We start from the raw sequence: 57,671 nt of genomic DNA, 5'->3' as shown, positions 1-57,671 counted from the left end.
AAAGGTTCTGCTGAAATATAAGCTTTATCAATATTAATCTTAAATAAAAAAGCCAGTTAGAATAATTTCAACTGGCTTTTTTACTTAAACTACTTAAGGTTTATTCTTCGATTGTTGGCTTATCAACAAAAGGTTTCTCTTTTCTGTTAACCAACTCCCACGCTGTATAAAAGACTAATTTAGTTCTTTTTTCTAAAATATCATATTCTATTTTATCAACAGTGTCAGTAGGCATATGGTAGTCAGCGTGCACACCATTAAAATAAAATATGACTGGGATATCAAATTTTGCAAAATTGTAATGATCACTTCTGTAATAAAAACGATTAGGGTCATCTTCTGCATTATACTTATAATCTAAATCTAAATTTGTATAAGTTGTATTAGCATCTTCTGAAATTTGGTGTAATTCAGAACTTAAACGATCACTACCTATTAAATAAACGTAATCAGGATTATTTTTATGGGCATCATCACGTCTGCCGATCATATCAATATTGAGGTTTGCGATTGTTTTGTCAAGCGCGTAAATTGGGTTTTCTGTATAGTATTTAGAGCCTAATAAACCTTTTTCTTCACCTGTAAAGTGTAAAAATATAATTGATCTTTTTGGTCTGTGTCCTTTTAAAGCAGCTTTTTTAAAAGCTTCTGCAATTTCCATAACAGCAACTGTTCCCGAGCCATCATCATCAGCTCCGTTATAAATTTTACCATTTCTTACACCTAAGTGATCATAATGAGCAGAAATAACAATGTATTCATCAGGGATTTCCTCACCTTCAATAATGGCAATGACGTTTTCAGAATCTCCAAATCTGTCATTATAAAACGAAGAAGGAATACTCTGGAAGTATGGCGAATTGTCTCTGATGTCTCCCCCTTTAATATTTAGGCTTGAGTAGAAATTCTTTAAAAATTCTGCAGCTTTCTTTTGTCCGGGTGTCCCGGTTTCACGACCTTCAAACTCATCAGAAGCTAATACATTAAGATAATCGCTTAGGTCTGCAGCCGTGATAGATTCAGCATATACAACAGGATCTTTATCATCTGCAGGGTTTTGAGTGCTTTTGCATGAATAGCTTACGAGAGCTAACATACTTAATAGTAAAATTTTCTTCATAAGGTTTTAATGTTTTTTGCTAATATAAGTAATTTTGTTTGCGCTATTGTCTTTCATTTTTAAAAAATATATGTAATGCTAAGCTTTTGATTTCAAGCTGTTTGAGAAGATGCTGTTTTGAATGCTGTAAAAAAAATAGAAAAAACATTTTGAGAATTGAAATAACTGACTATCTTTGCAATCGCAAAACGATGCACGGAGAAATGGCAGAGTGGTCGAATGCGGCGGTCTTGAAAACCGTTGAGGGTCAAACCTCCGGGGGTTCGAATCCCTCTTTCTCCGCAAAAGAAAACCCACGATTTTATAATCGTGGGTTTTTTGTTTTCTACAAATAATTAAAATGAATTATTTATAGAAATTGAATCTTATTTAGTTTTTCTGATGTAATTCTTTTAAAAGCAGTTCAGCTACTTTTTTTGACGATGCCGGGTTTTGACCTGTAATAAGTAAACCATCTTGTATAGCATAGGCTTCAAAATCATCGACTTTGCTGTAAATAGCTCCTTTTTCTTTAAGCATGTTTTCTACTAAGAAAGGAACAACAGATGTAAGTCCTGCAGCTTCTTCTTCTGAATTGGTGAAGCCTGTCACTTTTTTTCCTTTTACCAATGCTTCGCCTGATTGATTCTTTACTTTTTTTAATGCAGCAGGGGCATGACAGACAAACGAAATTGGCTTATCTGCTTTATAGAAGTCTTCAATTAATTTTGCTGATTCTTCACTTTCGGCCAAATCCCATAAGGGGCCATGACCTCCAGGGTAAAATACAGCATCATAATCTTTAACAGATACTTCAGAAAGTTTAAGTGTAGATTTTAATTGCTTTTTTAAAGCTTCATCATTCTCATAACGCTTTGTCGATTCTGTTTGATTCTCGTCTTGTGCACTTGTTGGATCAACTGGCGGCTGACCGCCTTTTGGAGAAGCAAGAGTCGCTTTTGCACCATTGTCAATTAAATAATAATAGGGCGTTGTAAACTCTTCAATCCAGAATCCGGTTTTACGTCCGGTGTTTCCTAATTCTTCGTGTGAGGTTAAGACGATTAATATGTTTTGTTGTTTGCTATTTTTCATAAATTATTTGATTTAAAAATTATACTTTAACGATCATTTTTCCTTTGTTTTTGCCTTCAAAAAGATCTAAAAAGGCGTTTGGAATATTGTCAAAACCTTCAACAATTGTTTCTGAAAAATCGAGTTTTCCAGCTTTCAGCCATTGAGATAATTGATCCATACCTTCTGGGAATTTGTCAGAAAAATTATTGACAATAAAGCCTTGCATCAACACACTTTTTTTAATTAAAATTGGCTCAATACGAGGTCCAGTTGGTAATGAAGTACTGTTGTAAAGTGAAATTGCACCACAAACGACAATGCGTCCAAAGCGATTGATATTTGCATGAACAGCATCAGAAATTGTCCCACCGACATTATCGTAATAAACATCAACACCCTTTGGTGTTGCATCAGCAATGGCTTTGGTCATGTCTTCAGTTGTTTTGTAGTTAATCGCAGCATCAAACCCATATTTAGACTTAAGCATATCAACTTTTTCATCACTTCCAGCGATACCAATGACGCGGCAACCTAATATTTTACCAATTTGGCCGACGGTGCTTCCTACAGCACCTGCAGCACCTGATACAACAATTGTTTCACCTTCTTTTGGTTTTCCAATTTCAGTTAAGCCATGATAGGCAGTTAAACCTGTCATCCCGAGGATGCCTAAATAGGCAGACAATGGTGCTTTATCAGCATCAACTTTGAGCAAGTCTTTCCCATTATGTGTTTGCTGTTCTTTCCAATCTAACATACCAGAAACAAAATCACCTTTGGTAAAAGAATCGTTTTTTGATTCTATAACTTCAGCGATAATACCAGAATTAATAGGTTTGTTTAATTGAAAAGGTTCAATATAAGATTCCGCATCGCTCATTCTACCTCTCATGTAAGGGTCAACTGAAACATATTTAGTTTTAAGTAGAACTTCTCCATTATTCACCACAGGAATATCAGAATCCGTAAATTTAAAATCGGACTCTTGTGGTTTTCCGTTTGGTCGATTATTTAAAAGAATGGTCTTGTTCATAGAATTATATTTTTTTTGGTTTTATTTTATTCTAAATTATTAATGAATATTCATTCATTAAAGAGGTTGGTTTTTTATATTTTAATAGCATCCCATGCGCTCTGAAAAGCTTTCTGACGCATTTCATCACTGATTTTGTAATAATTTTTTTGCTGTATTGCGAGTAAAAATGACAAAGGGTAAATTGTATATGCGTAAAGAATATAGTTTGAAAGCGGCTTGACGATACCTTCATCTTTCGCTTTTTTCCATAAATCGAGTAAGGGTTGTAAATGCTTTAAACCTTCTTCTGCAATAGCATCATCAATAATTGGGGAATTGTCGCATTGAGATAAAAAAGTGGCTTCATCGATTTTATTCAATTTATAATCGGCGATATTATTCCAGATAATTTCAAAGCCTTTTTTGACGGGTAGGTCGTCTCGATAATCTTTAAAAGCATAGTCGCTGAAAGATGATTTGACTGATAAATACAGTGAGTTGATCAAATCTTGCTTATTTTCAAAGTACAAATAAATTGTTGCTGGTGCTACTTTTGCAAGTTTCGCAATCTTTGACATGGATGCCTTGTGAAACCCGTCGTTATTGACAAGATTTAAAGTGGCATCTAAAAGCGCTTTCTTTTTATCAGTGACTTTTTCCTTTTGGCTCATTTTACATTTTCTTGGGTTAATTAGATAATGCAAACATAAATAAATGAACGTTCATTCTTTTTTTAAAAGCTTACTTTTAACATCACTTTAAATAGTCATCTTTGAGAATCGGAAATGAAATATCAGTTTGTGTAATGATTTACAGAAAAGATAATTTACTAATTTATGAAGAGATTTAGAAATGACTCAGACCTGGAATTGGCTTGACTTTAAAAAATGATTAGATTTTAGAAATGACTTTTCTGAATGAATTTATCAATTAACTCCAGAATAAACTGTTTGATAATTGAAGGATAAGTTCGAAATTTTGCAAAGTCATTATTAAAAGCTTTTAAAGATTAAATGATGAATTTATTCAAATTAACGAATTTTTATAAACGGAATAGTTAAACAAAATACTTTAAAAACTATCTTTGAGAGGATTCTTAAAAACTCTCATATGGCAATTGTTGGTTCAATTATTAAAAATATTATTAATGTAACTGATACGATTACAGGTGAAAATAATCCTGCTGAAGATCAACAAAAGGTGTTAATAAAATTACTCGAAAAAGCTAAAGAGACTGCTTTTGGGAAATATTATGGATTTGAAAAAATTCTTGAAAGTGATGATGTTGAAAAAGCTTTTAGTGAAAAAGTTCCTTATTTTGATTATCATCAGATGAACGAAAAATGGTGGCACAGACTTCATGAAGGTGAAGAAGATATTAGTTGGCCTGGTGCGCCATCTTATTACGCTATAAGCTCAGGAACCACAGGTAAAACAAGCAAGAAAATTCCTGTCTCTGAAGATATGCTCGACGCTATTAAGAAATCTGGAATTAAGCAAGTGACGGCCTTAGCAAACTTCGATTTGCCATCTGATTTTTTTGAAAAAGAAATTATGATGCTTGGTAGTTCAACGAATTTAGCTCAAAAAGGTGATCATTATGAGGGTGAAATAAGTGGTATTAGCGCAAGTAATATTCCTTTTTGGTTTAGAGGATACTATAAACCTGGTGAAGAAATTGCCAAAATTGATGATTGGGATGAACGTGTGAAGCACATAGCTGAAAACGCAAAAAACTGGGATATCGGCGCTTTAAGCGGAATTCCTTCTTGGATGGAACTTATGCTGAAAGAAGTGATTGATTATCACAAAGTGGAAACGATACATGATATTTGGCCTAACCTTCAAGTTTATACATCTGGTGGTGTTGCTTTTAAGCCTTACGAAAAAAGTTTCAACGCTTTACTAAAACATCCGATCATAGTTATTGATACTTATTTAGCTTCTGAAGGATTCATAGCCTGCCAAATACGGCCAGAAACATCGGCGATGCAGTTGATTACAGATAACGGAATTTATTTTGAATTTGTTCCTTTTGAGCCAAGTTATATTCAGCAAGATGGCTCTATTTCTGAAGATGCACCAGTGGTCAGTTTTGCAGATGTTGAAGAGGGGAAAGACTATGTTTTATTGATGAGTACTGTCTCTGGTGCATGGCGATACTTAATTGGTGATACCATTGCTTTTACAGATAAAAAACGTGCTGAAATTAAAATTACTGGTCGTACAAAGTTTTTTTTAAATGTTGTTGGTTCCCAGCTTTCTGTCAATAAAATGAATGATGCCATTCAAGAATTGGAAAATAAATTCGACATTAAATTACCAGAATTTACTGTTTCTGCTGTCAAAATTGATGGTGAGTTTCATCACGTTTGGCATTTAGGAACTGATGATAAACTTGATATTAGTGAAGAAGGTTTGGCTAAAGCACTTGACGATATTTTAAAAAATGCAAATAAAAATTATAAAGTTGCACGCTCAAAAGCACTCAAAGGTGTCAAAGTAAAAGTCTTGCCAATGGAAGTTTTTTATGAGTGGAGTGGTGCCAACAAGAAAAAAGGTGGACAAGTGAAAATGGAAAAAGTGATGGGTGAAGAAAAATTTAAAGATTTTGAGGCTTTTGTCAAGAAGCAATTATCTTAAGCCTTCTTTTCTTTGATTTCCTCTTTAACCTTTTCCTCAACTTCATCAGGCTCTAAATTGTTAACAAGCTCCATGATTTCTTCAGGTGACATGTAAAGTTTTTTAATTCTGGCTTTATATTCAGAGCTAATACTCGTGTTGTTTAAAATGAAATTTTTTGTAGCTAAAATGTATTCATACATTCCATGTTCAACAGCAAAAGTATCTGCAGCTCTTTCAACTTCCTTAATATGCGCACTTGAAAACAAATATTTCAAGCCGAAAATAATCATATCAAATTTCCCTCTATCTCTGTAATCCATTACGTGACCGAGTTCATGGCCTATCCAGCCAATCATAATATCATCATCAACATCAATAACTTTAAACTCTTCACCTTCAATGTGAAATTTTTCACTGATGAGAATAACATAACTTCTACTTCCTCTGGGCTTTAAAAGGCTAGCAAATTTTGGCTGAGCCTGCATCGTTGACTTGTTAATATTTTTTTTAAACTTAAAAGTAATGGGTGTGTCTTTCAGTTCAGGGTAATATGAAAGTGCTTCTTCAACTTGAGGTTTTATAATGTTAGGAATTGTTTTATTTGTAAATTTCATGAAATGAATCTATGTTTACTTTCAATTTAAATCAAGCTAAGCAAAAAACTTATTAAAAGACTCATAAAACTTGAATTACTTCTTTAAAGTAACTTTTGGTTTGGCGACTTTTTTTATCCAGTAAAAAATAATAAATCCGCCAATGATTCCAGGTATAAACCACGCTGAGATGCCAGAAATAAAATTATTGACAACGACAAAAGCTGTTGTCGCAGATATGAAGCCACCAATCATTTTGCCAAGATGTAATTTTAACCAAGCTTTCCTTAATCTATCTGGCTTGCGATAGAGGAGAAGATCTTTTACTGAAAAAAATATGCCGACAATAGCAAAAACAACAAGAATCAAATTAATTGTTCTTGAATAAATATAAGGTAAGAAAATCATTAAAGTTCCAGTAAAAACCATCAGTACTGAAATCAGTTTATCAGCCATCAAAACAGGATTTTTCTTTTTAAAATTTAGGGCTCTTTTTCCTGTAATCACAAAGTATAAACTGAAAATACCGATAGCAAACAAAAATGGATTTTCATGATTTGGTAAAACTGAAATGATAAGCGCGCTGATTCCTGAAAGTATCATTCCATAGAAAAAAACAAGTCCTGATTTACGGTGAACATTTTTTCCTTTTTTAACGATGAGTGCTATAAAACCTGCAATCAGGGCAAAACCACCAAAGCTTGCGTGGATAATGATGAGTAAGTAAATATATTTCTCCATTCAAAATTTTCATAAAATAATCATTGATTCAATTCATCACATCTTCAGTGATCATCTCATCAATCTTGATATCATCTGAGTTATGCAAAACAGAAATATCTCCTGTGCTTTCAAAAACAACAGCTTTTACATCAGACAGTCGGTGAACATTTGCTTCTCTTAACTTTGCCATCAAGTCACTTTGGTCAACATTACATTGTTTGAGTTTGTCGTGAAAAATTTCACCATCTTTCATTAAAAACTGAGGTTTATTAGTAAAGAGTTTCTTGAAAACGTCACTCTTTCTAATCAAATATGAGAAAAGAGCTTGAAAAGCAATAATGGAAATTAATGCGAGCGCTCCTTTTAAAATGCCTTGATCTTTATTGAGAATGATACTGGCCAATATTGACCCAATGGCAATAGTTGAGGCAAAATCAAAACTTGACATTTTAGCAAATGTTCTTAAACCAAAAACTCTTGTGATTAAGATAGTAATAGCAAAAATAGCGACAACAGAGGCAATGATTAATACTGCATTTTCTAGATTCATAATATAAGATTTAAAAAAAGATGATTAAATGTACTTTTAAAATTTCAGTTGAAGATTGTTTGTACAATTATATGTTGTAAAAACTTTAATTTGAGGTTGATTTACTTCAAATATATTACCTTTTGCGCCGTTAATTTTATCATCTAATTTTGTTTTATAATCTATGTTAGAACTGAATAAATATCATTTTGTATTTACTTTTTTATGCTTATTCATAGTTCAGTCTGTTTTCTCTCAAGTCAAAGAAAAAAAGAAAGATTCAACAGACATAGTTTACGATAAAATTGAAGATTTTTCTGAAGAATCAAAAACTTCAAAATTTTTGCATCGACTTATTTTTAAATCAAACAAAAAATCTAAGAATAAAACAAAGGTGAGAGAGCGACAGGATCTTGAGCCTTATCAAGGCAAAATTATCAGAAAGATTGAAGTCGATAGCCACGATCCGTTTGGTTTTTCCTTTACAGATTCTACAAAAACAACGAGAAATTGGTTGGAACGGACAGGGAATTTACTTCACATAAAGTCTAAAGATTTTGCGATAAAGAATTACGTGATTATCAAGAAAAATCAAGCACTTGATGTTTCAAAAATTAAGGAATCTGAGCGTCTAATAAGATCTCAGAAATTTGTGAGAGATGTTGAAATCACCGTTCAACCCGTTGAGAAAAGTCAAGATTCAGTTGATGTGATTATCACTTCTTTAGACTCGTGGAGCTGGATACCCAAAGCTTCATTTTCTGGGTCAAAAATGAAAATAAAACTTACAGATTATAATTATTTAGGCTTTGGACATCAGTTTGACATCGGTATGCAAAATCGCTTCAGCTCAGGAAAAATTGCACCGCAATTCTTTTATAAACTACCAAACTTTAAGAATACTTACATCAGTTCGTATGTTGCTTATGAAGAAGACTTGATTGGGAACTACAATAAACGCTTTAATGTTGATCGAAATTTTTTCTCGCCATTTACAAAATGGGCAGCAGGTATTTATGTAGATGAACAATATAAATTAAAATTTTTGCCAGGCATGGATGTCGCTGTTGATGATCCGCAGGCTTTTAAATACAGGTCTCAGGATATTTGGGGAGGTTATTCTTTTCATTTATTTAAAGGGCAATCTGATAGAGAGCGAAAAGCAAATATTATTGCGACTTCAAGGCTTCTTCATGTTGATTACAGTGAAAAACCAAGTGCGGAATATGATAAAATCAACTTCTTTACAAGTGAAACTTTTTACTTGGGTAGCATTGGTATTTCTTCAAGACAATTTTTAGAAGATAGGTTTATTTTTAGAGATGGAATTATTGAAAACGTACCTGTTGGAGATATTTATTCGATCACACTTGGAAATCAGTATAAAAACCAAAGTAACCGATTTTACTTCGGAGCAAAAGTTGCTCATGGAAATTATTACGATTGGGGTTATTTAAATGGAAGTCTTGAATATGGAACTTTCATGAAAGGTTCAGTTCCTGAGCAATCGGCTTATGCGTTGCGTATTAATTATTTTACAAATTTGATAGAGTTGGGGCCAAAATGGCGAATGCGTCAATTTATTAAACCTCAATTTATTATTGGTAAAAACCGTTTAGATTCTTTTGGTGATCGATTAACAATTGATGAAGTGAATGATTTTGGTAATTTTTACGGCAATCAAGAAGGCTTAAAAAACAGTATTGGTATCCCTGGTTTTGATAGTGATTTGTTAGGAACTTCAAAATATGCTTTGTCTTTACAAACGCAGTTTTACTCCTCACGTGAACTTTTGGGATTTAGACTTAACCCTTATTTTAATATGAATGCAGCTATTTTGGCAGGGAATGAATCTTACAGCAGCAATAAACTTTTTTCATCTTTCAGTATCGGACTTATTTTAAGGAATGATTATTTGGTCTTTAATTCTGTTCGATTCTCCTTGTCATATTATCCTGAAATTCCAGCTGAAGGCAAAAATATTTTTAATACTGATAGTAATTATTTCGATGAAGGAGGTTTGCAAGGTTTTGAAATAGGTAAACCTTCCCCAGTTTGGTATAATTAAGTCGTCTTTAAATTATTTTAGAATTTAATTTTTGAAAATATTTTCATTATAATGTTTATCAAATTAGGAATCTTACTTATTGGTTTTACGCAAGCCAGCTTATTGCCTCACTTTATCAAAAAGGCTTTGAAGTTTGTTGATTTAGATCTGAACAAATTTACTTTGAGTTTTTTAAGCAACAAAGATCTATATGGTGATAGCTTTGTTAAAGGTTATAAGTGGCTTCTATTTGTAACGGCTTTTTTAACTTATTTTTTCTTTCTTTTACTCACTAGCTTTTATGATTTAAGAGGTTACAATCAATTAATGCAATACATTGATTTTGGATGCCTTTCCTTAGCTTCGCTAGCTTTTGTACCTCACAATATTAGGCCTTTTAGTAAAGAAGCTGTTAAAACAAATATGCAAAGGATTTTGCATAATCTTTTAGCTGTGATTGTTTTTTTATCACTACCAGGACTTATTCTGACATTTCAGTTGATTGTTTTGGCAGATTTTAAAGTTTTGGGAGTTGTAGGAACTATCATTATCGGATTAATGATGATCTTTGTCGCCCTTTCAATTATTAAAAATGGCATCAATGGGATTACAGAATTAATCTTTATTAATGGCATTAGCTTATGGACTATTTTTGTAACTATAATGACAGTTTTGGGATAGTCTTTTTATAAAACTTTTGTCATTTCAATGACAGTTCTTTCAACAGTCAAATCAGTAGTTTTTGTTTTAGATGCTTCAAATACCTTTACATTTTTGATAATCAGTTTTCTTGTGCTATTTATTCTGTAAATCCATTTTTGTGTTGAATCAGTCTGCGTATAATATAAAAGTCTAAGCTTGTCACTTTTATCTAAAGAATGCTTAGAGGAGAGAATTTCGGAAGCTTCATCATGAGAAAGAAAGCCTTTATTGATAGAAGATTTAAAATTATTAAGAGAAAGACTTTTTTCATCTGGTTCGGTATGTAACAAATCACTGAAATTATCAGGATTGATGTTCGTATTTTCGATCAGATTGGTTTCTTCGTTCTTATTATTATTTTCATGACAAGAGAATAATAGTAATATCAGACTAAAAAGTAAGGTTGTTTTCATTTTAAGATTTACTTTAATAGATCAAAGACTAACACTCACACCGCCAATAGGGCGCAAGCCGTTTGAGAATATACTCTCGTTATCTTTGTAAAGCACATTATACATTAAACCAAAGTAAACCTTAACGCGTCCGCCGCTTTGATAACCAGCGCCTAGCCACAAAGCGTTTTCATCAAAACTTGTTGAGTTTGATGTGAGTTTATTTTTTTGAGTTCCATTATAATATTCATAATGCGCTCTCAAAAATAAATTTTGAATCGCATAATAATTCAAATATGGTCCAGTGTTAAGCATGTGTTGTTTTGAGTATTTCCAGTCAGAATAACGATAACCAACCGTGATTCCACCTTCCAAACCTTCAGTGATTTTATAACCTATACTCGGTGCGATACCAAAGCCAAAATAATCGTTACTCCCAAAACTTAAACCAATATTTCCGCCAACTCGCCATCTGTTTTCCGTTTGTGATTTCGAAACATTGATTTGGCTAAAAGCTATTGTTGATGAGAATATAAGTGCAATCAATAATGAGTTTTTCATGGTGATAGGTTTGTGTTAGTTTTCTAAAGATAGAAATTATTCATAAAAAAAGGAATGCACTTAAGATACATTCCTTTAAAAGTTAATATAAATGAAATAACTTACATACGTTGTGGACTCTCAATTCCTAATAAATTCAAGTTTAAAGCAATTGTTTTTGCAACTTGATCAGCGATTGAAATTCTAAATTGTGTGACATTTTTATCCTCAATAATAATCGGTGAATTTTGATAAAATGAATTGAATAGCTTCACCAAATCATAAGTATAATTACAAATCAAGGCAGGGTTGAGTTCATCTCCAGCTTGCGCTATTGTCGATGGCAGTTTTAGCAAATGCTTGATAATATCTTTTTCTTTAAGGTCTAAAGCATTTTTGTAATCAATAACTGAAAAATCAGCGATATTTGCTTTACGTTTAAGCGACTGAATTCTCGCATGTGTGTATTGAATAAAAGGACCTGTGTTCCCTTGGAAATCTATAGATTCTTTAGGGTCAAAAAGCATATTTTTTCGAGGATCTACTTTTAAAATAAAATATTTCAATGCGCCTTTACCTATTGCTTGATAAAGCTTTTGTTTTTCTTCTTTTTCTAAATCGTCAATTTTTCCTAATTCTTCAGCAATTTCTTGAGCTGATGTTACCATTTCTTCAATAAGTTGATCAGCATCAACAACAGTTCCTTCACGGCTTTTCATTTTTCCGTCAGGAAGTTCAACCATGCCATAACTCAAATGATATAAATGTTCCGCCCAAGCAAAGCCTAATTTTTTTAGAATTAAAAACAAAACTTTAAAGTGATAATCTTGTTCATTTCCTACGGTATAAACCAAACCGTTAATCTGGAAATCTTTAACTCTTTGTATGGCTGTCCCAATGTCTTGCGTTATGTAAACCGAAGTGCCATCTGCTCTGAGCAATAGTTTCTCGTCGAGTCCGTCTTCAGAGAGATCAACCCAAATGCTACCATCTTCTTTCTTGTAGAAAATGCCATCTTTTAGACCTTTTAAAACAAACTCTTTTCCGAGGATATATGTTTCACTTTCGTAGTAGTTTTTATCAAAATCAACACCTAAATCACTGTAGGTTTTCTCAAAACCTTCATAAACCCAGTTGTTCATTTTTTGCCAAAGGGCAACTGTTTCAGTATCATTTTCTTCCCACTTTTTAAGAAGTTTTTGCGCTTCTAAAAGCAGTGGCGCTTGTTTTTTTGCTTCTTCTTCAGTGTGACCTTTCTCAATTAGTTCTTTGATTTCTACTTTGTATTTCTGATCAAAAATCACATAGTATTTTCCCACAAAGTGGTCACCTTTCATTTCTGTTGATTCAGGTGTTTCACCTTGACCAAATTTTTGCCAAGCCAACATTGATTTACAAATGTGAATTCCTCTGTCATTAATGATTTGAGTTTTGAAAACTTCTTTACCATTTGCCTTTAAGATTTCAGAAACTGAGTGACCTAAAAGATTGTTTCTAACGTGTCCTAAATGCAGAGGCTTATTAGTGTTTGGCGAGGAAAACTCAACCATCATTTTGTCAGATTTTTCATCTTTCTGCTGTGTTCCAAAATCTTGTGTTGTGATGATTTCTTCAAGCTGATTAACAAAAAATGAATTTGTAAAGCTGAGGTTTAAAAAACCTTTGATGACGTTAAATGCACAAATTTGCTCAACATCCTTAACTAAATGTTCGCCCAACTCTTCTCCAAGCTTAACGGGATTTGTTTTAACATATCTCAATAATGGAAAAACCACAAGCGTTATATCACCTTCAAATTCTTTCCGAGTTTGCTGAAATTCAAAACTTTCAACGGTAACTTCATATTTTTTTTGAAGATAATCTTTTACTGAATTTTCAATGCTATGTGTCATGTCCATAATCTTATCATTTGGCTGGCAAAGATAATCTAATTATCTACGCCATTAAAGCCATTGTTTGTTTTCTAAAATGTTTTCGGATTGCTTTTTTCGAAATTTTCAAAAGCAAAAGTTAGAGTTGTTGGTTGATTTTTAAAAGCTCCTCAACGTAGTCGCGTTTATTAGAGAGACGCGGAATTTTATGTTGTCCGCCGAGTTTATCATTTTGTCTTAACCATTCATGAAAGAGTTGTGGTTTTGCAACATTCAGTTGGAGTTTATTAAGCGTCATATTATTATAGCGTTTAGCCTCGTAATCACTATTGACTTTTTGAAGATTTAAATCTAACCGATCTCTAAATTCGTCTGGATTTTTCGGTGCTTTCCTAAATTCTATAATCCATTCATGCGCGCCTTTTGTTTTACCATCCATGAAAATTGGCGCAGCTGTAAATTCAACAATTTCAGATTGCGTTTCTTGTATAGTTTGACGGATAGCTTCTTCAGCATTTTCAATAATTAACTCCTCACCAAAAGCGTTAATATGATGCTTTGTTCTGCCAGTGACTCTTATTTTATAAGGGTTAATAGACGTAAACTTGATGGTATCTCCAATTTTATAACGCCATAAGCCTGCATTTGTCGTGATAACGATTGCGTAATTTTGGCCAACTTCAACTTCACTTAATGGAATGATTTTTTCGTCTGGCGTGCCATAAGTTTTCATCGGAATAAACTCATAAAAAATTCCGTAGTTTAACATCAGGAGTAAATCTTTTGAGTTGTTTAAATCTTGAGCAGCAAAGAAGCCTTCAGAAGCATTATAGATTTCGTAATATCTGAAATTATCTTGTTTAATAATGGAGTCATATTGCGTTTTATAAGGTTCAAAACTAACACCCCCATGAAAGTAAACTTCAAGTTCTGGCCAAACTTCACTAATTTTTGTTTTTCCTGTTTTCTCTAAAATATTATTGAGTAAAACCAACATCCAAGACGGAACTCCAGCTAAACTTGTCACGTTTTCTTTCATTGTTTCATTTACAATGGCTTCCATTTTTGTGTCCCAATCATTCATCAACGAAATTTCGTTGCTGGGCGTACTTTTGTAGTTTGCCCAAAATGGCATATTATCAATGAGTAATGCTGATAAATCGCCGTAAGACGTGCCTTTATCTTTATAAATTTCTTTACTACCACCAAGTCGTAAACTTTTACCAGTAAATAGTTTTGCATTCTCATTATTATTTAAATACATGCACAAAATATCTTTCCCGGCGGCATAGTGACACTCTTCTAAAGATTCTTGACTGACAGGAATAAATTTACTTTTAGAACTCGTTGTTCCACTTGATTTTGCAAACATCTTGATAGGCGTCGGCCAAATGATATTATTTTCGCCATTTCTGCTGCGTTCAATCGTATCTTCCAAATCTTCATAATAGGTGAGAGGCACGCGATCTGCAAAATCTTGATAACTATTGATCGATTTAAAGTCGTATTTTCTTCCGATTTCAGTATTTTTTGCAAACTGAATAAGATCAGTCAATAACTCTGTTTGAACTTCGTTTGGATATTTTACAAAAAGTTCCATTTGGTGGATTCTCTTTTTTAAAATCCAAGATGCAATTGAGTTAAAAATGGGAATTGGCATGAATTATTTTATCTTTATAACTTCGATTCTAAAGTAAGAAATCATTCGGAATTACACATTAATTAAATACAAAAAATATGATATATCGCTCTGTTCTCAGAAAAATGAGAACTTCATTAGCAGAGGAAGTCAATTACTTTCTCGATATGGATACAGACATCATTCACATGAATCAGCTTCTCAATCGTGAAATTGCTATTTACTTCGTTAAGTATGAGTGTTTAAACTGTCATAAGGCCAAAAAGATATTTCGCCAAGGCTTTTGTTACGATTGTTTTCAGGCTTCGGCTAAGGTTGGTGACTGGATCATGAAACCTGAGTTGAGTACTGCGCATCTGGATCAAGAAGATCGTGATCTTGACTACGAGAAAAAAGTGCAATTGCAACCACATATTGTTTATTTAGCAAACTCGAGTGACGTTAAAGTTGGTGTCACTAGGAAAACGCAAGTGCCAACACGTTGGATAGATCAAGGTGCGCACGAAGCTATTGAAGTTGTTGAAGTGCCAAACCGATATTTGGCTGGTCTTACCGAAGTTGCTTTAAAAGAGCATGTGGCTGATAAAACGAATTGGCGAACAATGTTGAAAAATGAAATAGAGGATAAAAACTTGGTAGATATTAAGAATCAGTTGAGAGAGTTTATTCCTGATGAAGCTCAAGAATATTTTATAGAAAATAATCAAGAAGTTGAGATTCATTTTCCAGTTTTAAATTATCCTAAAAAGTTGAAAAGTTTAAACTTGAGTAAGAAGGATAATTATAGAGGTAAACTTGTAGGAATAAAAGGTCAGTATTTAATTTTTCAAGATGATACCGTTTTTAATGTCAGAAATAACGAAGGTTTCGTTGTTGATTTAGAGTTACATTAAATCGTAAAATAATAAGAAACAGAAAAAGGCTTCAAGTTAATGAAGCCTTTTTTGTATGTTTAAAAAGCGAACTTTATAAGTTCTCTTTCTCTCTTAAAGACTGAATATATTCCGCTTTCTTCATTTGCTGTCTCTTAGCAACTGAAGGTTTTGTAAATTCTTTTTTGCTACGTAAAGTTTGTAAAACTTTAGTATCACGGAATTTTCTTTTTAATCTTTTTAAAGCGCGTTCTATTTTTTCACCGTCCTTTACTTTAACTACTAGCATATGAAAATATATTAAATCGTTTTTATCATTTTAATGGTTTGCAAATTTAGAAATAATTATCTTACAATAAAGTATTTGCGTGTTTAATTTTCATCTTTTTCTTTATTTTCCTTTTCGTCCTTTTCTTTCTTGCCAAATAAACCTTCTAAGGCTCCTTTTATCTTGTCTTTTGTTTCTTCTTTCTGTTTAGTTTTTACAGAATCTTGTTCGGTTTGCGTACTATCTTTTTTGTTGTTGAGTTTGTCATTCAAGAAATCTTTGATTTTGTCTTCAGCTTTATCTTTCAATTTACCTTTTTGTTCTTCAACGATTTTATTTTTTAAATCATTGATGGCTGTTTTCATGTTGAGGTTAATTTTAGGACTATTGTATTGTCCGCTTAAACTAATTGGTAAATCAATTTTGAAGTCTTTCAGCTCTTGACCGCTTAAATTTGCTAACTGTCCGCCAAGTTTGTCTCCCAAATATTTAGCAGGGATATCCAAGTCTAAATTATAGTTAATACTTTTATCAAAGCCTTGTTCACCCTGAACATTAACCTGAATGTCTTCAATGTTAAAATCAAATGGTTTTGTTTTGATTTTACCATCATTGAATTCCAACATTGCGCTGAGATCTTTCAATTTTTTGTTTCCTAGATTGACATTTTCTAATCGATTAGAAATTCCACTGATTAATTTAGATTGTTCGGTGTGTACCTCAGCATTGAGAACGTCAGCAGCAACTTGACCGGCTAAACTACTGAAGTCTAAGCTTAAATCTTTATTGATTAAACCGCTGAAATCAATTTTTAAATTCATTTGACCCGTTAAAGCTTCAGCAATAGGCGCGACATTTTGAAGTAGATGTAGATCTTTAAAAGTATTTTGGATATCAATTAAATCTAAATCTAATTTGACATCAAACTGAGGTTTGTTTGATTTTGTTGAAACTAATCCATCAAGCATGATATTTCCTCCAAAAATTCGAGCATTTATTTTTTCTAAATTAACTGCTTCATTTCTGATGCTTAAAGCGCCTTTAACATTATCTAAATTAAGATTATCATACTGAACTTTTTTTGCATCAAAGTTTAAAACAATGTCTAAAAAGTCAGGTACTTTAAATGCAGTTTGTCCTTGATTTGTTGTTTTTGGTTGATCAGTTTCTTCTTCTTTTGAAGTCTCATTTTGTTCTTCTTCAGTTTCTTCAACTAAGAAATCACTTACAACAAAATTGTTTGACTGCGCATTGAAGTTTCCTTTTAAAACGCCATCTGAAAATACAAATGCCATTAAATTCTTCAGTTCTCCTTTTGCATTAAGATCACTTTGTCCTGTCTTGATATCTAAGTTTTCGAGCTGTATTTGATTTTTATTAAACCTAATAGCTATTTGACTAAGCTTTAATTCGTGCGGAAAAGCTTCATCAACATAGTTGAAGTTGTCTAGGCTTAAATGCCCGTTGATGTTTAAGTTATTGTAATTTTCTTGACTAACTTGCTCTACATTGGCGCGTCCTGCAAGTTCTGCTTTTAGATGTCCGTTAAGGTCTTGCTCAATATCAACTGGGTAAGCTTGCTTAATATTTGCAAGATTAATATTTCCGTCAACATCAAAATCAACAATCATGTCATTCATCAAGTCTGTGACTTTTAATTGTCCTTTAAAGTAGTCTTGCGCAATATTAAATGCAAATTGTTTGACGTCTATATAAGTGTCTTCAACTTTACCAGAGTCATTAATAATTTCAACATTTACATGAATATTATCAATAGATTTAGGTAAATCAGCGTATTTTACTTTTGCGTTTTCGCTATAACCTTTAATGTTGATTTTCGGAATATTTTCATCATCTACACGACCTTTAATAGAACCGTTTAATTCAAAATCTCCAGAGGTGTCAACACCTTCAAGGTTGCCAGCATAAGCCTTTGGTACCAGACCTAAAAAGTTTTTAAAACTTGAAGTTGGCATACTAAAGCTAACATCAATATCTTGGTAGTCATCAAAAATCTGAACATAGCCTTCAAAATTTAAAGGCAACTGATTAATCATCGCTTTATTTTCGAGGAAACTAAACTTCATTTGATCGAAATCTATTTCTAAATCTGCGGCTAAATCAATCGAGTTGTCACTCAAATATTCAACTTCATCAAAAACAAAGGTCACAAGGGAGTTTGTTTGAGTTTCTAAAGTTGTTTTATTGGCTTCAAGGTCACCGCTACCATGGTGATTGAAGTCATTTAATTTCAGGTAAGTTTTAGCAGATTTATCATCGTAAATAATTGTTGAATTATTTATTTTATAAGATTGCAAAGCCAATTGCATTCCACCTGATTCCTCATTGACCTCCTCTTTAGGCTGCTCAGTTGTTTCCTTAGCAATATCGTAATTTGCAGCGCCATCTTCATTCACTTTAATGTTGATTAAAGCGCCATCAAGTGAGAAGTTGTCAATCTTGATTGGATCAGATTTGAAGAGTTGAAGTATACCTAAATTTAAATTAATCTGCTCACTGTTTACCAAAGTGTCACCATCAAAAGGAGCTTTGTTAATAACTTTTAAATCAGTTAATTGAACACTCGCATCAGGGAAGCTTCTGAAAAGACTCAAGTCGAGTTCATTCCAATCAACTGTTGCATTTACATTTTTATTAATGACTTTTTTGATTTCAGATTCAATCTGGTCTTCAAAAATAATCGGCGTTAAAACTAAGGCAGCAACCAAAACGAGAATGATTATACCAAAAATTTTGAGGAATTTTTTCATGATAAATTTACTTTTTTAATATTTCATAATTAAGCTCTTCATGAGCCTTGAGGTTAAATTTTTTTCTAAACAAATAAACACTTAAATATAAGAAAGGCGTGTCAATTGCGGCAATGATTACTTTGAATAAAAATCCGCTAAGCAACAGTCCGCCAAACAAAGACCAATCTATTTTACCAAACAAAGAAAGCAAAAATAAAACAGTTGCTGTATCAACAAATTGCGAAGTGAAAGTTGAAAAGTTATTACGTAACCACAAATGCTTTCCTTTTGTCAATTTTTTCCAGAAATGATATAAATAAATATCAATATACTGAGCTAATAGGTAAGATGCCATGGAGGCGAAAATTGCGATTCCAGTTGCACCAAATACTTTATGAAAAGTCTCGTCGCCAACTGGACTCCATGCTGTTGCTGTTGCTGCATCTGAAACTAAAATAATAAGTAAAGAGAATAATGAAGCAAAAATACCAGCAGTCACAACTTGGTTGGCCTTGCGTTTGCCATAAATCTCACTTATCGTATCTGTGACTAAAAATGTGATTGGATAAGGCAAAATACCCACAGAGATTTCAAATGTGTACAATCCAAAAAAATCATATTGAAAGAATTTTTGAAAAATTAAATTTGAAGCAACTAATGAAGAGATAAATAGGGCAGCTAAAATTAAGTAGGTGCGTTCGGCAGAAAGTTTTTGTTTTAGGGTCAAAAGTTTTGATGTTGATGTTTATCTTTGTTCGAAAAATTGATAATAATTACAGCTTGTGCAAATTATGAATTTGTTCAGCTTTTTGTACTAAACTTTTCTTAACTTTTGGATAAAAATCGACTGGCTTATATTGCTATTGGTAGTAATCAAGGGAACAAACTTGGCTATTTACAAAAGGCAATCTCGGAAATATATACACATATTGGTGATGTTCTTCGCGTTTCAAAAGTTTATGATACACCAGCTTGGGGATTTGAGGGAGAAAATTTTTACAATGCTTGCCTTGAAATTAGAACACGATTTTCAGCTGAAGATTTACTTGAAAAACTTCTTTCAATCGAGCTTTCAATGGGTCGTAAGCGCATCAGCAATTCTTACGCAAGCAGACCTATAGACTTAGATATTGTTTTTTATGAAAACGAAAAGATAGAAACTTCAAGCTTGCAAGTACCACATCCGCGCTTAGCTGAACGTAAATTTGTGCTTTATCCATTAGCTGATTTGATTCCTGATTTTGAGCACCCAATATTGAAATTAACTATTGAAAGCTTAAAGAATTCAACACTTGATGATTCAGAAATCACAATAAGTTCAGATGAATTAAAACCTGAATATAACCAGCTGAAACATTTGAATTTTTTAGCGATAGAAGGAAACATTGGTTCAGGAAAAACAAGTTTGTCAACAATGATTTCTGAGGATTTTAATGCCAAATTGATTCTTGAACGATTTAAGGACAATGCGTTTTTACCAAAATTTTATGAAGATCAAAAACGCTATGCTTTTTCTTTAGAAATGTCTTTTTTGGCAGATCGACATCAACAAATTTTAGATGATATTTCACAATTTGATTTGTTTAGTGATTTTGTTGTCGCTGATTATGATGTCCATAAATCTTTAATTTTCGCAAAAGTGACTTTAGAAGATGACGAGTTTAATTTATATAGAAAAATCTTTAAAGTGATGTATAGCGAAGTTCCAAAACCAGACCTGTATGTTTATTTGTATCGCAGCACTTCTCAACTTTTAAAAAATATTAAAAAAAGGGGTCGTGAATATGAACAAAATATAGCGCCAGATTATTTAGAAAAAATTAACCATGGCTATTTAGAATTTATAAAAAATCAAAGAGATTTAAAAGTGAAGTTAATAGACATGGCAGAAGTTGATTTCGTCAATAATCGACAAGATTATAATGAAATGATCAAAATAATTAATAACTCAATTGCATAAATTAATAAAAATGAAAGAAGGACTATACGCAAATTTTAAAACTAATAAAGGTGATATTCTTGTTGAACTTACATTTAAAAAAACACCAGGAACTGTTGCTAACTTTGTAGGATTGGCAGAAGGTAAAATCGAAAATGATGCTAAAGCTTTAGGAGAACCTTATTATGATGGGCTTAAGTTTCATCGTGTGATTCAAGATTTCATGATACAAGGTGGTGATCCTGCAGGTAACGGAACGGGTGGACCTGGATACAATTTTGAAGATGAATTTCATGAAGATTTAAAACACAATAGAGGTGGTGTTTTATCAATGGCAAATGCTGGGCCAGGTACAAATGGGAGTCAGTTTTTTATCACGCATAACGAAACACCTTGGTTAGATGGAAAACATGCTGTTTTTGGCTATGTAGAAGAAGGTCAAGATGTTGTTGATAAAATTCAGCAAGGAGATAAAATTGAAACACTTGAAATTATCAGAAAAGGTGACGCTGCTGAATCTTTTGATGCAGTAGAGGTGTTTAAAAAATTTAATTCTGCCAAAGCAGAAAGAGAAGCAAAAGCTAAGGCAGCACTTGAAGATAAAGTAAAAGCCTTGGTTGATGAGAGCTATAAAAAAACAGATTCAGGACTTTACTATAAAGTTTTAAATGAAGGAAAAGGCGATCAATTGAAAGCTGGAGAGTCTGTTAATATTCATTACACAGGAAAATTGAGTACAGGTCAGGTTTTTGATTCTTCAATTGAAAGAAAGCAACCTATCAATTTCGTTTTAGGTCAAGGACAAGTGATCTCAGGTTGGGATGAAGGTCTGCAGTTACTATCAAAAGGCGCAAAAGCTCAGTTTGTCATTCCGCCACATTTGGCATACGGTGAACGTGATATTCCTGGCGTTATTCCTGCCAATTCAATTTTGATTTTTGATGTTGAAGTGGTGTAGTTCTAGTTAGCTTTAAAGCATAAAAAAACCGTCTTCATTAGAGTTAAAGACGGTTTTTTGATTTACTTCTTATCCTCTTCTTGAGGAGGGTATTGAGCGATGATTTCATGAACAATTTCACTAATTCGCTCAGTTTTCTTATTTGAATCGGTTTCTAAATAACCTTTTCCCATTCCTTGCCAAATCAATTGATTGGTTTCTCGATCAATCACATCAATATAAAGTGTTCCTTCTGTGCTACTCGTAATTGTGTTTTGATGCCCGTAATAGTATGGACTCCAACCCCACGTATAACCATAATTATTTTGATAAACATTAATTTCTTCACGTGATTCAGTGAAAAAACTGATTAAAAAATCTGGGTTCTCTGATTTAGTAAAACCTTTGGCTCTAAGTTCTAAATCAATGGCACGTAAAACTCTTTTTTTATCAAGATCTGAAATTTTAGCCTCATCAATGCCTGGTTTGTAAAATGCAAAAGTATTGTATTTGTCAAAGTCAGCTTCTTTATCGTAATCTGTTGCAACCTTCACACTGCTACATGAAGATAATATTGCAATAAAAGTAAATAAGCTGAGTAATTTTAAAGCTTTCATAATAATAGATTTTAAGTGTTAATAATGTCGTCATCAACAAAATTAGGAAGGGTCACTTTGAGTAAAGGTTCTGTTTCCATAGCGCGTTTAATAGTATCAACAGCGCCTTGGTTTCTTGCCCAACTACGTCTTGAAATGCCATTATTAACATCCCAATGTAACATAGATTTTAACTTTGTTTCCGATGCTTTAGTACCATCAAGTATCATACCAAAACCACCGTTAATTACTTCGCCCCAGCCGACACCTCCGCCGTTGTGAATGCTCACCCAAGTCGCTCCTCTAAAGCTATCGCCAATTACATTTTGTATGGCCATATCAGCCGTAAATTGACTGCCATCATATATGTTAGAAGTTTCGCGATATGGTGAATCTGTTCCTGAGACGTCATGATGGTCACGACCAAGAATAACATGACCAATTTCTCCTTTCTCGATGGCTTTATTAAAAGCTTCGGCAATTTTCATTCGACCTTCAGCATCAGCATATAAAATTCTGGCTTGTGAACCGACAACCAAATTATTATTCATCGCACCTTTTATCCAAGTGATGTTGTCTTGCATTTGTTGCTTAATGTCATCAGTTGCTTTATTTTTTAGCTCTTCTAAAACTTGTGTTGCGATATCATCTGTTTTTTGTAAGTCTTCAGTTTTTCCAGAAGCACAAACCCAACGGAAAGGACCAAAACCATAATCGAAACACATTGGACCCATAATGTCTTGTACATAGCTTGGGTAAGCAAATGCTGCTTCATCATTGTTCAACTGTTTTTTGCTGACCATCTTGCCTTGATCATCTTTATAGATTTTAGCGCCAGCGCGTGAAGCCTCTAATAAAAATGCGTTTCCGTAATCAAAAAAATAAGTTCCTTTTGCAGTATGTTTATTGATGGCATCTGTCTGTCTTCTTAAGCTTTCTTGTACCTTTTCTTTAAATTGATCAGGATCTTTAGCCATCAATTCATTGGCTTCTTCATAACTCAAACCTGCAGGATAATAGCCGCCAGCCCAAGGGTTGTGTAATGAAGTTTGGTCACTTCCTAAATCGATGGTGACATTCGCTTCATCAAAAGCTTCCCATACATCAACAATATTACCTTGATAAGCAATAGAAACAACTTCACCGTTTTCCTTAGCTTTTTTAACGCGTTTGACAAGCTTATCGGTCTCTTCTATCACTTCATCAACCCAATTTTGATCGTGACGAACTTTTGTTGCTTTCGGATTGACTTCAGCACAAACAGTCACACAACCAGCAATATTTCCAGCTTTTGGTTGTGCACCACTCATACCACCAAGTCCAGCAGTGACAAATAATCCGCCTTTTGGAGATTTATTTATTTTTCTAAACCCGTTTAAAACTGTAATTGTTGTTCCGTGAACAATACCTTGTGGTCCAATGTACATATAGCTTCCAGCTGTCATTTGCCCATATTGAGAAACACCAAGCGCATTAAACTTTTCCCAATGATCAGGTTTTGAATAATTAGGAATGACCATTCCGTTGGTGACAACAACACGAGGCGCCAATTCACTTGATGGGAATAATCCCATTGGATGACCAGAATACATGGCTAAAGTTTGCTCGTTAGTCATTTCAGCCAAATATTTCATGGTTAAACGATATTGAGCCCAGTTTTGAAAAACAGCTCCATTTCCACCATAAGTGATAAGTTCGTCCGGATGTTGAGCAACTGCATGATCCAAGTTGTTCTGTATCATCAGCATAATTGCTTTTGCTTGTATACTTTTGCCGGGATATTCATCAATTGGTCGAGCGTAGATTTTATGTTGAGGTTTAAATCTATACATATAAATACGTCCGTATTCTTGTAATTCTTCTTTAAATTCTTCTGCTAAAACTTTGTGGTGTTGAGGTTCAAAATAACGCAAAGCATTTTTAAGAGCAAGTTTTTCATCGTTTGCAGAAAGTGTTTTTTTACGTTTAGGTGCGTGATTGATTTTGTTATTTAAAGCTTGTTTTTCAGGAAGCAGATGTGGGATTCCTTCTAAAATTTCTTCAGAAAATGTCATAGTGTTCAGTTGTTATTGTGTGTTTTTATCAAATCCATAAGGGCAATGTCTGCAACCGCTTTTACAACAATAGCCACGTTTAAGATGATATTGTTCAGTAAAACAGCGATAGCCTTCAGGCGTTAAATAATAATCGCCTTCTTCAGGTGGAATTCTTTTTTTAAAAAAGCTCATAGACAAATTTACAAAATCAAATGTTTATTTGGATTTTGCATGTAATTTTGTGGTGAAATTATAAATTATTGAAACTAAAAAAATAACCCTATCACAAATTTCTTTAAAAATACACCAATTTCTGACAACCTTTTCATAGAGAAGTATAAAGGTGTTGAAATTTACTTAAAACGCGAAGATCAAATTCATCCAGAAGTCTCTGGAAATAAGTTTCGAAAACTGAAATATAATTTAATTGATGTTCGTAAAAATCAGACTGTGTTGACTTTTGGTGGTGCTTTTTCAAATCATATTCTGGCGACGGCAAAAGCCTGTGAAATGTTAAACTTAAATTGTATAGGTGTGATTCGTGGTGATGAATTGGGAGTCGATTTAGAAAAAACTTTGTGTCAAAATGAAACTTTAAGAACTGCAAATGAGGCTGGCATGAAGCTTTATTTTGTATCACGACAGGATTATCGGTTGAAAGATGAAATGCCTTTGTTGCAAAAGCTTTTAGAAGATTTTGATTTACTTGTGATTCCTGAAGGTGGTACAAATGAAAAAGCAATTTTGGGTTGTCAGGAAATTCTTACAGAAGAAGATAAACAATTTGATTACATCGCCTGTGCTTTAGGAACTTCAGGGACATTTGTTGGTTTATTAAAATCATCAGAACCTCATCAACATTTGTTAGGCTTTCCTGCTTTAAAAGGTGATTTTTTTAAAAATGAAATTCAAAAATATACGCAACGTCAAAATTACACGTTAGAAGCACAATATCATTTTGGAGGTTATGCAAAGTATAATAAAGATTTAATAGATTTTATAAATTGTTTTAAGCAAAAATACCAAGTGCAACTTGACCCAATTTATACAGGGAAAATGATATACGGTTTATACGAAATGATAGAGAAAAATCAATTTCAAAAAAATACTCGTATTTTAGCGATTCATACTGGCGGTTTACAAGGAATCGATGGGTTTAATGCTAAATTGCGTTCAAAAAATAACTATGAAATAATATGATGAAAAGAACTCTATTACTCAGTTTATTGGTCATTGCATTTGCGCTTCACTCTTGTGGAGCCAAAAAAAATGCTTCTAAAAAATCAGGAGAAAGACCACAGCCTAAAGAAACTGTTCAAAAACAAGTACCACATCCCGTCTCTGAGAAGGATTATGATGATCCAAAACTCAAGGAAGAAACCAAAGTTGTAGAAGTGCCTGCTCTGTCTGCTGTTGAGCAATATATTTATAATTTTGCAGGAATTGCACAAGAAGAGATGAGACTTTACGGTATTCCGGCGAGTATCACCTTAGCACAAGGTATTTTGGAGTCAGGCAGTGGAAAAGGTGATTTAACACGAAGAAGTAATAATCATTTTGGGATCAAATGTAATGGATGGCAAGGAGAAAAGGTTTACCATGATGATGATACAGCACAAGAGTGTTTCAGAAAATACATCGATCCTAAATATTCATTTAGAGATCATTCATTGTTTTTATATGAGCGTTCACGCTATGCTTTTTTATTTGATTATAAAAGAGATGATTATAAATCTTGGGCGAGAGGTTTAAAGCGAGCAGGTTATGCGACTGATCCTCGTTATCCTCAGAAGTTAATCAGTTTAATTGAACGTTATGATTTGCATAATTATGACCTTCAAGTTATTGGTAAATCCGAAGGGAAAGATTTACCTAGACCAAGAAAAATTACACATGATAAAAATGTACATCATGTTAGAAGTGGTGATACATTATATGGTATTGCAGAAAAATACCATTTATCAGTTGAAAGAATAAAAAAATTAAATAATTTGAAATCAAACCATCTTTCAATTGGTCAAATTTTAAAATTAAAATAAAGTAGATATGATTTACAAAAGAAGTAGTGCTTTGTTTGATGAAGCAAAAAAATACATTCCAGGTGGAGTCAACTCTCCAGTGCGTGCATTTAATGCTGTCGGTGGCGACCCGATTTATATCAAAAAAGCTGAAGGTGCTTATTTGTATGATGAAGACGGGAACAAACTTATTGATTACATCGCCTCTTGGGGGCCGATGATTTTAGGTCATGCTTTTCAACCTGTTGTTGATGCGGTTATTGACAAAACTAAAAAAGGAACCTCTTTTGGAACACCAACTGAAATTGAAACCGAAATAGCTAAATTAGCTGTTGAAATGGTGCCAAATATTGATAAGATTCGTTTTGTTAATTCAGGAACTGAGGCTTGTATGAGCGCTGTAAGATTGGCAAGAGGTTATACAAATCGTGAGAAAATTATCAAATTTGCAGGTTGTTACCACGGACATAGTGATTCGTTTTTAATTCAGGCTGGAAGTGGAGCTGTCACTTTTGGATCGCCAAATTCCCCAGGCGTGACAAAAGGAACTGCTCAAGATACACTTTTGGCAAACTATAACGACCTTGAGAGTGTAGAGAAATTGATTGATGGAAATCCGAAACAAATAGCTTGTATTATTCTTGAGCCAATCGCTGGAAATATGGGATGCATCTCGCCAACAAAAGAGTTTATTGAAGGCTTGAGAGAACTCTGTGATGACAATGATATTCTGTTGATTTTTGACGAGGTGATGACAGGATTTAGACTTGGAAAAGGTGGTGCGCAAGAGTATTTAGGGATTAAAGCTGATATTGTCACTTTTGGTAAAGTGATTGGAGGAGGTTTACCCGTTGGCGCTTTTGCAGCATCGTCTCAAATTATGAATTATTTGGCGCCAGAAGGACCAGTTTACCAGGCAGGAACATTAAGTGGAAATCCATTAGCAATGTCTGCTGGTCTTGCGATGCTAAAAGAATTAAATGCAAATCCAGAGATTTATAAAGAATTAGCTGAGAAAACAGAATATTTACACAAAGGTTTTCAGAAAGTCATTGATGATAGCGGTTTAACAGCTCAAGTTAACCGTGAAGGATCTATGATTTCAGTTCATTTCTGTGAAAACAAAGTCAATGATTTTGAATCTGCTGCAGAAGGAAACAACGAAACTTTTAAGAAATATTTCCATGGCATGTTGAATAGAGGTGTTTATTTACCACCAAGTGCTTTTGAAAGTTACTTCTTAAACAACAAACTATCTTATGAAGATTTAGATGTAACAATTCAAGCTTTTGCTGATTTAGCACCTGAATTAAAATAATAAACAGACAATAATTATTAGAAAAAGCTCCAATTTATTTAAACTGGAGCTTTTTCTGTTTTTATTAACGCTTCTACTATTTATTTAAAATAAATTTAATTGCTATTTTACATGATTAAAAAATATAAATACATCGATATAAAAGCGAAACATGGATGAAGAAAAAGAGAATATTAATAAAAGAGAAGGCCGAAAAGTTACTGGAAGCAAGCAAAATGAAGAAGATGAAAAGGAGAGAATAAGAGAGATTGAAAAAGAAGAGAATCAGGAAGAACATCAAAAAGACTTAGAAGAAAAATCTAAAAGAGTATCTGATGGTAAAGGCTATTCTGATATTTTAAGTCGTGTTATTAATGAAGGCGAGAAAATATTTAATTTAAATAAAGTTTCGGTATTACTAAGCTCAACGATTGCAGGATTAGAAATTGGCTTTAGTTACTTACTCATTTGCGCTTTGTTTTATTTATTGAATGGTAGTGTAGACGAACAGATTATCTATAAGCTTTTTGGTCTTGCTTATCCATTAGGCTTTATTTTAGTGATTTTAGGTAAATCAGCATTATTTACCGAGCAAACTTCAGTTTTGGCATTACCAGTTCTTAATGGTCAGCGAAGCATTTGGGAAATGCTTAAAGTTTGGGGAATCGTAATTTCTGGAAATCTAATCGGCGGTATTTTATTTGTATTGTTTATTGGTGCCACAGCAGATGAATTAAATTTATTTGACCAAAATACCATGTTAAAAATTGGGACTCATGTGATAGATCAAAAGTTTTGGGTTGTTTTCTTAAGTGCTATCTCTGCGGGCTGGTTAATGGGTTTACTCACTTGGCTTTTAAATACAACTGAAGAAATTTTAACAAGAATTGTATTGATATTTCTTATTACAGGTACAATTGGTTTTGTTGGGCTTCATCATAGTATTGTTGGTAACTTAGAGGCTTTTGGTGCTTTGCTTTATTCAGATTCAGTTCATTTCTCAGATTATTTATTATTTCTTCTTTTAGTATTAATTGGAAATGGTATAGGAGGCGCAATTGTTGTTGGATTGTTTAAATATCGAATTTTTGAAATTAATGAGAAATAAAACATGATAACTATTCAAATAGAAATGCTCCAACTTATCATAAATTGGAGCATTTTTTTATTATTAAAAAAGAAAAATTACTTTTTTGGTATATTCTTTAATACTTCAAGTGTTAAGTCCCAAAACTTCTGTGTGCTTGAAATGCTAGCGCGTTCGTCAGGTGAGTGAGCGCCGCGAATTGTAGGTCCAAAAGAAATCATATCCATCTCAGGGTAATGACTTCCAATAATTCCACATTCTAAACCTGCATGGCAAGCTGCAATTTCTGCTTTCTCGCCATTTTGTTTTTGATAGACTTCATCCAAAACAGTTAGTATTTTTGAGTCAGGGTTTGGCGACCAACCTGGATAATCTCCTGTCAACTCAACTTGAAATCCAGCTAAATCAAATCCACTTTTTAGTGAGTTTGCCAAATCATTTTTTGTGCTATCTACTGAAGAACGCGTTAAGCAGTGAATTTCTATTTTTCCTTCTTCAACAGATACTCTTGCAATATTGTTTGATGTTTCTACCAAACCTTCAACGTCAGGACTCATTCTGTAAACACCATTATGAGCTGCGTAAATTGATTTCACAAGTAAATCTTGAACATCAATACTCATCACTTTTGATGGCGTCTCAACTTCTTCATATTGAATCTGAAGATTTGGTTCTAGACTTTTATATTCAGTTTTAATCTCGTTTGCTAAACTCTTAAAATCCTTTTTAAATACATCGAGTTTAGATTTATTAACACTCACAACAGAAACGCTTTCTCTTGGGATCGCATTGCGTAAACCGCCACCATGAATTTCATGGATTCTTATCTGTTGTTTTTCATGAGCTTGGAAAAGAACTCTGTTCTGAAATTTATTAGCGTTTCCTAAACCTTTGATGATATCCATCCCTGAATGACCACCATTCAAGCCATTGACTGTAATCTTCATACCAACAGAATCTTCTGGTGTTGATTCTTCAATATAAAAACGCGTTGCTGAAATATCAACACCACCAGCACAACCAATGCCTATTTCATCATCTTCTTCAGTGTCAAGATTTAAAAGAATATCACCTTTTAATATTGTACTGTCAAGGTTTTTAGCACCAGTCATTCCTGTTTCTTCATCAATCGTAAACAAGGCTTCGATAGTTGGGTGCTCAATGCTATCACTTTCAAGAATAGCCATCATTGTGGCAACACCTAAGCCATTGTCAGCGCCAAGTGTTGTGCCTTTTGCACGAACCCAATCACCATCAACATACATGTCGATGCCTTGTGTGTCGAAATCGAAATCAGTGTCATTATTTTTTTGGTGAACCATGTCGAGGTGAGACTGAAGAACAATCGTTTTTCTGTCTTCTAAACCTTTCGTTGCTGGTTTTTTAATGATAACATTTCCTTCATTATCTTTTAAAGTTTCAAGATTTAAGCTCTTTCCAAAATCTAACATAAACTGAATCACACGTTCTTCTTTTTTAGAAGGACGAGGGACAGCATTTAGTTTTGCGAAATTTGACCAAATTTGCTTCGGCTCCAACTCTTTTATTTCTTTGCTCATCGTCTAAATTTTTATTTGCGAAAATAAGAATTCTAAAACTCTTTCAGATGAGTTTTAAGATTTAAGGTGCCAAAAAAGTAAAGGGTTCAAAAGGAATATTACGACCAATCCAATAAAAAATTATTGTAAAAAATAAAATCATGGGTGTGGCTTTATGGTAAAGAAGATTTTTAGTTTTTTGAGGATAATAATGCTTTCTGAGCATGATAAATCCGTTGTAGGTCAAAACTAGTATTGCTAAAACGATAAGAATGTTATGCTGTAATCCACTGATGATGTTTCCATTAAGAACATCATGGATTGCGCGCTGCGTTCCACAGCCAGGGCAATGTAAACCAGTGAAATAATGGAAAGGACATTGCGGAAAAAAACTAAATTGAGTTGGATTAAAATTCAAATACAGGCTTGAAGCTGCAATAGCAATGAAGCCCAAACCTGTATAAGTGAATATTTTTAAATTTTTGCTCATGATTTAAATATCGTCAGGAACAAAGGCTAAGAAAAATCCTATACCATATATCGCAAAGATAAATAAATAGCCAATAGCTGCGACTGCTAATGAAACGATCCACCAAGTTTTAGCATTTTTAGAAGCTTGTTCGGCGCCAATATAATCACCAGCTATAAATTTTGAGTTGACTTGGCTAGCGTAAACAATACTAACAATGCCTAAGGGTTGGCAGCATAGTAATGTTGAAATAATAGCCATCGCTAAATGGTTATTGGGTGGAGTTGTTGGTTTTTCTAGCATAATTTTCTACTGTAAACTTTGTTGTCTTTCCATTTCTCTTTGGAACTCTTCCATTAAGGCATCACCAGCAAAAGCAAAAAAGAAGACTGCATAACCAATAACTGCTACAAAACTCAGTACTATTGCGACGATCCACCAAGTCTTCGCATTTTTTGAGGCTTTTTGTGCACCTTCATAATCGCCTGCTTGAAATTTTGAATTCACTTGACTAGCATAGACAATGCTGACAATTCCTAGTGGATTACAACACAAAATGGTTGAAATAATAGCCATTGCCAAGTGATTACTAGGCGGTGTTTGCATTTCTTGATTTTCGACATTTAAATTTTCCATGATTTTTAATAATTTAGGATTAGGTGAATTTTTGGAATTTAAAATTAACATTTTTTTTAGATATTCAAAATCTATTACATTTCTTTTTATTAAGAAGTTTTATGCGATTTGATTTTTAACTTTGCAACAAATTAAAAAAATGATTAACACAAAGAGACAAACAGTAAATGCTGTTCTTATTCTTATAGGTGCGGGCTTACTTATTTATGATTTGGTATCCGTAGATGATATCGTTTACATAAAAATAGCAGGATTAGTAATTTTAATGATAGGTCTATACAATTCTACAAAACAATGGGCGTCAGATAATCCGAAGAACAATGATGAAAATGAAGAAAACCTTACAGAAAATCATCTTGAAGAAGACTACAGTATTGAAGATGTACCAGAAGATGAATCTAAATTAAACTAATCATGAAAATTGGTGATTTTGTTGAGTTAATTGATGACGCAATGGTGGCCGAAATCATTGAAATTAAAGAAGATTCTTATGTGATTGAAAGTGAGGATGGCTTTCAGATGGAAGTATCTAAAAATGAAGTTGTCCCTAGGTTAAATCATCTAGATGTTGATTTCAATAAAGCTGATGTCAAACAAAAAATCATTGACGATTTATCTCCAAAAAAGAAAAAATCTAAAAAGGTTTTACGTGAAATTCCTGTGATTGAAGTAGATTTACATATTCATAATTTAACAGATACAACACGACACATGTCTAATTATGAAATGCTTAATATTCAACTTAATGAAGCTCAGCGGAGGATTGATTCTGCAATAAAACATCGTCATAAAAAAATTGTTTTTATTCATGGCGTCGGTCAAGGCGTTCTAAAAGCTGAATTAGAAACATTGTTTAGGCGCTATGATCGAATTACTTATTATGACGCAGATTATAAAACTTATGGAGTTGGTGCTACAGAAATTTATATTTATGACAATTAAATTTCAATAATTTTTCTTTTTAAAGAAGGTTGAAATTATACTTTTCTAAAGATTTTTACTCTGGATTTGCTAAATCTTCTTCTACGCTTGTCTCAATTCTCCCAAGATTAAGTGTTGAAAGTGTGACAGTTTCATCGCTGTTGGTGTTCTTTAAAGTCACATCATTAATCACGATTTGAACTCTAAATTTTCTTGTCACCACATTTGGTTTATACTGATCAATGACTAAACTTTCAGTGATATTAGGGTTGAGGTAATTTGGTACACCTTCAGCATTTGTATCATCAGCCGGATTCAAAATTGGTTCTGGGTTTCCGCTATCAAACGCGTTGATATCTTCATATCGCGTGATGACGCCATCATTGTCATCATCTTCATCTAGATAATTTGGGATACCGTCTCCATCAAAATCAGGATAAATATTTGGATTGTCTTCATTGATAATTTCAACTTCAGTCAAAACATTATCATTGTCATCATCAACATCTAAAAAGTTAGGAATCCCATCTCCATCAGTGTCATCGTCAAAAAGGTCTCCGTTGTTATTGACATCTTCAAGTTCTTTAGGAACGCCATCATTATCATCTTGCTCATAAATTACTAAAGCGATTCTTGCAAATCCGCCAGAAGTACTTGTAAACTCCTCAATAACTTGAGGCACACTTGGTGGTATGTTTTGACAGAAATAATCATTGGAATTTGTAGCAGACGATAAACGTCTGTAATTAATTTTATTAGAAGAGTTTATTTCTATGATTAAATCTTCAGGTGCGTCAAATCCAGTGTAAGATAATTCAAAATCAGCACTTGTAAATTTGAAGGAAACAGCTTCAGCAGTCTCTTGGTCAACATAATGTAACACATACTCATTATTATCCTGACAAATATTAAGTGTTGTTTCTTCTGAAAAATTAAAGTTTGTATAAATGATATCACCATCATCGCATGACATTAAAATCAAACACATCAAAACCAAGACCTTCTTCATGACATTTTTTTTTTCAAAAATATGATATCTATCTTATATAAAATAAGCCTGCTCTCTATATTTTAAAGTATTTTTGCACAAAATGAGTATCCAAATGAAGAAGGTATATTTTGATAATGCAGCAACAACACCAATGCGTGAAGATGTCATTAATTATATGGTTGAATTAATGCAAGATAATTTTGGTAATCCATCTTCAATTCATTCTGTTGGTCGAAAAGCTAAAGCGATGATGGAGTTGAGCCGAAAGAAAATTGCCAAACATCTTGGTGTTAAGTCAAGTGAAATCATTTTTACTTCTGGCGGAACTGAAGCTGATAACATCATTATTCTTGGCGCTGTCAAAGATTTAGGCGTTAAAAGAATTATTACTTCAAAAATTGAACATCATGCAGTGATTAACTCATCTGAATTTATTTCAGAAAAAAGTGGAGTTAAACTTGATTACGTCAGCTTGACCAAAGTAGGTTTAATTGATTACACACACCTTGAGCAATTATTAGCTGAATCTGATGAAAAAACATTGGTGTCTTTAATGCATATCAATAATGAACTAGGTCATATTACAGATATTAAATATGTTGGCGAATTATGTCAAAAATACAAAGCACTATTTCATAGCGATACTGTCCAAAGTTTAGGTTTTTATCCAGTTGATTTTACCGATGTTGCTGTTGATTTTATTACAGCAAGCGCACATAAATTTTATGGACCAAAAGGAATAGGTTTTGCTGTAATCAAAAATCAACCAAAGATCAAACCTCTAATTTATGGTGGTTCTCAAGAAAGAGGTCGTCGTGCTGGTACTGAAAATACTTTTGGTGTTGGCGGAATGGAAAAAGCACTGACTTTGGCTTATGAGAACATGGATAAAGAACATGCACATGTCAAAATGCTAAAAACATATTGCATTGATCTTTTGAAAGAAACTTTCCCGAAAGTTAGAATTAATGGTTTGTCTGGTGATTTTGAAAAAAGCTCACACAAGGTTGTCAATTTTACTTTACCACATCCAAATTTCCAATCGGATATGTTGATTTTACAACTCGATATGCATGGCATTTCTTGCTCAAAAGGAAGTGCTTGCCAAAGTGGAAGTCAGATAGGTTCTTTCGTTTTAAATGAAATTTACGGAGAAAATCAGCACGGCCTTCGTGTTTCTTTCTCAATCAATAACACAAAAGAAGAAGTTGCTTATTTTGTTAAAACATTAAAACAAATTTTAGACTAAAAACGCGTTGAAAGTTTGACATTAAAGACACGCGGGCTCAAGTAATTTGGGACCGCGTATTGATTTTTAGAACTTGCATCTCTTACAAATGTGTTAGTGATGGAGTTCAGTCTGTCGAACATATTGAAGATTTCAAAACCAATATCAACTTTCTCAAAAACATTCAACCATTTTGCTTTGTTTAAATTTTCTTCAGGTTCTTTCAAAGCAAAGAAAAACCCGACATCTACGCGTTGATAATCTGGCAATCGTGTTTGGTAGTTATAAGGATCAGCAAATTTAGGCGAACCGCCTGGTAAACCTGTGTTATAAACCAAATTCAAATAGAGTTTAAGCTTAGGAATATTTGGGACGTAATCCTGAAAAAGAGCAGCAAACTTTAGACGTTGATCCATCGGCCGTGCAATATATTCACTTTTACCGTTTTGCTTTTCTTCTGTTTTAAGATAGCCAAAACTAAACCAGCTTTCTGTCCCAGGAACAAACTCACCATTCAATCTTAAATCCAATCCGTAGGCATAAGCTTCAACATCGTTTCTAGCTCTATATCTGATTCTGACGTTTTCAACAGTGTACGGATTCACGTCCGTCATTTTTTTATAATAAGCTTCAGACACAAGTTTAAAAGGTCTGTCCCACATTTTAAAACTGAAATCATTTCCAGCAACAATGTGTACGGATTCTTGAGCCTTAACTTCTGGTAAAACTCGCCCGGTTGAGTCTCTTAAAGCACGATAAAAAGGAGGTTGATGGTACAAACCGCCAGATAATCTAAAAACCATATCTTTATTCCAATTTGGTTTTAAACTTACCTGAGCTCTTGGGCTGATAATATGTTGGGTTTTACTATTGATTTGATCACCCTTTACTGACCATACTTGGCTTCTAACACCAGCATTAAACCACATTTTAGCTTTGTCAAAGTTTTTTTGGTAACTCCATTGCGCATAAGCTGATATGCGATCGATTTGTGTATTGTTTTTTGCACGAATATCGAAATAAGGAACAATGTCTTCCTCGTAAGGATTATAAGGTTCATTATTTGCAAAGTTTGGATCTAAAGGTCTGATGAAAAAACCAGCTGAATCGATCATTTCATATTCTTGTAATCGATCTCTTATATCTTCATGCTTATAAGCTGCGCCATATTCAATGAGATGATCTTCAACTTTAATTTTTCCTTGATGATTGAAGTTAATAATTAATGCATCGAGTTTGTTTCTCGCGTGCGTATATTGTGCGCCAGCACCTTCTGTAAATTCAACATCACCAAAATCATTATCGCCAAAGCCTGAGTTCACAGCGCCAAGTCTATAATTCGCAATAATATCGTAATATTCTTGTTCTTTTGTGTGATAAATTGATGAGGTAAGCTTTGCAGAATAGTTGTCATTAACTTTGTATGAAGCAGATAAAGCACCGAAATAAGTTTCATATTTGTCTTGCTCTTCCCCTTGATAACCTATGATTAAAGCTTTAGGATCTTGTAGTGTCCCAAAATTTGTTTGTTTTGAATAAGGTTTATAATCATAAGTGTTGATGGCAATATTTCCTAAAAAACTCAATTCAAACTTTTTATTAAATTGGTAAGTTAAATAGGTTTGTGCATCGACAAATCTAGGTTCAAAGTCAGCATCTGTTTGTTTAGCATTGACAAAAAGGCTATTGTCTCGATATCGTAACCCTAAAATCCCTGTCAGTTTTTTGTTTTTAGAAACACCTTCAACAGAAGCACTTCCACCTAATAAGCTCGCTTCAAAACTTCCACCAAAATCAACGGGTCTTCTGTATTCAATATCAAGAACAGAAGATAGTTTATCTCCATATTTCGCTTGAAAACCACCAGCCGAAAAATTAACATTCCTGACTAAATCGGTATTTACAAAGCTCAAGCCTTCTTGTTGTCCACTTCTAACTAAAAATGGTCTATAAACTTCAATGCCATTGACGTAAACTAAATTTTCATCGTAATTTCCGCCACGTACGGCATATTGTGTACTTAATTCGTTATTGGAATTAACGCCAGGTAGAGATTTTAAAATATTTTCAACACCAGGATTTGCTCCAGGAATACGCCTGACAGTTTCAGGTTTTAAAACAGTGACGCCTTCTACACGTGAGCGACCTTCTTGAGTAATCACAACTTCACCTATTTGCTCAATATCAGTTTTTAAGACAAAGTTGAGCTCTCTTGATTCGCCAGCTTCTAAAGTAATTTTAAGTTGAATGGGTTTAAAACCAACATGTGAGACTCGTATTGTGATTTTTTGATTGGCTGGAACTTCAAGCTCATAAAAACCATTTTGATTTGTGCTTGTACCTTCATTTCCAAAAGAAATGTTAGCTGAAGGTATTGTAAGTTGGTTTTCGTCAAAAACGAGACCTTTAATTTCTGCTTTTTGAGCAAATAATAAGCTGTAAAAACAACAGAATATAAGACTAAAGTAAAGTGATTTCAAGAGGTTTTCTTATTTTTTTCGATTAAAATTTGCTTCAAATATACGTGTATTTCCTACTTTATCAGTCACAACAACCTTAAGTTTATTACGTGTATCTGTCACAACATTGTCATTAAAATCGTGAGTGAGTATTTTGGTTTTATAATCATATTCCATCAAGATGAATTTGCCATTAACTGTTGCCCGAAAGGCATCAATACCTGTTTCAGCATCATCAATTTTGAGTTTTAAATATCTGTAGTTCGACATCCATTTTCCGTCTCGGAAATTGATTGGTTTTATTGTCGGCTTTTCATTATCAAATTTTAAACCATAGGTTCCGAAATCTTTGGTGTAAGTAACAAAACGATTTTTCTTCTTCTTTGTATTTGAATAATAATAACTTCCCCAAGGAAATATTTTTGCAATATATAATTTTGATTTATCTTCTTCTGAAAATTCGCTGACATCAAAACCTATTGACATGCTTTTATGAAGTGGCGTCGTATACTCATGAACTTTAATTTCATTAAAGCCAAACTGAATATCGAGATAGGTGTCTTCGTAAAGTGCATTTTTTGGAATATAAATATCAATTTGATTATTATCAAAAGCTGATGCATATTTTGATTGTGCAAAATAAGGGGTTCGTTTTTCTTCAATTTCAGGGAGCTCTGATGGCCTTTTGGTTTCTATAGGAATTTGGATTGTTTTGGTGTTTCCCATATAATCTTTTAAATCAATTCTATAAGTGATGCTTGTGCTATCTTGATCCATTCTTAAAATACCGTCATGATCATTTTTCTGAGCTAAATCAAGATTTAAATTAGGCTGAAGAAACAGCTTTTGAATTCTTTTTTTATACTCTTTTAAAAAAGTATAATCAATCATTCGGTTGATGTATCTTGTCTCTGCAAATGAAAATCTATCAAATTTAGTTTCAAAAATCTTTTTACCATTTTCATATGCTTCAGCTGAGTACAAACCATTCTTATTATAGGCTAAATCAAACTGATCATAAGCATCAAACCCAAAACCAATATCACCAAAAGCATCAAGCGCTTCAGCTTTATAACTATCTTCTCCTATTTTAGAAAGTTTAATTTTTTTACGACTTCGGCTTCCATCGATAATAGATTTTTTGGTGAGAGGATAAGCGTAAAGACCTCTTATTGTCGGTGCTTTTGTGTCTTCTATATCTTCAAAACCAAATAAAAAGGGATTCATAGGTCTTGAATTAGGGTCTCGAATTTCAAAATGTAAATGCGGACCACCGCTAGAACCTGAGTTTCCGCTGTAAGCAATAAGTTCCCCTTGATCAACTTTTATTTTGTCTTTAGCAGGAAACAGTTCGATCGTGTATGACTCTTTTTTGTATTGCGCTTTTTTGACGTATGCTTCAATATCTGGAGCAAAATGGTTTAGATGTGCGTAAACGGTTTGATAACCATTAGGATGTGTGATATATAATGCTTTTCCATAGCCATATCTTTGAATTTTAATTCTGCTGACATAGCCTTCTGCTGAGGCTTTAATAGGGATTTCAGTTCTGCCTTGTGTTTTTATATCCATCCCAGAATGAAAGTGATTCGAGCGCAATTCGCCGAAAGTTCCAGATAAGAGGATGGGTATATCAAGTGGCTTATGAAAGTAATTCTGAGGAACTTCACTCTCAGTTTGACTCATAGCCATTTGATGAAGACATAAAAATAGTATGCCCAAAAAAACTTTTTTCATAGATGGATGCGTTAGACTTTAAAAATATAAAATTTATTTGATTTGTCGTTGTCTCACTGCCTCGAAAATTAGGATGGCAGCAGAAACGGAAACATTCATCGAGTCAATCTGACCTTGCATCGGAATAATGATATTTTGAGTTGACTTATTTCGCCATTCTTGTGTTAATCCCTCTGCTTCAGTACCAACGACAAAGGCAGTTGCTTTGTTATAATCAGCTTTTAAATATGAATTAGAATTCTGAAGTGTTGCTGAATAAATTGAGATTTCATTTTTGTTCAAAAACTCAATAATTTCTGAAGTCTGCCCAACAGCAATTTGATTGGTGAATAAAGTGCCAACACTTGAACGAATGATATTTGGATTATATAAATCTGTTGTTGGGTTTGCAATGATTACTGCATCACAGTTTGCTGCATCTGCAGTGCGCAAAAGTGCGCCGATATTGCCAGGTTTTTCAGGAGCCTCAGCGACTAAAATCAAAGGGTTTTGATGTTCGAATTTTAACTGATCAAGTTGATTTGATTTAGGTTCAACGACAGCGATAATACCTTCAGTTGATCCTCTATAAGCAATTTTTTGATAGATTTTTTCAGAAATACTAAATATTTCAGCTTTAGGGAAATCAATTTCTTGATCAAAAATGTTTTCGCATATAAAGACTTGCTTGAAATTGTAATTTGCATTTTTAGCAAGTTCAATTTCTCTTTTGCCTTCAATGACAAAGCAATTTAACTCTTGTCTTGTTTTACTTTTTTTCTGAAGTTGAACAAGTGTTTTGATTTTTTGATTTTGTAAACTTTCGATGTGTTGCATAAATAAAAAAGCTCCTGTTTTGGCAGGAGCTTTCAAAAATATAAAAAAGAAATTTATTAAATATGAATAACTTCATCATAAGCAGCTGCAACAGCTTCCATGACAGCTTCACTCATCGTTGGGTGTGGGTGAATTGTTTTCAGGACTTCGTGCCCAGTTGTTTCAAGTTTACGACCCAAAACAGCTTCAGCAATCATGTCAGTTACACCAGCGCCAATCATATGACAGCCTAACCATTCACCATATTTTGCATCAAATATAACTTTGACAAAACCATCTTTTGTTCCAGCAGCACTAGCTTTACCAGATGCCGAGAATGGAAATTTACCAATTTTCAATTCATAACCAGCTTCTTTAGCTTGCTTCTCTGTCATACCAACACTTGCAATTTCCGGGCTTGCATAAGTACATCCAGGAATATTACCATAATCAATTGGTTCAACTTTTTGACCAGCAATTTTTTCAACACAAAGGATACCTTCAGCAGAAGCAACGTGAGCTAGGGCAGGACCGTGTGTAATGTCACCAATGGCATAGTAGCCAGGAACATTTGTTTGGTAGTAATCGTTAACAACAACTTTGTCTTTCTCTGTTTTGATACCAACATCTTCAAGACCGATATTTTCGATATTTGTTTTGATACCAACTGCAGATAAAACGATGTCAGCTTCAAGAACTTCTTCGCCTTTTTTCGTTTTGACAGTTGCTTTAACTTTTTTACCAGAAGTATCTAGTTTTTCAACAGAAGAATTCGTCATCACTTTGATGCCTTTTTTCTTATAGATTTTCTGGAATTGCTTTGAAACATCTTCATCTTCAACAGGAACTAAGTTTGGTTGAAACTCAACAATTGTCACTTTTGTTCCCATATCATTATAAAAACTAGCAAACTCGCTACCAATTGCGCCAGAGCCTACAACAATCATAGATTCAGGTTGTTTCTCAAGTGTCATCGCTTCACGATAACCAATCACTTTTTTACCATCTTGAGGTAAGTTTGGTAATTCTCTAGATTTAGCTCCAGTTGCAATAACAATATGATCTGCCTCGTAAGTTTTCTTTTTATCTTTAGAATCGGTGACTTCTACTTTTTTGCCTTTTTTGACTTTTCCGTAACCGTCAATAACATCAATGTTATTTTTCTTCATTAAAAATTGAACACCTTTGCTCATTCCTGATGCAACATCACGGCTTCTTTTCACGACAGCGCCAAAATCTTTATCAGCTTTTCCAACTTTTAGTCCGTAGTCGCTAGCATGATTCAAATATTCAAATACTTGAGCGCTTTTTAGAAGTGCTTTTGTTGGAATACATCCCCAATTTAGACACACACCACCAAGGTTTTCTTTTTCTATGACTGCGGTTTTTAACCCCAGTTGGGAAGCGCGAATCGCTGTTACATATCCTCCAGGACCACTTCCTAAAACAATCAGATCGTATTTACTCATATTGTCAATTTTTAAAATCTAAAATTTGTGCACGAAGTTACGTAATAAGTTTTAAAAGATGAATTTTTTAAGGATGAGTTCATCTTCAAAAAACAAAAAAGTTCTATTATAATTAAAGGTCTAATTGGTGTTCTTCAAGAGATTTATCTTGTTGCACCATATCTTCTTTTAAGTTTTGATAAGTGTCAGTCCTCAAACTATTAGCTTCAGTTGCTGGTAGGATGACAACTCTAAAAATTTGATTATTTGTAAATTCAGGGCCTAAGGCATCTAAATTAACATTACCATCAAGAAAAATGTTGACATCAAAAAAAGTATGATTAAAGTTGTAAGAAACTTGATCGCCAAAGTCTAAATAAAAAGTTTGTGGCAATGGTGACCATACATCTACAGGACCAGTAGGGTCGCTGATTTGGCTTTCTAATAAATAAACTAAGACAACATCTGTTTCGAAAACCTCCACAGATAATGGAAACTCTGAAACAGCGCTATAATTGTTTTGAGGATTAAAATTCACTTCAATGTCATAAACATGACCAATTTCAGAATCGCCACCACTTCCTGGAGGTCCTGGAGGACCAACTGGTCCACGATCTCCTTCACATGCGATAAACGCAAAGGCAATAGTAAAAAGTACAAATATTTTTTTCATAATTATTGATTTTTAAAATTTAAACTGACAGAGTTAACACAATAACGTTTACCAGTTGAGGTTGGGCCATCATCAAAAATATGACCGATATGTCCACCGCAATTACTACATAAAATTTCGATTCTCATCATTCCTAGTGATGTATCTTTCTTGTATTCGATAGCGCCATCAACTGAACTATCAAAACTTGGCCAACCACAATTGCTTTCAAATTTTGAATTGCTATTAAATAAAACAGCATCACATGCTTTGCAATGATACTTTCCATCATCAAAATGTGTATTATATTTTCCAGAGAAAGGCGGTTCAGTGCCTTGCTCTCTTAAAACGCGATATTCCTCTTTCGTCAGTTTTTCTTTCCAATTTTTTTCTTCCATTATTTTGAATTTTCTTGATCAGTTATAAATTTCATTGCAACTCCATTGATACAATGGCGCTTACCTGTTGTTTCTTTTGGACCATCATTAAAAACGTGCCCAAGGTGACTTCCGCATTTTGCACAAATTACTTCTTGTCTTTGGTAGCCTAGCTTCCGATCAGTTTTTAATTTAATATTGCCTTCGACAGGTCTGTCGAAACTCGGCCAGCCTGAACCTCTGTCATATTTATGCTTTGCTTTGTAAATGGGATTTTTACATGCAGCACAAACAAAAGTTCCTGATTCATCAATTTGATTGAGAGGACTTGAGTTTCTAGGCTCAGTTGCAGACTTTCTTAAAACCTGATATTCTGCGGGAGTTAGTTCTTTTTTCCATTCAGCTTCTGATTTTGTAATTTCAAACTCTGAAGCTTCTGATTTATTACTATCATTTTGTGCTTTGGAATCACATGAATAAAGTCCGATTGTCAATAATGTTAAAAGTAAATATTTCATTTTTAGCATAAAGTTAAGGCTTATCATTTGTTTCTATTTTTAAAAAATATCTAAATTTGACTTAAACATAAACAACAACCATGAAAAAATTAATCATTGTCTCTGTTCTCGCTCTATTGTTCACAAATTGTGCCGAGAATCCATTTACAGGTAAAAAAACTTTAGCACTTGTCCCTAATAATGAAATCTTGCCAATGGCATTTCAACAATACGATCAAGTATTAAAAGAAAGTAAAGTCGTTAATGGAACAAAAGAATCTAAAATGATTAAAGAAGTTGGCCGTAAAATAACGCTTGCAGCTGAAAAATGGCTTGATGCAAATGGATATAAAAATTATACAGACAATTATCAATGGGAATATAATCTTATCGAAAGCGAACAAATTAATGCGTGGGCAATGCCAGGCGGAAAAGTTGCATTTTACTCTGGAATATTGCCTGTCGCCGAATCTGAAACTGGGATTGCAACAATTATGGGACACGAGGTTGCCCACGCTTTAGCTAATCACGGTCAACAACGTATGAGTGCAGGAACATTACAAGAAACTGTTGGTGCTGTTGGTGCAGCCGCGCTTAGTGGTGAAGATGCTGAGAAACAAGAAGTTTTTAATGTTGCTTACGGAATGGGAAGTCAAGTTTTAGTGATGTTACCATTTAGCCGTAAACATGAAACTGAAGCTGATAAAATTGGTTTAACACTCATGGCGATGGCTGGTTACGATCCCGCTGAAGCACCTAATTTATGGATACGCATGTCTGAAGCAAGTGGAGGTGGTGGACAACCAGAATTTTTGAGCACTCACCCTTCGAATGAAACAAGAATTAACAATTTGACTAAATGGGCAGAGGAAGCAAAACAGACTGCTAGACAGTTTGGTGTAACATCTTTTAAATAAGATTTTGTTACAAAAAGGTCATCCCAAATTATTAAATGCCTGGGCGTTTTACGACTGGGCTAATTCTGTTTATAGCCTTGTCATTTCGTCAGCTATTTTTCCAATTTTTTATGGTGCTTTAACTTTGGTCAAAAATAGTGATGGAGAAGTCATTAATGATCAAGTTGAATTTCTTGGTTATTCTTTTAACAATAATGCTCTGATTGGCTATATCACGGCTTTTGCTTTTTTGATCATTTCAGTTTTAAGTCCTCTTTTAAGTGGAATTGCAGATTATAGTGGCAGTAAGAAGTTTTTCATGAAGCTATTCTGCTATGTTGGCGCAGCAGCTTGTATAGGCTTGTATTGGTTTGATTTAGAAAACCTTTGGTTTGGCCTGTTGTGTTATCTTTTAGGCCTAATTGGGTTTTGGGGAAGTATTGTTTTTTACAACTCATATTTGCCAGATATTGCTTTTAAAAATCAACAAGATAAAGTCAGTGCAAAAGGTTTCTCTTTAGGTTACATAGGAAGTGTAATTTTACTTCTTGTCTGTTTGAGTATGATTTTAGGCTACGAGTTTTTTGGTTTTGAATCTGAAAATATGCCGACAAGATTGTCTTTTGTTTTAACGGGAGTTTGGTGGATAACCTTCAGTCAATATACATTTTATCATTTGCCAAAACCTGAAGCAAAAGGAAAAATGACGTCTCGCTTATTTTTTCACGGTTTTAAAGAGTTAAAATTAATTTTTAAAAAAGTAAGAGAATCAGTTGCTCTTGAACGTTATTTGGTTGCTTATTTTGTTTATAGTATGGCTGTGCAAACCATCATGTTAATCGCAACATATTTTGGTGTTGAAGAAATTGATTGGGCTGAAGGTGAAGCGACACAAGGTTTGATTGTGAGCATTTTATTGATTCAACTAGTGGCGATTCTAGGTGCATTTTTAGCTTCACGTTTAGCAGGAAAAATAGGAAATATTAAAGTTTTAATCGCTTTAAATATCATTTGGGTTGGGATTTGTATTTATGCCTTTTTTATGGAAACACCAGTAGAGTTTTACGTCGCTGCTTTTTTTGTAGGTTTAGTAATGGGAGGAATTCAGTCTTTATCACGATCAACTTATTCCAAGTTTTTACCAGATAATGCAGTTGATACAACTTCTTACTTTAGTTTTTACGATGTTTCTGAAAAGGTCGGCATTGTGATAGGAATGATTTTTTATGGTGTTTCAGCACAATTGACAAGCAGTTTAAGATATTCAATTATCTATTTAGCAATTTTCTTTATTGCAGGAATACTACTTCTTTTAAGGGTTCCTCGTCAGAAAATTAATCATCAAACATAGATGACATAATTGTTTTAATACCTCTAAACATCAAAAACATAGCGCCAGCACAAACAAGAAATGAAAAAATTAAGACAGGCCAATAAAGTGGTTTGTCTTGATTGCTAAAAGCGCTGTACATAATTGTTGGGCCTAAAAAAAATAGGGGCAATGCGCCTGCTAAAAATTTTATGCCTTTAAACAGTTTGTCTTTATTAGTGTGCCTCATTGTCAATTGCTTTTCGAACACTGCCGTGTTTTCTGAGTAATTCTTCTGATGTTGATAAGTCCAAATTTAAGGCTTCTGAAATCATTTTTGACCCGCGTTCAATCAATTTTTGGTTGGAAAGTTGCATATCAACCATTTTATTGTTTTTCACTCGACCGAGTTTGATCATCACAGAAGTGCTGATCATATTTAAAACCATTTTCTGAGCTGTACCTGCTTTCATGCGTGAACTTCCTGTAATAAATTCAGGACCAACAATCACTTCAATAGAAAAATCTGAAAATTGACTTACCGGTGAATTTTTGTTACAAGTGATGCAAGCTGTTACAATTTCTTTATTTTGGCAATCTTCTAAACCGCCGATGACATAGGGCGTTGTGCCTGATGCAGCGATGCCGATGACAACATCGAGCTGATCAATTTTATAATCTTCAAGATCTTTAATGGCTTGTTTTTTATCATCTTCTGCATTTTCAACAGCTATACGGATTGCCTCATCACCACCAGCAATAAGTCCGATGACCATATTAGAATCAACACCAAAAGTTGGTGGACATTCACTGGCGTCTAAAATGCCTAATCTTCCACTTGTCCCAGCGCCGATATAAAATAAGCGACCACCTTTTTCAAGTTTTTCGCTGATGACATCAACAAGTTTTGAGATGATTGGGATTTGCTTCTGAACGGCTAAGGCTACTTTTTGATCTTCATTATTAATGTTGGTTAACATTTCTGTTGTTGACATTTTTTCAATGTCATTGTAAAGGGAATTTTGTTCGGTAATTTTTATAAAATCGCTCATTTAATTTCGTAATTCAGATGATCGGTTTCTGAAAGGCTAAAATAGCCAAAAATATAGTCTTCTGGATTGTCTTGATCAACAATGTTTCCTCTAACAGTTGCTGGCTGTGTTTGAAAAGGACCACCAGCAGCACCGGCTTGGTCAAGCAGAACTTCCAAATAGTTATAATATGTATCAGAAATTCCGTGAGCTCTTATTTTAAGTGTATCGCCAATCTCAAGATCTTCTTCTGTGTAATAAGCAAAAATTGTGTTTCCATCGTTAAACTCATCATCAAAAATAGAAAAAGTTGGAAAGGCCAGATAGTCAACATCAAAAGTGTACAAATAAAAATTTTCAATATTGGCAGGATCTTTATAATAAACTTTCACTTCAATATCTTCTCCAGTGAAACCACCATCCTTAATTTGTTGGATGGAATCAATAGATGAAACTGACTTCAGTTTTTCTGTCGCTTTGAAGCTTCTGTTATCAACATTTACTGAAAGAGTATATTCATTTTCTAGTTGAGGTTGAAAATTGTCTGTGATATAAATACCGTCTTCGTCTGCATCTGTAAATGTAAAAATCTGATTGTTTTCATCGGTAATTTCAACCAGAGCATCGGTGACAGGTACAGCAGCATTTTCATAAAAACCTCGTGTTCTTGAAATTTTTATTTGTTGTTCACTTCCGTCAGTTCCTTTTTGCCATTTAATGGCAGCATCAATGACAAGCCGAGGTTTTGCAGTTGCAAGATCAACATCAACAGTATCAATACAGCTTGTGAAAAATAAACTGATAAATATTAAACCGATATATTTAGAAATTGTATTTGTCATTTTAAAAATTGATTTGATAACTCACAGAAGGAACGATGCCGAAAATTGAAAACCTGTTGGCTTCATTTAAACCTGTAGTTTCGTTTTGTTCGAAATTTAAAGAAGCAGCATTTTTACGATTATATAAATTGTAAATGCCAAACGTCCATGAAGACGTCCAATTCTTTGAAAGATCTTTTTCAGGTGTTAATGTTGCAGAAATGTCTAAACGATGATAAGCAGGCAATCTGTTTAGATTTCGACCTTCATAGACAGGAATATTTAAATCTTGATATTCAAACTGTCCGACAGGAAAGCTCACAGGACGACCAGTTTGTAAATTAAAACTTGAGTTGAATGTCCATTTTTTGTTCATTTCATAACTTGCGACTACTGAAATATCATGTGTTTTATCATAATTTGATAAATACCATTCACCATTATTAATGCCACTTTCAGCAGGTGTTCTGCCTGGCGTTTTTTGTTCAGATTTTGAAAGCGTATAAGCAATCCAACCTGTTAATTGCCCTTTGTTTTTTCTTAAAAGAAATTCTAAACCGTAAGCGCGACTTTCACCGTTTAAAATGACTTGCTCAATGGCATCATTTGCAATAAGGTTAGCACCATCAACATAATCAATTCTGTTCTTGACAGTTTTAAAGAAAACTTCAGATTCTAAACTATATTTTCTGTTTTCAAAATTTTTAAAATATCCGAAAGAATATTGATTCAGTTTTTGAGGCTTAACGTAAGTTCCGCTTGGCGTCCAAACATCAAAAGGCGTTGGAGATGAGGTGTTAGAAAGCAAGTGCAAGTTTTGTGTTAAGCGATTAAAGCTTGCTTTTATTGAAGTATTATCGTTAAAGCTATAAGCTAAAGAGGCGCGAGGTTCTAAGTTGTAAAATTCTTTTTGAATATGGCTTTTTGAAATATCAACAACTTCAGAAGGATTAGCTTTCTCATAAATACCTTTTTCAGCATCATAAAGAATTGGGTTGTCGTTAGCGTAGCGCTTAAATTCTTTCTCACCCATACGCCAAAATGTATTCAGTCTTATGCCATATTCAGCTTTTAAATTTTCGGACAATTGATGTTCAGCACTCAAAAAGACAGCGTGCTCGTAAGCATTTTTATCAGCTATTTTATTAGGGTTAATTCCTGAATCTGTTCTTGTTGGTTTAATGTTACCAGGATTAATATTGTATTTGATTGAGCTGACGCCATAATTCAGTTTAAAATCATTAGAGATACGATGATTGAATTTTGCATTTAAGTTAAGATTACTGATGTCGTTTTTAAATTCAAACCCAACTAAATCTAAATCTATTAAATAACCATAAAGAGAATATGAAAAATTAATATCTGCTGAGATGTTAGGGTTGAAACGATGGTTCCAATTCAAATTAGCAAATGTGCTGCCATAAGTATTTGAGAAGCTATCATTGATTGTTACATAATCATTACCGTGGTAAACTGAAAAATTCAGTTTGTTGTTAGGGTTTAATTTTGTTGAATACTTTCCGTTTAAGTCATAAAAATAAGCTGAGTTTTTATTGTCGGTTAGTTTTAAAAATAAATGTGCATAAGTTCCTCGACCTGCAAATAAGAATGAAGACTTGCCTTTTCTAATAGGACCTTCAAGCAAAAGTTGGCTTGAAATAACACCAATACTTGCCGAACCTTTAAAGTCTTTTTGAGAACCTTTTTTTTGCTTGATATCCAAAACTGATGATACGCGACCACCAAAGTTGGCAGGAATCCCAGCTTTGTATAATTTGAGATAATCAATAGAATTTGCATTAAAAACTGAGAAAAAACCGAAGAGGTGAGAGGCGTTGAAAAGGACAACATCATCAACCAGAATTAAGTTTTGGTCGCTGTTTCCGCCACGGACATTGAAGCCTGAAGTCCCTTCGCCACCATTTGATACACCTGGTAATTGGAGCAAAGAGCGAATGACATGAACCTCACCAAAAACAGCTGGAATTTTTTTAATGCTTTCAGCCTTTAAAGTGTTAACACTCATCTGTGCACTTTTTGTATTTAGCGCTTCAACATCTTGAGTAATGAGAACTTCTTCCAGGACTTCTTCAGTTTCAGATAACTGAATTTTGAAATTTTTGTTTTGATCAATTCTTATGTTATGTGTATAAGTTTTAAAACCGAGATAACTGACTTTAAAAGTGTATTCACCTTTTGAGATTTTAATTCTGAAATAGCCTTCAAAATCTGAGGTGGTTCCTGAATCGCCAATGGTGATGTTTGCACCAGGGATTGCTTCGTTTTTGTCAGAAAGAATTTGCCCTGAGATTTCAAACTTTTCTTGAGAATAAGCAATTTGAAAAATGCTAAATATTATAAAAAAGAAGGGTGATTTAATATTCAATTTGGTTTTTTAGCAAATATAACTACATTTCTATTTTAAAGGATTAATTTAGATTAATTTGGAAAATTTTTAATCTTGTTAAATACATTCTTTTTTTAAGATTAATACAGAGTTATGAAAGCAATTTACTGTTCAAAAAACTGTTAATAACTTTGGTTTTTATATGCTTGAATTAATTGTATTTTTACAAACTTAAAATCGACAGTTACGTAGATGGGAAAAATAATTGCAATTGCAAATCAAAAAGGAGGTGTTGGCAAAACGACAACAGCTGTTAATTTAGCGGCTTCTTTGGGTGTACTCGAAAAGAAAGTTTTGTTGATTGATGCTGACCCGCAAGCGAATGCATCATCTGGCCTCGGGATCGATATCGAATCTGTTGAGATCGGTACCTATCAAATTCTTGAACACACTGAGAAATTAGAAAACGCCATTATTAAAACGGATTCACCTAATTTAGATATTGTACCAGCTCATATTGACTTGGTTGCGATTGAATTAGAACTTGTTGATCAAGATAATCGTGAATTGATGTTGAAGCAAGCTATCGCTGGTGCCAAAGAAAATTACGATTATATTTTAATCGATTGTGCACCATCATTAGGTTTATTAACTTTAAATGCTTTAGCTGCTGCTGATAGCGTAATTATTCCGATTCAATGCGAGTATTTTGCTTTGGAAGGTTTGGGTAAGCTTTTAAATACAATTAAAAGTGTACAGAAAGTTCACCATAAAGATTTATTGATTGAAGGTTTGCTTTTAACCATGTACGATTCGCGTTTACGTTTGTCAAATCAAGTTGTTGAGGAAGTGAAGAAACACTTTAGTGATATGGTTTTTGACACCATTATTCAGCGAAATGTGCGATTAAGTGAAGCGCCAAGTTATGGTGAAAGCATTATTAAATATGATGCAGCCAGTAAAGGTGCAAATAATTATTTAAGTTTAGCAGAAGAAATAATCAATGCTTAGAAGAAGAAAATAGTAATTATGGCTAAGACAAAGAAAAAAGCATTAGGACGCGGTCTCTCAGCATTACTGAATGATCCCGATAACGAAATAAATTCAGCTGAAGATAAAAATGCCGATAAAGTTGTTGGTAATATTGTTGAACTTGAGTTAAGCAGTATTGAAGTTAATCCTTTTCAGCCAAGAACAAGTTTTAACGAAAGCGCACTTGATGATTTAGCAACATCAATCAAGGAACTTGGTGTTATACAACCGATTACGGTGCGTAAAGTAAATCGAAATCAATATCAGCTTGTTTCGGGTGAGCGTCGTTATAGAGCTTCTAAGATAGTTGGTTTAGAAACAATTCCGGCTTACATCCGCATTGCAAATGATCAAGAGTCGTTGGAGATGGCTCTGGTCGAAAATATACAAAGACAAGATTTAGATCCGATTGAAATTGCTTTGTCTTACCAAAGATTAATTGACGAAATTGATTTAACGCAAGAGCAACTCAGTGAACGCATCGGTAAAAATAGATCGACAATCGCGAACTACTTACGACTCTTAAAATTAGATCCGATTGTTCAAACAGGCATGCGAGACGGTTTTCTGAGTATGGGACATGGTCGTGCATTAATTAATATTCAAGATGTTGAAAAACAGATTGACATTTATGAGCAAATATTAAAAAACAAACTTTCAGTTCGCGAAACAGAAAAGTTGGTTAAATCTTTAAATGAAGGACCAAAACCAAAATCACGTCAGCCTAAAATCGATGAGCAAAAGCAAAAAGTTGTCAAGTCAATATCTGAGCATTTTGGTGCTAAAGTAGAGGTGAAGTTGAGTAAAAAAGGAAACGGTAAAATTATCTTGCCTTTTTCATCAGAAGAAGATTTTAATCGTATTTCAAAACTTTTACAAGATTCAAAAGATGCGTAGATTTTTATATCTCATTTTGCTTTTTGGCAGTCTTTCTTACGCTCAAGAGAAAGAAAGCGATTTAAAAATCAACAAAACTGAAGAAAAATTAAAGGTTGAAGAAAAGTCTTTTCGTGCCGATCCTTTTGATGCACTAGCACCAGCAAAGGCAGCTTTCTATTCAGCAGTTATTCCAGGATTAGGTCAAGTTTATAATGGAAGTTATTGGAAAGTTCCTATCGTTTACGGCGCAATCGGGACGAGCGCGTATTTCTACATTCATAACGATAAAGAGTACAACAGATACCGAGATGCTTACAAAAGAAGGCTTGCTGGTTTTGAGGATGATGAGTTCAATGGTTTGTTAACCAAGCAAAACTTAATTGACGCTCAAAAACAATTCAGAAAAAATAGAGAATATTCACTTCTTTTTATCATAGGTTTTTATATTTTAAATATTGTTGATGCCAATGTTGATGCGCATCTTAATCAATTTAGTATCACAAGGGATTTGAGTATTCAAACCAAGTTTGAACCAAACTATTTAAGCGGAAAACCTGATTATGGTTTAAGCTTGAACATAAAATTAGACTAAGATGAACATAGCAATTTTAGGCTACGGAAAAATGGGACAAAATATTGAGAAAATCGCTGAAAAACGCGGCCATTCAATAGTTTTGAAAACCAATATAAAACCTAATCAAGAAGAATTAAAGAAAGCTGATATTGCTATTGACTTTAGTGAACCCAGTGCTGCTTTTGAAAATATCAGTTTAGCTATTTCAGTACAAGTTCCTGTGATTTCAGGAACGACAGGTTGGCTTGATGACTATGATAAAGTCGTTGAACTCTGTAAAGAAAAGTCAGGACATTTCCTTTATGCATCAAACTTTAGTGTTGGCGTTAATTTGTTTTTTAAGCTTAATAAATATTTTTCAAAGTTGATGAGTTCAGTTGAAAACTATCAGCCTGAACTTGAAGAAACGCATCATATTCATAAAAAAGATGCGCCAAGCGGAACTGCAATTAGTTTAGCAGAACAAGTTATCAAAGAAACATCTTATGAATCTTGGGCTTGTCCGCCAGATGATTCTCAAAATAATATACCGATTAAAGCTTACCGAGAAGGAGAAGTTTTTGGCGATCATTGTGTAACTTTTTCTTCAGAAATAGACCAATTGAGTATCAAGCATTCGGCAAAATCTCGTCAAGGTTTTGCACTTGGTGCTGTGATGGCTGCGGAATGGTTAAGCAAACAAAAACCAGGAGTTTATCAAATGGCTCAAGTTTTAGACGATTTAATAAAATAATTTATCATGACATTTACACAACTCCTTATACTTATTCTTGCTGTTCAAGTTATTCACTTTTTAGGAACATGGAAACTTTATAAAAGAGCAGGTCGCCAAGCTTGGGAAGCTGCAATTCCGGTTTACAATGCCATCGTTTTGATGCGTATAATTAACCGACCTTGGTGGTGGGTTTTCTTGTTGTTTATTCCTGTGATCAACTTGATTATGTTTCCAGTTATTTGGGTAGAAACAGCGAGGAGTTTTGGTAAAAACTCAACTGTTGATACAATTTTATCGATTGTGACTTTAGGTTTTTATAATTACTACATCAACTATTTAACCACTGATAAGTTTATCGGGAACAGAAGCATTAAGGCAAAAACAAAGGCTGGTGAAACAGTTAGCGCATTGCTTTTTGCAATTGTTGCAGCCACTTTAGTGCATACTTATGTAATGCAACCTTTTACGATACCGACTTCTTCATTAGAAAAAAGTTTATTGGTTGGTGATTTTCTTTTCGTCAGTAAATTTCATTATGGAGCGCGTGTACCACAAACGCCAATTGCTTTGCCAATGGTGCATGATTCAATACCAGGAACTGGCGTGAAATCATATTGGTCAGATTTGCAATTGCCAGAAATGAGGATGCCAGGTTTTCAAGATATTGAGCGTAATGATATTGTCGTTTTTAACTGGCCTGTTGATACCATTAGAATGTTTGGTGATAGGTCAGGGAAGCATTATTATAAACCTATTGATAAAAAATCTAATTACGTTAAGCGTGCAGTAGGTGTTCCTGGAGATTCGCTTTCAATTGTTGATGCGCAAGTCATGATTAACAGTCAGCCACTTGAATTTCCTGAAAGAGCTGAACCTCAGTTGTCTTATATCGTACAAGGTAAGGGTCAAGGATTCAATATGCGTAGCTTGATTGAAATCTACGGAATCACTGACGGTTTGGCTTGGTATGATAAAGAGAATAGACAGTATATGATTCCTGCAATTACTGAAAAAAATCTTAAGAAATTAAAGAGCCATCCAAATGTAGAATGGACAAAACCTTACATTAAGCCTAAAGGTGAAAAATCTAATTCTATATTTCCTAACAACCAGAAAGTTGATTGGAATCGTGATAATTTTGGACCGATTTATATTCCTGAAAAAGGAAAAACAGTTGCTTTAAATAAAGAATCATTTTCACTTTACAGAAGAATTATCGAAGTTTATGAAGGTTCAGAGATGAATGTTCAGCAAAACTTAAGTCTTAATGATGATCAGGTTCTGATGAATGGTCGCCCAATTGATTCTTATACTTTTAAACAAGATTATTACTTTATGTTGGGTGATAATCGCCATAATAGTGAAGATAGCCGTTACTGGGGTTACGTACCAATGAATCACGTTGTAGGTAAACCAGTTTTTATTTGGATGAGTTTAGATAATCATTCAAGTGGTTTAATCGAACGTATTCGTTGGGAAAGACTTTTTACAACTGTTGCTGGTGAAGGAGAACGCGTTTCTTACTTTCAGTATTTCTTAATTGTATTAGTTCTCTGGTTTGGTTTCCGTTATTTTTCTAAACGTCGAAAATCTAAATAAGACTGATTATGACTCGTAAAATTTTTCATCCAAGTTATTTTGGACCAATTGATCAATATGTGTCTTTGCATGAAGAAGACGAGATTATATTAGAGAAACTGGATAATTATCAAAAGCAGACTTATAGAACACGTCAATATATTTATGGCGCAAATGGAAGCTTATTGCTTAATATTCCGATAAAACATCGCAAAGATGTGCATAAGCGACAGCATTACAAAGATGTCAAAATTGAAAACGATTTTAAGTGGCAGCAATTACATTGGCGATCAATAGAAACAGCTTATAGAACCTCGCCTTTTTTTGAATTTTATGAAGACGATTTTATAGGTTTATACGAAAAGTCAGCAGATTATCTTTATGACTTTAATGTGAAATGTACAGAAACCGTTCTTGACGCTTTAGGTCTATCAATCGATTTCAAAATGACTGATGAGTTTATCAGGTCTTATGAAGGGAATGATCAAATTATTGATGAAAGACGTTTTGCAGTTTCTAAAAGAAAGCCTTTTTATAAACTTAAAAAGTATAATCAAGTCTTTCAAGATAAATACGGACATATTGAAAACCTTACTATTTTAGACTTACTTTTTAATTTAGGACCTTCAGCGCAAAGTTACTTATCAGAAGTTGCTGCAGGACAATAAATATTTTAATCTTTTAATTTAATCTTAGATTGAATCGGGTAGTGGTCAGAATACTTGACATCGTAAGTGTGGAAGTCAATCACTTTAAATTGTAAATCGGAGAAAATAACATCGATGCGAATAGGGATAAAATCAAAAACAAAAGTGCGTCCAAAGCCATTGCCGGCTTTACTGAAGTTATCCTGTAGCTTGTCGCTCATAATTGATTTTGATACATATGATACCGGCGAATTGTTGAGATCTGCAGAAATAATAACAGGATGCGGAGAATTAGCAATTTCATCAGCTATTATTTCAGCTTGAGATTGCTGTTTAACAAATGATTTTCCAATTCTTGAAATCAATTTCTTTTGATCTTCACTTTGTAATTCGCGTACATCAGGATCAATTTTTAAAGATTCAAGATGAATTCCAAAAAGCCTGATGGTATCTTTGTCGTAAAGAATATCAACATAAATGCCGTTATTACTTGTGTTTTCGAATCTTAGATTTTTCCGATTGATGATTTCTTTTTTGCTAAAAATAGCAAGTCCATGTTTTCCTTTCTTCTTAGAAGGAACAATATAATTGTATTCGTAACCTTCTAATTTTGTCGTATCACTGATATAGTAATCCTGATAAGTGACGATATCAGGATTTTTTAATTCAATAAATTTTTTAATTTTTGAAGTGATCTCCTTCTCACCCGTCCAGTTATATTTATCAAATAAGCGGACATTATAACTCATAATGTCTAAACTTCCTTCTTCATCCATTAAGGTGTTTGATCCAAATTTATAAATAGAATCGAAGTAAAGAAAGCCGCAAAGAATAGCAATAATTGAAAGAATCATGTGCTTTTTCAGCTTAACAAGCCAGAAAACAATAAATATTAAATTGATAATGATTAGAAGAGGGAGTCCTAGATTGAGAATAGAAAGTGTTGAAGAAAATTTCGGAGGAATAAATGGTAAAACATAGGCACATATCAATAAAATTGCGAATAGAATATTGATGATGTAAATCAATCTTTCAAATATGCTTAACCCAGATTTTTTCATTTTTTATAAATCTTTTCCAGCTCTAAACAAAAAGTCTTTTTCTTCTTTAGTTAGGCTGCCGTAACCACTACTACTGATTTTATCTAAAATTTTATCAATTTTTTCCTGATTGTTTTTATCCTTTAGGTTGGATTTTTTCTTCTCTGTTTTCTTTTGTTTGTTTTTGTATACAGTCTTCATTTTAGGATTAGATTTGGAAGAAAAACTAAAATCGGAAATATAATTGATACTACTTTCAATCCATGAGCCGATGTCATTTCCTTTTTCAAGCTGTTTTGTGTAAAGATAGCCAATAGCTGCACCTCCTAGATGTGCAAGATGTCCGCCTGGATTCCCAAAAGGGATTTGAATAAAATCCAAAGCGACAAGACCAGCTGCAATCCACCATAATTTAAGATTTCCTAAAAACATCAAGCGAACCTGAAAGTTAGGAATTTTTGTTGCGATACCAACTAAAATAGCCATAACAGAAGCTGAAGCACCTATGAGGTATGATTTTCCTGTGCCTTGAAAAGCAGGAAACAAATTATAGCTCAGGGCAAAAATAAGCGCTCCAAAAATAGCACCTAGAATGTAGAAATTTACAAATTTTTTACGGTTGTAAAAATTGAGAAAAATTTGGCCAGAAAAGTATAGAACAATCATATTTGATAAAATATGAAATATGCTAGCATGTAAAAATGCATAGGTAAGAATGGACCATGGTTTGAACAATAAATCAGATAAATCTTTTGGAAAAACAAGCCATTCTATCAGGAGGTTATTTCCGCTAGATCCAAATAGAAAACCAATTGTGTTAAAAGCAAAGGTGAGCACAAACATCACAATATTAATTGCAATGAATTTTTCTAAAATACTTGCAGTGTTGTATTTGTAACGTAAATTATCTTTCCAATTCATTTTAGTTCCACCTATTCGCGTTAAACTCATTTTTCTTCCAATACCACATCACAATAAAGCCGATAATTGCACCACCTATATGCGCCCAATAAGCTGTATTTGATGGCCCAAATAAAGACAAACCAGTTAAAGCTGAAAATACATTAATGGCAAAATAACCACCAATGAGGTATTTGGCTTTAATCGGAATTGGAACAAATATAATGTATAATGGCATATTTGGATACACAATTGCAAAGGCAGCCAAAATACCAAAAATAGCTCCTGAAGCGCCAACCATAGGAACGATATAAGTTCTTAATAAATCTGTTGTGACGTCTTGAGGGATTTTATCATAAACCTGATATTGGCCGGTTTCATAGACAGTTTGCAGCATATTTTGTATTTGATCAGGAGAAACACCAGCATTGACATAATATTCATAAGCTGAGTTAAAATTGAAATAGCTAAATAAAATTTGTAAACCTGCTGCACCAAGTCCTGCTGAAAAGTAGATAAACAAGAATTTTTGTTGTCCTAAATAGTTCTCCAAAGCACTCCCGAAAATGTAAAGTGCAAACATATTAAACAAAATATGTGAGATGCCTTCTTGCGCATGCATGAACATGTGTGTGACAACCTGCCAAATCTGAAAATTTGGATTCTCAGGAAACCATAAAGCAAAAAGCTTATAAGCAAAATCACCTATAAATTGAGAACCTATAAAAAAAAGGACATTCGCTATTAAAAGCGTTTTAACAGTGGTTGTTATTCTTCCCATTTAAGCAAATTTTTTATCGATATCATCGACGGATAAATTAATGAAAATCTGTTTATCATCAGGTGTTTGTAAATAATCTTTACAATAAAAAAGAGAGTTGATCAACTGCTGTTGTTCATCTTCTTTTAAAGAAATACCATTTTTGATCGCCATATTTTTTGCAAGAGATTTGGCGAGAATCGTATTGCTTTCAAAACCAGTTTCTGGAATCTCATTTTCAAATTCAGAAAATAATTCGTCTATGATTTGATCTACTTGACTCTCCTGAATCATATCAGGTATGCCATTAATCACAACGCTTTGATTTGTCATTTTAGTAAAAGAAAATCCTGTGTTTTCTAAAGATTCTTTTAATTCTTTAAAAATTTCAATTGAATGCACATTTAAACTCAACTCTAGCGGAAACAATAATTGCTGACTCGCAGCAGGTTGTTCAGTGATATTTTTGAGTAATTCTTCATACAAAATTCTGAAATGAGCACGATGTTGATTCATCATCAAAACGCCAGATTTAAACGGCGTGACAATATATTTGTTGTTGAGTTGAAAAGATTTTGAGGATTGTTCAACCTGTTTATCTTCAAATAAATTTGTTTGTTGCTGGTCATCTGCAATTGCTGACTCAACGTTATATAAATCTTCCCAATTGCTCGGAACTGCTTTTTTCTCATGCTGAAAAGAGCTTTGTTGAAATGAAGCTTGAGGTCTTGGGTTTTGT

General features: G+C 33.5%; 59 protein-coding genes and 1 tRNA gene (2 of these 60 only partly in view). 23 read left to right on the top strand and 37 right to left on the bottom strand.

The features are described from left to right. Positions 1–21 carry the 3' portion of an L-threonylcarbamoyladenylate synthase gene (locus tag BLV84_RS05225; protein ID WP_093240895.1) on the top strand. Its footprint begins 597 nt before the window's first position, so only the last 21 of its 618 coding nucleotides appear in the window; its start codon lies off the left edge, out of view; it ends in the stop codon at positions 19–21. A gap of 79 nt (positions 22–100) precedes the next feature. Here BLV84_RS05225 and BLV84_RS05220 read toward each other — a convergent pair whose 3' ends face one another. Beyond that, positions 101–1,120 carry a M28 family metallopeptidase gene (locus BLV84_RS05220; RefSeq protein ID WP_093240890.1) on the bottom strand — a complete coding sequence of 340 codons (1,020 nt, stop codon included), beginning with the start codon at positions 1,118–1,120 and terminating at the stop codon, positions 101–103. Positions 1,121–1,317: 197 nt separating this feature from the next. On the opposite strand from BLV84_RS05220, the gene BLV84_RS05215 reads away from it, so the two are divergent. Beyond that, a tRNA-Ser gene (locus BLV84_RS05215) sits at positions 1,318–1,402 on the top strand. 87 nt (positions 1,403–1,489) lie between these two features. Here BLV84_RS05215 and BLV84_RS05210 read toward each other — a convergent pair. From BLV84_RS05210 to BLV84_RS05200, 3 genes are all read right to left on the bottom strand, one after another. Continuing rightward, positions 1,490–2,194, bottom strand: coding sequence for a type 1 glutamine amidotransferase domain-containing protein (locus BLV84_RS05210; RefSeq protein WP_093240885.1), 705 nt, complete (start codon positions 2,192–2,194; stop codon positions 1,490–1,492). 19 nt (positions 2,195–2,213) lie between these two features. Next, a complete protein-coding gene (locus tag BLV84_RS05205) occupies positions 2,214–3,209 on the bottom strand; it encodes an NADP-dependent oxidoreductase (RefSeq protein WP_093240881.1) in 996 nt (331 codons plus the stop codon). A 74-nt stretch (positions 3,210–3,283) separates the two neighbouring features. After that, positions 3,284–3,862 (bottom strand): TetR/AcrR family transcriptional regulator, encoded by a 579-nt coding sequence (locus BLV84_RS05200; RefSeq protein ID WP_093240878.1) that lies wholly within the window; start codon positions 3,860–3,862, stop codon positions 3,284–3,286. Positions 3,863–4,301: 439 nt separating this feature from the next. Here BLV84_RS05200 and BLV84_RS05195 point away from each other — a divergent pair, with 439 nt between their 5' ends. Further along, positions 4,302–5,834: a GH3 family acyl-acid amido synthetase gene (locus tag BLV84_RS05195; RefSeq protein WP_093240875.1), complete on the top strand. Its 1,533-nt coding sequence runs from the start codon at positions 4,302–4,304 to the stop codon at positions 5,832–5,834. On the opposite strand, the gene BLV84_RS05190 is transcribed toward BLV84_RS05195, so the two are convergent. The 3 genes from BLV84_RS05190 to BLV84_RS05180 form a co-directional block, all read right to left on the bottom strand. Further along, positions 5,831–6,430 (bottom strand): hypothetical protein, encoded by a 600-nt coding sequence (locus BLV84_RS05190; RefSeq protein ID WP_093240871.1) that lies wholly within the window; start codon positions 6,428–6,430, stop codon positions 5,831–5,833. The genes BLV84_RS05195 and BLV84_RS05190 overlap by 4 nt on opposite strands. Positions 6,431–6,505: 75 nt before the next feature. Continuing rightward, positions 6,506–7,150, bottom strand: a complete 645-nt coding sequence (locus BLV84_RS05185; protein ID WP_093240866.1) for a DUF2306 domain-containing protein — start codon at positions 7,148–7,150, stop codon at positions 6,506–6,508. A gap of 28 nt (positions 7,151–7,178) precedes the next feature. Next, the gene (locus tag BLV84_RS05180) at positions 7,179–7,682 is read right to left on the bottom strand and encodes a DUF421 domain-containing protein (RefSeq protein ID WP_093240863.1); all 504 of its coding nucleotides are present in this window, start codon (positions 7,680–7,682) and stop codon (positions 7,179–7,181) included. Positions 7,683–7,845: 163 nt separating this feature from the next. Here BLV84_RS05180 and BLV84_RS05175 point away from each other — a divergent pair, with 163 nt between their 5' ends. Both BLV84_RS05175 and BLV84_RS05170 read left to right on the top strand, forming a co-directional pair. Beyond that, positions 7,846–9,729: a BamA/TamA family outer membrane protein gene (locus BLV84_RS05175; RefSeq protein WP_234953099.1), complete on the top strand. Its 1,884-nt coding sequence runs from the start codon at positions 7,846–7,848 to the stop codon at positions 9,727–9,729. A 51-nt stretch (positions 9,730–9,780) separates the two neighbouring features. Further along, the gene (locus BLV84_RS05170; RefSeq protein WP_093240858.1) at positions 9,781–10,389 is read left to right on the top strand and encodes a hypothetical protein; all 609 of its coding nucleotides are present in this window, start codon (positions 9,781–9,783) and stop codon (positions 10,387–10,389) included. Between the two features lie 5 nt (positions 10,390–10,394). On the opposite strand, the gene BLV84_RS05165 is transcribed toward BLV84_RS05170, so the two are convergent. From BLV84_RS05165 to BLV84_RS05150, 4 genes are all read right to left on the bottom strand, one after another. After that, complete coding sequence (locus BLV84_RS05165; RefSeq protein ID WP_093240854.1) at positions 10,395–10,823, bottom strand: hypothetical protein; 429 nt, start codon at positions 10,821–10,823, stop codon at positions 10,395–10,397. A gap of 21 nt (positions 10,824–10,844) precedes the next feature. Further along, on the bottom strand, positions 10,845–11,363 hold the full coding sequence (locus BLV84_RS05160; RefSeq protein ID WP_093240851.1) for a hypothetical protein: 519 nt from the start codon (positions 11,361–11,363) through the stop codon (positions 10,845–10,847). A 101-nt stretch (positions 11,364–11,464) separates the two neighbouring features. Next, positions 11,465–13,240 (bottom strand): arginine--tRNA ligase, encoded by a 1,776-nt coding sequence (argS, locus tag BLV84_RS05155; RefSeq protein ID WP_093240847.1) that lies wholly within the window; start codon positions 13,238–13,240, stop codon positions 11,465–11,467. Positions 13,241–13,352: 112 nt separating this feature from the next. Then, on the bottom strand, positions 13,353–14,873 hold the full coding sequence (locus tag BLV84_RS05150) for a GH3 auxin-responsive promoter family protein (protein WP_093240844.1): 1,521 nt from the start codon (positions 14,871–14,873) through the stop codon (positions 13,353–13,355). A 77-nt stretch (positions 14,874–14,950) separates the two neighbouring features. Here BLV84_RS05150 and BLV84_RS05145 point away from each other — a divergent pair, with 77 nt between their 5' ends. Then, positions 14,951–15,745, top strand: a complete 795-nt coding sequence (locus BLV84_RS05145) for a DUF2797 domain-containing protein (RefSeq protein ID WP_093240841.1) — start codon at positions 14,951–14,953, stop codon at positions 15,743–15,745. Between the two features lie 73 nt (positions 15,746–15,818). Here BLV84_RS05145 and rpsU read toward each other — a convergent pair whose 3' ends face one another. The 3 genes from rpsU to BLV84_RS05130 all read right to left on the bottom strand — a co-directional run bounded on the left by rpsU (position 15,819) and on the right by BLV84_RS05130 (position 19,472). Beyond that, entirely contained in the window at positions 15,819–16,013 is a 195-nt protein-coding gene (rpsU, locus tag BLV84_RS05140; protein WP_093240838.1) for a 30S ribosomal protein S21, read from the bottom strand. 83 nt (positions 16,014–16,096) lie between these two features. Next, positions 16,097–18,763 carry an AsmA family protein gene (locus BLV84_RS05135; protein WP_093240833.1) on the bottom strand — a complete coding sequence of 889 codons (2,667 nt, stop codon included), beginning with the start codon at positions 18,761–18,763 and terminating at the stop codon, positions 16,097–16,099. Between the two features lie 7 nt (positions 18,764–18,770). After that, positions 18,771–19,472, bottom strand: a complete 702-nt coding sequence (locus tag BLV84_RS05130) for a queuosine precursor transporter (RefSeq protein WP_093240830.1) — start codon at positions 19,470–19,472, stop codon at positions 18,771–18,773. A 105-nt stretch (positions 19,473–19,577) separates the two neighbouring features. On the opposite strand from BLV84_RS05130, the gene folK reads away from it, so the two are divergent. Further along, the gene (gene folK / locus BLV84_RS05125; protein WP_093240826.1) at positions 19,578–20,705 is read left to right on the top strand and encodes a 2-amino-4-hydroxy-6-hydroxymethyldihydropteridine diphosphokinase; all 1,128 of its coding nucleotides are present in this window, start codon (positions 19,578–19,580) and stop codon (positions 20,703–20,705) included. A gap of 10 nt (positions 20,706–20,715) precedes the next feature. Continuing rightward, on the top strand, positions 20,716–21,642 hold the full coding sequence (locus tag BLV84_RS05120; protein WP_093240821.1) for a peptidylprolyl isomerase: 927 nt from the start codon (positions 20,716–20,718) through the stop codon (positions 21,640–21,642). Positions 21,643–21,704: 62 nt separating this feature from the next. Here BLV84_RS05120 and BLV84_RS05115 read toward each other — a convergent pair whose 3' ends face one another. Genes BLV84_RS05115 through BLV84_RS12495 form a run of 3 tightly spaced genes read right to left on the bottom strand, consistent with a single transcriptional unit; the run spans position 21,705 to position 24,445 of the window. Beyond that, positions 21,705–22,238: a DUF4136 domain-containing protein gene (locus BLV84_RS05115; RefSeq protein WP_093240816.1), complete on the bottom strand. Its 534-nt coding sequence runs from the start codon at positions 22,236–22,238 to the stop codon at positions 21,705–21,707. Between the two features lie 11 nt (positions 22,239–22,249). After that, complete coding sequence (locus tag BLV84_RS05110; protein ID WP_093240812.1) at positions 22,250–24,271, bottom strand: urocanate hydratase; 2,022 nt, start codon at positions 24,269–24,271, stop codon at positions 22,250–22,252. Between the two features lie 12 nt (positions 24,272–24,283). Beyond that, positions 24,284–24,445 (bottom strand): C1orf53 family protein, encoded by a 162-nt coding sequence (locus tag BLV84_RS12495; protein WP_159429392.1) that lies wholly within the window; start codon positions 24,443–24,445, stop codon positions 24,284–24,286. A gap of 90 nt (positions 24,446–24,535) precedes the next feature. Between BLV84_RS12495 and BLV84_RS05105 the strand changes: the two genes are divergently transcribed. From BLV84_RS05105 to BLV84_RS05090, 4 genes are all read left to right on the top strand, one after another. After that, positions 24,536–25,453 (top strand): 1-aminocyclopropane-1-carboxylate deaminase/D-cysteine desulfhydrase, encoded by a 918-nt coding sequence (locus BLV84_RS05105; RefSeq protein WP_093240808.1) that lies wholly within the window; start codon positions 24,536–24,538, stop codon positions 25,451–25,453. After that, positions 25,453–26,292 carry a glucosaminidase domain-containing protein gene (locus tag BLV84_RS05100; RefSeq protein WP_093241137.1) on the top strand — a complete coding sequence of 280 codons (840 nt, stop codon included), beginning with the start codon at positions 25,453–25,455 and terminating at the stop codon, positions 26,290–26,292. Before BLV84_RS05105 ends, BLV84_RS05100 begins: the two co-directional genes overlap by 1 nt. Before the next feature lie 7 nt (positions 26,293–26,299). Next, positions 26,300–27,589, top strand: a complete 1,290-nt coding sequence (hemL, locus tag BLV84_RS05095; RefSeq protein ID WP_093240804.1) for a glutamate-1-semialdehyde 2,1-aminomutase — start codon at positions 26,300–26,302, stop codon at positions 27,587–27,589. Positions 27,590–27,740: 151 nt separating this feature from the next. After that, entirely contained in the window at positions 27,741–28,676 is a 936-nt protein-coding gene (locus BLV84_RS05090) for a formate/nitrite transporter family protein (protein ID WP_200796258.1), read from the top strand. Between the two features lie 77 nt (positions 28,677–28,753). Here BLV84_RS05090 and BLV84_RS05085 read toward each other — a convergent pair whose 3' ends face one another. From BLV84_RS05085 to BLV84_RS05070, 4 genes are all read right to left on the bottom strand, one after another. Beyond that, positions 28,754–30,214, bottom strand: a complete 1,461-nt coding sequence (locus tag BLV84_RS05085; RefSeq protein WP_093240800.1) for an aminoacyl-histidine dipeptidase — start codon at positions 30,212–30,214, stop codon at positions 28,754–28,756. 61 nt (positions 30,215–30,275) lie between these two features. After that, entirely contained in the window at positions 30,276–30,683 is a 408-nt protein-coding gene (locus tag BLV84_RS05080; protein ID WP_093240796.1) for a DUF2752 domain-containing protein, read from the bottom strand. Positions 30,684–30,686: 3 nt separating this feature from the next. Next, entirely contained in the window at positions 30,687–30,965 is a 279-nt protein-coding gene (locus tag BLV84_RS05075; RefSeq protein ID WP_093240792.1) for a CD225/dispanin family protein, read from the bottom strand. 6 nt (positions 30,966–30,971) lie between these two features. Continuing rightward, positions 30,972–31,349 carry a CD225/dispanin family protein gene (locus BLV84_RS05070; protein ID WP_234953098.1) on the bottom strand — a complete coding sequence of 126 codons (378 nt, stop codon included), beginning with the start codon at positions 31,347–31,349 and terminating at the stop codon, positions 30,972–30,974. An 88-nt stretch (positions 31,350–31,437) separates the two neighbouring features. On the opposite strand from BLV84_RS05070, the gene BLV84_RS05065 reads away from it, so the two are divergent. After that, positions 31,438–31,710: a hypothetical protein gene (locus BLV84_RS05065; RefSeq protein ID WP_234953097.1), complete on the top strand. Its 273-nt coding sequence runs from the start codon at positions 31,438–31,440 to the stop codon at positions 31,708–31,710. 2 nt (positions 31,711–31,712) lie between these two features. Then, positions 31,713–32,240: a Smr/MutS family protein gene (locus BLV84_RS05060; protein ID WP_093240789.1), complete on the top strand. Its 528-nt coding sequence runs from the start codon at positions 31,713–31,715 to the stop codon at positions 32,238–32,240. 55 nt (positions 32,241–32,295) lie between these two features. Here BLV84_RS05060 and BLV84_RS05055 read toward each other — a convergent pair whose 3' ends face one another. Next, the gene (locus tag BLV84_RS05055) at positions 32,296–33,228 is read right to left on the bottom strand and encodes a hypothetical protein (RefSeq protein WP_093240784.1); all 933 of its coding nucleotides are present in this window, start codon (positions 33,226–33,228) and stop codon (positions 32,296–32,298) included. Positions 33,229–33,322: 94 nt separating this feature from the next. On the opposite strand from BLV84_RS05055, the gene BLV84_RS05050 reads away from it, so the two are divergent. Next, positions 33,323–34,459, top strand: a complete 1,137-nt coding sequence (locus BLV84_RS05050; RefSeq protein WP_093240780.1) for a cysteine desulfurase family protein — start codon at positions 33,323–33,325, stop codon at positions 34,457–34,459. Here BLV84_RS05050 and BLV84_RS05045 read toward each other — a convergent pair. The 7 genes from BLV84_RS05045 to msrB (BLV84_RS05015) form a co-directional block, all read right to left on the bottom strand. After that, the gene (locus tag BLV84_RS05045) at positions 34,456–36,918 is read right to left on the bottom strand and encodes a TonB-dependent receptor (RefSeq protein ID WP_093240776.1); all 2,463 of its coding nucleotides are present in this window, start codon (positions 36,916–36,918) and stop codon (positions 34,456–34,458) included. The genes BLV84_RS05050 and BLV84_RS05045 overlap by 4 nt on opposite strands. Before the next feature lie 9 nt (positions 36,919–36,927). Next, positions 36,928–38,634 carry a M23 family metallopeptidase gene (locus BLV84_RS05040; RefSeq protein WP_093240773.1) on the bottom strand — a complete coding sequence of 569 codons (1,707 nt, stop codon included), beginning with the start codon at positions 38,632–38,634 and terminating at the stop codon, positions 36,928–36,930. A gap of 33 nt (positions 38,635–38,667) precedes the next feature. Next, positions 38,668–39,450 carry a TrmH family RNA methyltransferase gene (locus tag BLV84_RS05035; RefSeq protein WP_093241128.1) on the bottom strand — a complete coding sequence of 261 codons (783 nt, stop codon included), beginning with the start codon at positions 39,448–39,450 and terminating at the stop codon, positions 38,668–38,670. Between the two features lie 56 nt (positions 39,451–39,506). Next, positions 39,507–40,898, bottom strand: a complete 1,392-nt coding sequence (lpdA, locus tag BLV84_RS05030; RefSeq protein WP_093240769.1) for a dihydrolipoyl dehydrogenase — start codon at positions 40,896–40,898, stop codon at positions 39,507–39,509. Positions 40,899–41,010: 112 nt separating this feature from the next. Further along, positions 41,011–41,550: a hypothetical protein gene (locus BLV84_RS05025; protein ID WP_093240766.1), complete on the bottom strand. Its 540-nt coding sequence runs from the start codon at positions 41,548–41,550 to the stop codon at positions 41,011–41,013. A 2-nt stretch (positions 41,551–41,552) separates the two neighbouring features. Then, positions 41,553–41,927 (bottom strand): peptide-methionine (R)-S-oxide reductase MsrB, encoded by a 375-nt coding sequence (gene msrB, locus BLV84_RS05020; RefSeq protein WP_093240762.1) that lies wholly within the window; start codon positions 41,925–41,927, stop codon positions 41,553–41,555. Then, complete coding sequence (msrB, locus tag BLV84_RS05015; RefSeq protein WP_093241125.1) at positions 41,927–42,424, bottom strand: peptide-methionine (R)-S-oxide reductase MsrB; 498 nt, start codon at positions 42,422–42,424, stop codon at positions 41,927–41,929. Before msrB (BLV84_RS05015) ends, msrB (BLV84_RS05020) begins: the two co-directional genes overlap by 1 nt. An 80-nt stretch (positions 42,425–42,504) precedes the next feature. On the opposite strand from msrB (BLV84_RS05015), the gene BLV84_RS05010 reads away from it, so the two are divergent. Beyond that, positions 42,505–43,320 carry a M48 family metallopeptidase gene (locus tag BLV84_RS05010; RefSeq protein ID WP_093240758.1) on the top strand — a complete coding sequence of 272 codons (816 nt, stop codon included), beginning with the start codon at positions 42,505–42,507 and terminating at the stop codon, positions 43,318–43,320. A 4-nt stretch (positions 43,321–43,324) separates the two neighbouring features. Beyond that, positions 43,325–44,650, top strand: a complete 1,326-nt coding sequence (locus BLV84_RS05005) for an MFS transporter (RefSeq protein WP_234953096.1) — start codon at positions 43,325–43,327, stop codon at positions 44,648–44,650. Here the strand turns inward: BLV84_RS05005 and BLV84_RS05000 are convergent. Genes BLV84_RS05000 through BLV84_RS04985 form a run of 4 tightly spaced genes read right to left on the bottom strand, consistent with a single transcriptional unit; the run spans position 44,634 to position 48,846 of the window. Then, the gene (locus BLV84_RS05000; protein WP_093240750.1) at positions 44,634–44,858 is read right to left on the bottom strand and encodes a DUF6095 family protein; all 225 of its coding nucleotides are present in this window, start codon (positions 44,856–44,858) and stop codon (positions 44,634–44,636) included. The genes BLV84_RS05005 and BLV84_RS05000 overlap by 17 nt on opposite strands. Continuing rightward, positions 44,845–45,660: an N-acetylmuramic acid 6-phosphate etherase gene (gene murQ / locus BLV84_RS04995; protein WP_093240745.1), complete on the bottom strand. Its 816-nt coding sequence runs from the start codon at positions 45,658–45,660 to the stop codon at positions 44,845–44,847. Before murQ ends, BLV84_RS05000 begins: the two co-directional genes overlap by 14 nt. Further along, positions 45,657–46,481: a DUF4249 domain-containing protein gene (locus BLV84_RS04990; RefSeq protein WP_093240741.1), complete on the bottom strand. Its 825-nt coding sequence runs from the start codon at positions 46,479–46,481 to the stop codon at positions 45,657–45,659. Before BLV84_RS04990 ends, murQ begins: the two co-directional genes overlap by 4 nt. Position 46,482: 1 nt before the next feature. After that, the gene (locus BLV84_RS04985; protein WP_093240737.1) at positions 46,483–48,846 is read right to left on the bottom strand and encodes a TonB-dependent receptor; all 2,364 of its coding nucleotides are present in this window, start codon (positions 48,844–48,846) and stop codon (positions 46,483–46,485) included. Positions 48,847–49,059: 213 nt separating this feature from the next. Between BLV84_RS04985 and BLV84_RS04980 the strand changes: the two genes are divergently transcribed. From BLV84_RS04980 to BLV84_RS04955, 6 genes are read left to right on the top strand one after another with little or no spacing between them, the layout of a single operon-like run. After that, the gene (locus tag BLV84_RS04980; RefSeq protein WP_093240734.1) at positions 49,060–49,818 is read left to right on the top strand and encodes a ParA family protein; all 759 of its coding nucleotides are present in this window, start codon (positions 49,060–49,062) and stop codon (positions 49,816–49,818) included. Positions 49,819–49,836: 18 nt separating this feature from the next. Then, positions 49,837–50,736, top strand: a complete 900-nt coding sequence (locus BLV84_RS04975; RefSeq protein WP_093240729.1) for a ParB/RepB/Spo0J family partition protein — start codon at positions 49,837–49,839, stop codon at positions 50,734–50,736. Further along, the gene (locus BLV84_RS04970) at positions 50,729–51,310 is read left to right on the top strand and encodes a DUF5683 domain-containing protein (RefSeq protein ID WP_093240725.1); all 582 of its coding nucleotides are present in this window, start codon (positions 50,729–50,731) and stop codon (positions 51,308–51,310) included. Before BLV84_RS04975 ends, BLV84_RS04970 begins: the two co-directional genes overlap by 8 nt. Position 51,311: 1 nt before the next feature. Beyond that, the gene (gene dapB, locus BLV84_RS04965) at positions 51,312–52,025 is read left to right on the top strand and encodes a 4-hydroxy-tetrahydrodipicolinate reductase (protein ID WP_093240722.1); all 714 of its coding nucleotides are present in this window, start codon (positions 51,312–51,314) and stop codon (positions 52,023–52,025) included. A 6-nt stretch (positions 52,026–52,031) separates the two neighbouring features. Then, the gene (gene lepB / locus BLV84_RS04960; protein WP_093240719.1) at positions 52,032–53,606 is read left to right on the top strand and encodes a signal peptidase I; all 1,575 of its coding nucleotides are present in this window, start codon (positions 52,032–52,034) and stop codon (positions 53,604–53,606) included. A gap of 8 nt (positions 53,607–53,614) precedes the next feature. Next, entirely contained in the window at positions 53,615–54,253 is a 639-nt protein-coding gene (locus BLV84_RS04955) for a WbqC family protein (RefSeq protein ID WP_317041006.1), read from the top strand. Positions 54,254–54,258: 5 nt separating this feature from the next. Here BLV84_RS04955 and BLV84_RS04950 read toward each other — a convergent pair whose 3' ends face one another. The 4 genes in view from BLV84_RS04950 to mutL are tightly spaced (at most 3 nt apart) and all read right to left on the bottom strand, a layout consistent with a single transcriptional unit that may run on beyond the window. Beyond that, positions 54,259–55,293 (bottom strand): endonuclease/exonuclease/phosphatase family protein, encoded by a 1,035-nt coding sequence (locus BLV84_RS04950; RefSeq protein WP_093240712.1) that lies wholly within the window; start codon positions 55,291–55,293, stop codon positions 54,259–54,261. 3 nt (positions 55,294–55,296) lie between these two features. Then, positions 55,297–56,223, bottom strand: a complete 927-nt coding sequence (locus tag BLV84_RS04945) for a rhomboid family intramembrane serine protease (protein WP_234953095.1) — start codon at positions 56,221–56,223, stop codon at positions 55,297–55,299. Next, positions 56,195–56,953: a rhomboid family intramembrane serine protease gene (locus BLV84_RS04940; protein WP_093240709.1), complete on the bottom strand. Its 759-nt coding sequence runs from the start codon at positions 56,951–56,953 to the stop codon at positions 56,195–56,197. Before BLV84_RS04940 ends, BLV84_RS04945 begins: the two co-directional genes overlap by 29 nt. Further along, positions 56,954–57,671: the end of a DNA mismatch repair endonuclease MutL gene (gene mutL / locus BLV84_RS04935; protein ID WP_093240706.1), read on the bottom strand. The gene runs 1,115 nt beyond the window's last position; 718 of the gene's 1,833 nt are visible here — the last part of the coding sequence; its start codon lies off the right edge, out of view; the stop codon is at positions 56,954–56,956.

It is taken from the genome of Psychroflexus halocasei (genome assembly GCF_900107595.1).
Lineage (GTDB): Bacteria > Bacteroidota > Bacteroidia > Flavobacteriales > Flavobacteriaceae > Psychroflexus > Psychroflexus halocasei.
Note: the sequence above shows the minus strand (reverse complement) of the source record. Positions and strands in the feature narration are given on the sequence as shown.

Coding starts and splice junctions, on each gene's coding strand:
- BLV84_RS05190 (WP_093240871.1), bottom strand. CDS start 6,430: ATGAAATTTACAAATAAAACAATTCCTAACATTATAAAACCTCAAGTT.
- BLV84_RS05110 (WP_093240812.1), bottom strand. CDS start 24,271: ATGACATTTTCTGAAGAAATTTTAGAAGGAATCCCACATCTGCTTCCT.
- BLV84_RS05000 (WP_093240750.1), bottom strand. CDS start 44,858: ATGAGGCACACTAATAAAGACAAACTGTTTAAAGGCATAAAATTTTTA.
- BLV84_RS05150 (WP_093240844.1), bottom strand. CDS start 14,873: ATGCCAATTCCCATTTTTAACTCAATTGCATCTTGGATTTTAAAAAAG.
- BLV84_RS05060 (WP_093240789.1), top strand. CDS start 31,713: ATGAAAATTGGTGATTTTGTTGAGTTAATTGATGACGCAATGGTGGCC.
- BLV84_RS05035 (WP_093241128.1), bottom strand. CDS start 39,450: ATGCAACACATCGAAAGTTTACAAAATCAAAAAATCAAAACACTTGTT.
- lpdA (WP_093240769.1), bottom strand. CDS start 40,898: ATGAGTAAATACGATCTGATTGTTTTAGGAAGTGGTCCTGGAGGATAT.
- BLV84_RS05220 (WP_093240890.1), bottom strand. CDS start 1,120: ATGAAGAAAATTTTACTATTAAGTATGTTAGCTCTCGTAAGCTATTCA.
- BLV84_RS04990 (WP_093240741.1), bottom strand. CDS start 46,481: ATGACAAATACAATTTCTAAATATATCGGTTTAATATTTATCAGTTTA.
- BLV84_RS05115 (WP_093240816.1), bottom strand. CDS start 22,238: ATGAAAGCTTTAAAATTACTCAGCTTATTTACTTTTATTGCAATATTA.
- BLV84_RS05065 (WP_234953097.1), top strand. CDS start 31,438: ATGATTAACACAAAGAGACAAACAGTAAATGCTGTTCTTATTCTTATA.
- dapB (WP_093240722.1), top strand. CDS start 51,312: ATGAACATAGCAATTTTAGGCTACGGAAAAATGGGACAAAATATTGAG.
- BLV84_RS05025 (WP_093240766.1), bottom strand. CDS start 41,550: ATGAAAAAAATATTTGTACTTTTTACTATTGCCTTTGCGTTTATCGCA.
- msrB (WP_093240762.1), bottom strand. CDS start 41,927: ATGGAAGAAAAAAATTGGAAAGAAAAACTGACGAAAGAGGAATATCGC.
- BLV84_RS05195 (WP_093240875.1), top strand. CDS start 4,302: ATGGCAATTGTTGGTTCAATTATTAAAAATATTATTAATGTAACTGAT.
- BLV84_RS05050 (WP_093240780.1), top strand. CDS start 33,323: ATGAAGAAGGTATATTTTGATAATGCAGCAACAACACCAATGCGTGAA.
- BLV84_RS05090 (WP_200796258.1), top strand. CDS start 27,741: ATGGATGAAGAAAAAGAGAATATTAATAAAAGAGAAGGCCGAAAAGTT.
- BLV84_RS05165 (WP_093240854.1), bottom strand. CDS start 10,823: ATGAAAACAACCTTACTTTTTAGTCTGATATTACTATTATTCTCTTGT.
- BLV84_RS05205 (WP_093240881.1), bottom strand. CDS start 3,209: ATGAACAAGACCATTCTTTTAAATAATCGACCAAACGGAAAACCACAA.
- BLV84_RS04980 (WP_093240734.1), top strand. CDS start 49,060: ATGGGAAAAATAATTGCAATTGCAAATCAAAAAGGAGGTGTTGGCAAA.
- BLV84_RS04945 (WP_234953095.1), bottom strand. CDS start 56,223: ATGAGTTTAACGCGAATAGGTGGAACTAAAATGAATTGGAAAGATAAT.
- BLV84_RS05040 (WP_093240773.1), bottom strand. CDS start 38,634: ATGAAAAAAGTTTTTTTGGGCATACTATTTTTATGTCTTCATCAAATG.
- BLV84_RS05075 (WP_093240792.1), bottom strand. CDS start 30,965: ATGCTAGAAAAACCAACAACTCCACCCAATAACCATTTAGCGATGGCT.
- BLV84_RS05085 (WP_093240800.1), bottom strand. CDS start 30,214: ATGAGCAAAGAAATAAAAGAGTTGGAGCCGAAGCAAATTTGGTCAAAT.
- argS (WP_093240847.1), bottom strand. CDS start 13,240: ATGGACATGACACATAGCATTGAAAATTCAGTAAAAGATTATCTTCAA.
- murQ (WP_093240745.1), bottom strand. CDS start 45,660: ATGAGCGATTTTATAAAAATTACCGAACAAAATTCCCTTTACAATGAC.
- BLV84_RS05070 (WP_234953098.1), bottom strand. CDS start 31,349: ATGTTAATTTTAAATTCCAAAAATTCACCTAATCCTAAATTATTAAAA.
- rpsU (WP_093240838.1), bottom strand. CDS start 16,013: ATGCTAGTAGTTAAAGTAAAGGACGGTGAAAAAATAGAACGCGCTTTA.
- BLV84_RS04950 (WP_093240712.1), bottom strand. CDS start 55,293: ATGAAAAAATCTGGGTTAAGCATATTTGAAAGATTGATTTACATCATC.
- BLV84_RS12495 (WP_159429392.1), bottom strand. CDS start 24,445: ATGAGCTTTTTTAAAAAAAGAATTCCACCTGAAGAAGGCGATTATTAT.
- BLV84_RS05055 (WP_093240784.1), bottom strand. CDS start 33,228: ATGAAGAAGGTCTTGGTTTTGATGTGTTTGATTTTAATGTCATGCGAT.
- BLV84_RS05185 (WP_093240866.1), bottom strand. CDS start 7,150: ATGGAGAAATATATTTACTTACTCATCATTATCCACGCAAGCTTTGGT.
- BLV84_RS05180 (WP_093240863.1), bottom strand. CDS start 7,682: ATGAATCTAGAAAATGCAGTATTAATCATTGCCTCTGTTGTCGCTATT.
- BLV84_RS05170 (WP_093240858.1), top strand. CDS start 9,781: ATGTTTATCAAATTAGGAATCTTACTTATTGGTTTTACGCAAGCCAGC.
- BLV84_RS04975 (WP_093240729.1), top strand. CDS start 49,837: ATGGCTAAGACAAAGAAAAAAGCATTAGGACGCGGTCTCTCAGCATTA.
- BLV84_RS05100 (WP_093241137.1), top strand. CDS start 25,453: ATGAAAAGAACTCTATTACTCAGTTTATTGGTCATTGCATTTGCGCTT.
- BLV84_RS05135 (WP_093240833.1), bottom strand. CDS start 18,763: ATGAAAAAATTCCTCAAAATTTTTGGTATAATCATTCTCGTTTTGGTT.
- msrB (WP_093241125.1), bottom strand. CDS start 42,424: ATGAAATATTTACTTTTAACATTATTGACAATCGGACTTTATTCATGT.
- BLV84_RS05080 (WP_093240796.1), bottom strand. CDS start 30,683: ATGAGCAAAAATTTAAAAATATTCACTTATACAGGTTTGGGCTTCATT.
- BLV84_RS04940 (WP_093240709.1), bottom strand. CDS start 56,953: ATGGGAAGAATAACAACCACTGTTAAAACGCTTTTAATAGCGAATGTC.
- BLV84_RS05145 (WP_093240841.1), top strand. CDS start 14,951: ATGATATATCGCTCTGTTCTCAGAAAAATGAGAACTTCATTAGCAGAG.
- lepB (WP_093240719.1), top strand. CDS start 52,032: ATGACATTTACACAACTCCTTATACTTATTCTTGCTGTTCAAGTTATT.
- BLV84_RS05210 (WP_093240885.1), bottom strand. CDS start 2,194: ATGAAAAATAGCAAACAACAAAACATATTAATCGTCTTAACCTCACAC.
- hemL (WP_093240804.1), top strand. CDS start 26,300: ATGATTTACAAAAGAAGTAGTGCTTTGTTTGATGAAGCAAAAAAATAC.
- BLV84_RS05160 (WP_093240851.1), bottom strand. CDS start 11,363: ATGAAAAACTCATTATTGATTGCACTTATATTCTCATCAACAATAGCT.
- BLV84_RS05010 (WP_093240758.1), top strand. CDS start 42,505: ATGAAAAAATTAATCATTGTCTCTGTTCTCGCTCTATTGTTCACAAAT.
- BLV84_RS05200 (WP_093240878.1), bottom strand. CDS start 3,862: ATGAGCCAAAAGGAAAAAGTCACTGATAAAAAGAAAGCGCTTTTAGAT.
- BLV84_RS05120 (WP_093240821.1), top strand. CDS start 20,716: ATGAAAGAAGGACTATACGCAAATTTTAAAACTAATAAAGGTGATATT.
- BLV84_RS05175 (WP_234953099.1), top strand. CDS start 7,846: ATGTTAGAACTGAATAAATATCATTTTGTATTTACTTTTTTATGCTTA.
- BLV84_RS04970 (WP_093240725.1), top strand. CDS start 50,729: ATGCGTAGATTTTTATATCTCATTTTGCTTTTTGGCAGTCTTTCTTAC.
- BLV84_RS04955 (WP_317041006.1), top strand. CDS start 53,615: ATGACTCGTAAAATTTTTCATCCAAGTTATTTTGGACCAATTGATCAA.